Here is a 57671-nt window from a genome sequence, read left to right on the forward strand (position 1 = left end):
CTCGTCAGCAAAGTAGCAAGCTACTTCCTGTTACCGCTCGACTTGCATGTGTTAGGCCTGCCGCCAGCGTTCAATCTGAGCCATGATCAAACTCTTCAATTAAAGTTTTTTGGTCCGAAGACCTGCTCAATGAATTCTGTTTTTCACTATCAAAAGATAATGAAGTTTACATATTGCTATGGTCACTCAGTGGTTCATCGAGTTGTATTTTTGATTGCTTCAACACCCTTTACTCGAAAGTAAGTGGCTAGAAGCAATTTCGAATAAATCGACACCTGTGAGTGCCCACACAGATTTGCTTGTCATATTGTTAAAGAGCGTTGCTAGTATGAAAAACGAATTTTTCAGGTAGCTGCCTAAGACGCTAGGTCGTTGGCTTGAGGAAGCGTATTTTACGCATTTCTCAGTGTGCGTCAAGCGTTTTTTTAAGAAGTTTTTCAATGAGTAAAACTCGTATTAAAGTGTTACTATCTCAAACTAATTTAACGACTTGAATCGCTTGCCACTGCTGCTGTTTCCTACTTGAGTAAGAAGCTGCTTTGCCGTGTCAGTGGTTGCGCATTATAGGGAGATTTACTCAGTGCGCAAGGGCTTTTTAAAAATAAAGTAGCCATGTGCACACCTTTTATCCATTTTGCTTTTTTTTGGCGAAATCCCATACAATTTAGACCAAAAATGAGTAAATTGTCGTATCTTTAAGATGGTTAAAAGGTGACTAAAGTTTGTTTTTCCATCACTAGACTAGTTTCACGTTAAATAATTCATTACCATGTAGCAGTTGTTAACAGTTATTTATCAATTCATTCATTAACTCTTTAGAGATTATATATATGCAAAAGCCATTCTTTATTGTCTTGCTCATTGCCATTCTTGGTGCTCTCGCAATATACCTGCTTGCCCCCGAGCTAAACGGTGCTATCGCTTTTTTCACTGGCGTAATTATTACTAGCGTCGTTTATTCTATTTCATCAAAATCAAGTTCAATGACATCAGACTCTGAAAAACCCTATACAGGGCCAACAATGACTCTTTATGTTGGGAACTTACCTTATCGTGTACATGAAGGAGAAGTAAAAGCCTTATTTGGAGAATATGGCCCCGTTAATTCTGTTCGCTTAGTTCGAGATCGAAAAACAGGTCGACGTAAAGGTTTTGGGTTTATTGAAATGTCTGAAGCCGGAGCGAAGAAAGCGATGAACAAACTAAACGAATTTGATTTCCAAGAAAGAACATTAAAAGTAAGAGAAGCAAAATCTCAAGATTCAGATAAAGCTGATTCAAGCGATTAATCGTTTCTATATCAACTTACTTGTATGTGTTTAAGACAAAGCTTTAGCCAATATGGAACTGACTAACATTAACAAACCCATCATTGGCTAATTTTCCTCTTAAACTGGGAGTAATCTCGGCCGCAGTATAAAAAGCGGTACAGAGCGGTTCATCAGAAAAGTTCATTTCATCACCCAGTAATGATTTGACTCTTGATGCTATGGCCTGCTCTGAATCCAATAACGTCACCTCTAAACCTAAGACTTGCTGTATTTCAGCTCTTAGTATTGGAAAATGCGTACAGCCCAGCACTAAGGTGTCAATGCTTGCATTTTTGATTGGCTGTAATATGTGTTCAATAATGTGCTCATCAATCTCCCTACCCACAACTTTATCTTCCGCTAAAAGCACTAATTGAGAAGAACCAAACAAATAAACCTCACAATCACTTGCAAACTGCTCAATTAAATCATGAGTATAAATGCGTGTAATCGTAGCGGGTGTTGCAAGCAAGCCTATTTTCTTTGATCTTGAGTGCTCTGCAGCTGGTTTAATGGCTGGAACCACTCCGACAATAGGAATATTCAGCTGCTGCCTTAAAATCGGCAATACTAATGTACTCGCTGTATTGCACGCAACGACCACAAGAGAAGCATTCATTTGCTTCACGACTTGACTAATTAAGGTTACACAGCCTTCGACTAGATCTTGTTCATCCAATTCACCATAAGGTAAACGAGCATTATCGAATAAATAGCAATAAGTCGCCTGCGGCAAAACAGATTTTATTGCGTTAAGAACTGATAATCCGCCCATGCCAGAATCGAATACTAAAATAGGTCCAGACAATGCATACCTCTTAAATAAAGCATTAAAAAATGCAGTTTCCCACAACAGCGTCAAAATCAAAAGCAAGAAACGGGACTTTAACAACTTATCGCATATCCACATGTTCTACGTTCCTTCAATGATGTGCCTTGAATGGAACAATTTGACAGGCTCTTAAACTCGCATATTCAAGCCACTTGGGTATATAATTCCGCCCCAAATTAAGCCAATGATGATCAGTATATGAATTTAGCCGCAATGGATCCTACGACCTATGATGCGCAGCTCGAGCAAAAACGCGTCAAGCTGGCACAATTATTTAGCCACTTTGATACACCACAATTAGAAATATTTGCTTCCGAACCTGAACATTATCGAATGCGCGCTGAATTTCGTATATGGCATGACGGTGATGACATGTACTATTACATGTTTGATAAGGCGCTTAATAGTAAGGTTCGCTGCGATCAATTTTTACCCGCCAGTAAACTGATCAATGAAGTCATGCCCATTTTAATTGAAAAATTAAAATCTAATACGCTATTACGCCACAAACTTTTTCAAATCGATTTTCTTTCAACACTCAGCGGCGAAATATTAGTATCACTGCTTTATCATAAGCCATTAGATCAAGTATGGCAGCAAGAAGCTCAAACCTTAAAAACCGTTTTGGCCGAACAATTTACGCTCAATTTAATCGGTCGAGCACGTAAACAAAAAATCGTCATGGATAAAGATTTTGTTATTGAATCTTTAACTATCAATAACAAGCCACTGCAATATCATCAAATTGAAAATAGTTTTACACAACCCAATGGCAAGGTCTCTATCAAAATGCTCGAATGGGCCGTAGACGCCACTCAAAATAGCAGTGGTGATTTATTGGAACTGTATTGCGGTAACGGCAACTTTTCAATTGCACTCGCACGAAATTTTAATAAAGTATTGGCCACCGAATTAGCTAAGCCATCGGTTGAGTCTGCACAATATAATATTAAAGCCAATAACATCGATAACGTGCAGATTATTCGAATGTCAGCCGAAGACTTTACTGATGCAATGGCAAAAAAGAGAATATTTAGGCGTTTAGAGGGCATCAATTTAGATAGCTACGAGTGTAATACCATCTTTGTTGATCCCCCAAGAGCAGGTCTGGACGACAATACAATCAAATTAGTTCAGCAATATGAGCGCATTATTTATATCTCATGTAACCCTAATACGCTAATCGATAATTTAGCTGAGCTCAGTAAAACTCATCACATCAGCCGTTTTGCATTATTTGACCAATTTCCCTATACCGAACATATGGAATCGGGTCTATTGTTAGAAAAAAAATAATTAATGAAAACGCATCCTAAGGTTTACTGTTCAGTTTAAGCTCAACTGACCTTAGGAAGCTGCTTTTTTTGTAAAGCTTCAGCACCTTTTGCTACCATACGCAGCTGTACCACCAGCTGATCGGCTAATTTTTTTCGCTCAACTCGTTTCATATCTAATGCGGCCGCCCCCGCATTAAACACTAAAGTCACTAGCGATTCTGCTTGCACTCTCGCTAACGCAGGGTGACGTTGAGTTGTTGATTCTGTGTAATGGGTTAATTCAGATATAAAATGTTCAATTTCACGCGCCACCGCTCCACGAAAAGGTGCAGATGTACCAGAACGTTCATGCAGTAAAATACGAAAAACATTAGGATTAGACTCCAACACCTCCATGAAAGTATCAACAGAAATACGGATCACACTTCCTCCCGCTTCAGCCCGTTGACGCCCTTTGCGCATCATCTGCCTTAACGTCAATCCTCCTTCATCTACCATGGTTAACCCTAACTCATTCATATCTTTAAAATGACGGTAAAAGGAAGTAGGCGCTATATTGGCTTCTCTAGCAACTTCTCGCAAACTCAAACTTGAAAAACTGCGTTCGGCGCTTAATTGATTAAAAGCTGCATCAACTAACGCGCGACGAGTTTTCTCTTTTTGCAATGCTCTAATGCCCATACTGGATCCGCTAACCAAACATATAAAGCGGATAATACCGTTTTTTACAGTAAAACGCAGCAATAGAAGAAACCTTGACCCCAACCACGAAGCACGTTAAATTAGCTTACACATGTAAGCTCAAAATAAAGTTGATAGAGACGTAATGAAAAAACCTCCTTTAATTTGGACCAATGTCAGTTTATTTACCCTCACCTTCGTTGGTGCTGTCATTTTGGTACCTTGGTATGCAATGACTCAGGGGTTTCAAACTTCAGAGTGGATTGCCTTTGTTGTACTGCTTTTTGCCAGCGGCATGTCAATCACTGGGGGTTATCATAGATTATGGTCTCATCGCACTTATAAAGCCCATGCTGCAATCCGTTTCTTATATGCACTAGGTGGTGCATTGGCAATACAAAACAGCGTATTGCATTGGTCATCCGATCACCGTATTCACCATAAGCATGTCGATAATAATGATAAAGATCCCTACTCCGCTAAAAAGGGATTCTGGTACAGCCATATCGGTTGGATGCTAAGAGAATATCAAGCTCATCGCTATAATGACTATAAAAATGTTCGTGATTTACAAAACGATAAAATCGTTATGTGGCAACATAAATACTATTTACCCTTAATGTTAACCATGAATATTGGATTACCTCTCCTACTTGGCTGGTTAAGCGGAAATATGCTAGGTATGTTCTTACTAGCGGGATTATTAAGATTAGTCGTCAGCCATCACTTCACTTTTTTTATCAACTCACTGGCTCATTTTTGGGGTAAGCAAACGTATACTGATAAAAATACAGCAAAGGATAATGCCTTGGTTGCATTATTAACTTATGGTGAGGGATATCATAATTTCCATCATATTTTTGAAAATGATTATCGCAACGGCATTAAATGGTGGCATTACGATCCAACAAAATGGATGATTAATACCTTCGCAAAAATAGGACTAGTCAGCCAATTACGTATGGTTCCCCAAGAGCGTATCGAAAGCGCAAAGCTACAGATGCAATTGCAAAAAACTCAGCATAAAATTGCGCACTTACCTAACCGTGAAGAAATTTTGGCTATCATTCAATCCGAATATGACATCATGAAAAGTCATTTGGTGGAATATTACGAAGTGAAGAAAGTACTGATTGAAGCTAAACGAAAACAATTGGTTGACGATCAATTAATGAATCAGGTCCAAGATCTTAAAGCCCGTTGGCAACAACAAAAGAAAAACTGGCGAGTACTCACATCGATTTACGTTTAACACTAAGAAAACCCGCATATTAATGCATCTGGCTAGTATTCAAACTAACCAGCCCCTTATATGATACTTACAAATATCATATAAGGGCCTAATGATGCAGGATACTGAAATAAGACTGACACAATATAGCCATGGCGCAGGCTGTGGCTGTAAAATATCCCCCACAGTATTAAGTACAATTCTGGCCTCAAAGCTCCCCATTTTTCAAGATCCTAATGTCATTGTCGGTCACCAAAGTCGTGACGACGCTGCCGTTTATCAGCTCAATGAGACTACCGGTATCATCAGTACCACTGATTTTTTTATGCCCATTGTTGACGATCCTTTCACCTTTGGGCGCATAGCCGCAACCAATGCCATTAGTGATATTTATGCCATGGGGGGGCAACCTATCATGGCAATTGCCATTTTAGGCTGGCCAATTAACAAGCTCTCTCCTGAAACAGCACAACGTGTCGTCGACGGTGGCCGCCAAGCCTGCAAGGACGCAGGTATCATGCTTGCAGGAGGGCACAGCATTGACTCTCCAGAACCTATTTTTGGCCTTGCCGTGAGTGGACAAATCGCCCTAAATAAACTCAAAAAAAATAATACCGCTAAGGCTGGGGATAAACTCTATCTGACTAAACCATTAGGCATTGGTATTTTAACCACCGCGCAAAAACAGCAAAAACTAGCCAAAAACGATCAACACATCGCTATCGATGCCATGTGTCAACTCAATGATATTGGTCCTATTATTGCGGATATTAATGGGGTCAATGCCATGACCGATGTGACTGGGTTTGGACTCGCTGGCCACCTGTTAGAGATGTGCCAAGGTTCAAATCTCAAAGCAATACTCAATACATCAAGCTTGCCTAGCCTTCCTCGAGTCTATGATTATATTCAAATGGGCTGTATTCCTGGTGGAACACAAAGAAATTACAGTAGCTATTGCGAACACTTACCCACACTCACTAATACACAAAAAGCCATTATATGCGATCCACAAACCAGTGGCGGCTTATTAGTCGCCGTCAGTCAAGATGCAGAACAGGCCCTCACACACGTACTTGAAAAACATCAATTGCCGATCCACTGCATAGGCCAACTATCTTCTGCCGCTGCAACTCACACAATAAGTTTAATTTAATGCTTATTGACCCTATCCCCTCCTCCAGCTATCCGTCTATTTTCATCAATGATCACCCTCTCATCGATGTAAGATCGCCCATAGAATTTAACAAAGGTGCCTTTCCTCACAGTTGTAATCATTATTTGATCCATGATAATGAACGTGAGCTTATTGGCACTTGCTATAAAAAACATGGACAGGCGGCAGCCATAAATCTTGGCCACTCGCTCATCAAGGGAGAGTTAAAGCAGCAGCGTACCGATAACTGGCTTCACTCTTTAAAAAAAAAACCTAATGCATACCTTTATTGTTTTAGGGGCGGATTACGTTCGCAATTAAGTCAGCAATGGCTAAAAGAAGCGGGCTACTCAGTTCCTTACATTGAAGGAGGATATAAAGCCATGAGACAGTTTTTAATCCGTTCAACTGAGACAATAAGCCAGAGCCAACCTTTACTCATTCTCAGTGGCTCTACGGGAAGTGGAAAAACAGAGTTGTTATCGCGGCGTAAAAATACTGTCGATCTTGAGGCTATAGCTCACCATAGAGGTTCCAGTTTTGGTCAGCATTATGGTGCACAACCCAGTCAGATAAACTTTGAAAACACATTAGCCATTACATTACTCAAACGCCAAATCAATTCACCTGCTTATTTACTATTAGAAGATGAAAGTTATCTCATCGGCCGCTCAGCTATTCCAAAATGTTTTTATGTAAAAATGCAATCAGCCAATGTCCTTGTACTTGAAGAAACAGAGGAGAATCGCATATCGAGGATAGTTAAAGAATATGTGATTAACATGCGGAAAGAATTTATTGCTCGTTTAGGGTGCACAAACGGGATCGAGGCATTCCAACAATATTTAAGACATGGGATCAGGCAAATAAAAAAACGATTAGGCGGAAAGCTCCATGATGAACTGCAAAATGCGCTCGAACATGCTTGTAAACAACACGAAAGTAAAAATACACCCGATGGTCATAGAGTGTGGATTGCACACTTACTTGAGCAATATTATGATCCCATGTATCGATATCAACTCAATAAAAAAAGTCACAAGATCATTTTTCAAGGATCTCATCAAGCGATACATCAATGGCTAGATGATAACTTATGATACAATATCAAGCTCAACTAAGCTTCGAAACGCTAACGCTTCTGTGGCCTTGAGCCTCACCGATAATTTAGGAGGCTGAATTTTCATGTCAGAAAACAATACATGAAACTCAACATCTTTAATGACCACCCAATCGCCGGCATCTAAGTCTTTCATCAACAGGCTATCGATCGAAGGCTGCTCTGACTCTAATGCTTCAGAGACCAATATATAATTTAAATGTCGAGATAACCATGCATTAAAACCAACTTCATTTTGATGATTATCACTGACAAAAAACATGTTTCTTCCGCTCATTCCCTGTAATATCACTCGCTCTATTGTTGATAAATCACGATCGACCAACAGTACGGCACCTCCACCCACTAATTGATCGAGTCCTTTTATCTTTATCTGTAGAAAAAGGTGCCGAATGACATAACCCACACAAGCAAAGATAAAACTGGGGAATGCCCAAATAAGATAAGCTAATACGAGTACATTTAATGCCGCTAAGAGTAAAAAGAGCTGTAAAATACTCCAAGAAAGAGCCCCTAACAACACCATAGAAAGCACAGCCGATCCAATCATAAACACGGCATTAATGATATTATTGACCGCTATAGCTTGTGCGCAATGCCCTTGCTTAGATTTAACTTGAATAAAAGCATATAAAGGAACAATGAATAACCCGCTACTCACGCCAATCATAAACAAATCAAATATCACTCTATAGTGTCCCCCCTCCGAAATGAAGGAAATGGCACTATAAGGCGTACCGGAATGTGGTTCAAGTAACGTCACAGCCCAAGGCAGATCAATCCCAAATAAAGTGAGCCCAATCACGCCAACCAAAGAAATACCCAGCTCAACCTGCCCAAATGAAAGACGTCCACATATCAGCGAACCTATTCCAATTCCCATTGAAAATAATAATAAAAGTAAAGATACAACCGTCGCATCACCTTGAAGATTAACTTTAGAAAAGTTGGGGAACTGAGTGAGATAAGTCGCGCCTAAAAACCAAAACCAGCTGATAACAATAATACTCGCCCATATGGCAGGCGTTTTTCTCACCTCTTTAACCATCCGCCAACCACCAGAAAAAGGTGCAAACTTCACTTTATGATGAGCGGAAATAGGGGGCACGGAAGGGATCATGACACTGGACGCGTAACCTATCACTGCCACCCCAAAAACCAATCCCGCCGATAACCACCCATTTGGATCATTTTCAACAATCAGACCCGCACAAAGGGTCCCCACTAAAATGGCAATAAACGTGCCTAACTCGACCCAAGCATTTCCTTTGATTAATTCATGTTCATATAAAGCGCGTGGTAAAATAGAATATTTAACCGGACCAAAATAGGTAGATTGTGTCCCTGTCAAAAACAACAGTAACAACATAACAAGGTAGCTTTGAGTCAAAATAGCCACCATAGCACAAGCCATAATCACTATTTCTAATAACTTCAACCGCCTTATTAATAAGGCCTTATCGATATGATCGGCGATCAATCCCGCATGAGCAGAGAACAATAAAAAAGGAAAAATAAACAAGCCCGCCGCCAAATTAACAAATAAATTAACACTGATAGGCAAATGCTCAACTTGAGAGTAAGTCACCATGAGCAAAAGAATATTTTTGTATAAATTATCGTTAAGGGCACCTAAACATTGAGTCACAAAATAGGGGAGAAAGCGACGAGTAGCAATCATAACGATAATCCTTTTATCCTCAACTTAGTTGAAGATGCATATTTTCAGAGCGCATGAAACTGCTCAATTCAAGACGCATCATTGAAAGAATGTAGTCATCTCAGTGGCCAATCACTCACTTAAGAATATTGTTCTACTCAAACCACGCAAATATTACCCTCCTACCAAAATTTTATCCCACTCTAGATGAGGTGCACCTACAACAATAAAATTAGGATTAACGAGGCTCTCTCGTTCATTATAGGTTAAAGGTTGCAATTCTAGATCCATAATTTCACCACCGGCTTCTTCAAGAATAATCTGTGCAGCCCCCGTATCCCACTCTCCAGTCGGACCAATACGCACATAACAATCCGCTCTGCCTTCTGCCACCAAACAACTCTTTAACGCTGCCCCGCCTAAGGTCACTAATTCACAATGCTTGTGCTGATGAAACAGCTTAATAACTGATTGAGGATCTTGCCTTCGACTGACCGCTAATCGCAATGAAGAATCGTCGGTTTCAATATATCGACTACGGATCCTAAGCTCAGCTTCTCCATGACGTTTATACGCACCCAACCCAGCAATGGCATAATAGCAAACCTCAGTCATCGGCACATAAACAACCCCCATAATAGGTCGGTTATGCTCAACCAACGCAATAATCACCGAGAAATCGCCACTCCCAGCAATAAATTCACCCGTACCATCAAGCGGGTCAACCAACCAATAGCGCTGCCAATCTTCTCGTTCAGCGAATGAAATATTGGCATCTTCTTCTGATAAAACAGGGATATCGGGTGTTAATACCATCAAAGCAGAAGTAATAATATGATGTGCAGCAAGATCAGCAGAAGTCACTGGGGTATTATCTGACTTCACTTCACGCTGAAATGTACCACGTTGATAAATATCCCTAATCGTTTCTCCAGCATCCCTTGCAATATCGATAACTTGCTCAATATAATGTTCTGGCTTCATATACGACTCCAACAGCCCACGATTTTTAAACGACATAGATTAAAAACAAACGACAACAATTACTACCCTACTTAAGCTTGAGATGCTTTTGAGCTAAAAACAAGGCACAAACACTACGGGATTCAGAAAAATCACCTTCAACAAGTAAATCTTGCCAATTTTCAAGTGGCCAAGAGACCAATTCAATAGGCTCAGGCTCATCTCCTTCCAGTTTACTAATATACAAATCTTCTGCTAGGAATATTTGCATTTTACTGGAAAAATAACTGGGGGCTAAGCTCAACTCCATCAAGTGTGTTAACCTCTTAGCGCCGTAACCAATCTCTTCTTGAAGCTCTCTATTGGCCGCTTCAATGGCTGTCTCCCCCGGATCAATCAACCCCTTAGAGAAGCCTAACTCATAACGATCAGTGCCCACCGCATACTCTCGCCCTAACAATAATTGCTTATTATCCAATACTGGCACCACCATCACAGCTCCTCGCCCCTTACCTTTCATTCTTTCATATTGGCGCAACTCTTGATTAGAAAACTGAAGATCGACTTGTTCAATGTGAAACAAACGACTCTTCGCAATGGTATTAGTTTTCAAAATAGTTGGCTTAACAAGTTTATTCTTCATTGGGCCTCAATGCTCATAATCTATCCTCTATGAACATAATCTTACTACGACCTAGATGAACCACAACTTGAATTTTATTTAATTATTATTACTTTATCTACAACAGTTTGAAAATGTAAGCTTACATACAACAAAACGCCCACCATTTAAAATAATGAGTGGACGTTTTCTGCTTTGCCTACTGTGTTTTATTGTAAAAACTAGAGTCCAGGTATAGCTCCTTTATAATTCAGCGAGTAATAACCTTTACTATCTTTAGCGCCAAATTGACTCAGCATTTTTTTAAGATCGGCAGGTTGCCCAGCGGTTTCTTTCATCTTGGCATCAATAACAACCGTGTTTTTTTCAGCCAATATCAAACTGCCCACTAAGCCTAAAGTATTTTGACTTTCATCGGTTTTAAGCTCTATATTGCCCTTGTTACATGAAAGAGAAAAAACCACATTACCCAATGGATAATCACCAAACTGATTATTAACCTCAGTTTGATTGAAAATTGCTTTACCTGCTAAAGCTTCACACCAAGGTTTGCCTGAATCAAAATGATTCAAGAAGAGGCTAATATCACCGTTTACTTGGGTTTTAAACGGTAATTTCTTTTGTCCCAACAATAACGGGATAGGGGCATCAAATCGGAGATCTTCAAGATATAATCCCGAAAAAGAAACACGAACCCGCCCTTTGCCATTAATCGGGGCATTACGCTCCCCGAAGCTAAAATCAACTTGCGCTTGACCAAGCAGTAAACGCCATGGGCTAAGCTCCCATTTAAAGAAATCAAACTGACGGCGTTCAAACGTCATACTATCAATACCACCTTGCCAAACACTGCCTGATATCCCAGCAACCGATAACCCTTGCGGTAATTCGGCAAATTTAACCACGAGCTTAGCAGGAAAGGTCGCGACTAAAAAAATCAAATAGACTAATAAGCCAATAATTATTTTTTTCGTTAAACTCACAATAATACCTTACAAAGAAAACTGAATACGGCGAACAGAGACATAACCCGGTGTATCACCAGCAGTTAAATCTATACTATCAAGAGATAACCCTTTAGTTTGTACAAGGTCACTCACATAATCTAATAATGTATCAAAGGGGACATCAGCCATCCATACTTGGATTTTATTCCCTTGAGGTTGCATACGTGTGATTTCAAGACCAAAATGGGCTGCCGTCTGATTCACCACTGCGCTAAGACTGCCACTGAATTTACCGGCTCCTTTCGCTTGCTTCAGCCCCTCAATCCTATTGGCTATTTGCTTAACATAATTCAACGTTTTCTCTTGCGCTGCCAAGCTGCGTTTCGCATCCATTTCAGCGTTATCCATCGGGGTCCATATTCCCCAGTAAACAAAACCAACAGTTAAAACAACAGCACAAGCTGCCACCATTTGCTGCTCTCGTAATACTAAGCCACGCCACCATACTTTGATGTTTTCCATGTTATTTCACCTTTATCGTCAAGGTACTCGTCACAGCAGAATCAGTACTGTTCATCGCTCCAGCATCCAAGGTATAAGAACGTGACACTATCTCTTTAAATTTTTCAATTTGTCCATAACTCTCGGCTGTCACTTGCATTCGTAATTCATTACGAGCAGCATCAAAACGCAATGTTGTCGGCTTAAGCTCTTCCACCTGAGAAAAAGCCGGTTTAATACCAGCCAACATGGAAAAAAACTGACTACTGCCGCTACTATTTCCCTGTAAACTTCTGAGATAACCATCAAGCTGAGTGCGAACATTAACAACACGAGAACTACCTGGCACCACTTGCTTATAAATCGTTTCCGTTTGCGCTTTAAATTGCTGCGCTTTAGCATCCATTTGATAAATATTTAACCCCTTATTAATCAAAGCTAAAATAAATAACACACCAAATAAAATCGCTGTGTTCCCCCAAAGTGATAAATATTTAGAATATTCACGTTTAGGTTTATATAAGCCCGATAACAAATCAAACGGTGCAGTTGCCAGCCCTTTCGCTAATGTGAGCATAGGTAACTCAAGTGGCTGTTGACGCAAATCCGTTCCAGCAAGCGCAAGTTCGGTATAAGTTGCTACCGTGACAGGTTCATCAGTATCAGTCTGTGTGAGTAAATAAGGTAAAGCGGTGGCAATCCAGCCTTCAGCTAATGCCATCCCACTTGACACCCCTGTTCTTAATAAATACTCTCCATCGAACTTCATGGCTGCCCAATGACATTCCTCTAAAGGCAGCGCTAAGCAATCAGGTACAATGCGTTGTATTGTGAGCTCAGCTTCAGTGAGCCAAGCGAGCCAAGTTTGCATTTGCTCATGAGCAACCACACCAACAGGCAGGTGCGTCCCTTGAGCCTTCCCGACCACAAAATGTAACTCATCCACATCTTGTGCTAGATTCTCTTCTAACATAAAAGGTAATGCTTTAATGGCTTGCCTTTGATTGCCTTCAGGCAGTTCAACTGACGTTAATGTAATCGTGGAAGCTGGGATTAAAATATCAACAGGACGGTGACCTGCGCGCTCCGTTAAACTCGATAATTCATCAACATGACTCAATTGTCCCGACGCTATAATCTCTTGCTCCTGCTCTGACCACACCAACCAAAAACAAGCATCTTCAGCGGCCTGACCTAATCGAATCACTAATCGTTCGCTCACTTCTTCTTCTCCGAATTCTGCTGTGACATTCCCATTTTGTCTTCTTCACTTAAAAATGAGCTTGACTCTTCTTTCACTGGAAGGACTATTTTTCTATCACCAAACTGACGTGAAATAACAGATAACTTATTATCTGAGCTCCTCATTAATACGCTTTTTAAACGAAATATGGCCCGATCGACTTTAGCACCCGCACGTAATAAAAAGTAATCACTTTTTATGCCAAAGCTGGATGCTAACGCTTCATCTGATGTTTTAAAGCTACTAATGGAACTATTCGCCCAAAAATCCTCAATAGACTCAAAGCCATCACCCGGTCTTTGATTAATAATGCCTTCGGCCTCACCAACAGAAATCTTATTTTCAAACATCCCAGCCAATAATGCTGCTTGTTCCACCTTAATGGTATTCACATTCAGCACTTGCACATCATTTGCCGGTATAGCACAAACATAAGGCGCGATTCTCATATAAATATCTTGGGTAAATCCCATTATCGCCCTAAGCTCACTCTTATCAAATAATAAGGTATTTGCCGCGCGATAGGGAACGCTTCTCGATTCATATTCCGCATCTTCCGCGCCATATGAGCTCGTAGTGGTGTCTTCATCGGTATAATCTTTCAATGTTGCAGCCAAAGTATCGGCTGAAAACTGATCCATGCCTAATGCGACGAGTAATCCAGAAAATTGCCGCATCGGTAATGTTGTTTTGCTCTGCCCAGTACTCACATCTTCTTCGCTGCTAACAGACAGTGAATTCAGATTAAAGCAAGATCGCATATCGGAGATTTCGCCAGCAATTTCACCATTTTCAACAGGAAACACCATATCGGATTGCGCCCAATATTGTTGAAGATTGATACTGTCTTCATCATCTTCAAAATCTTGTGTTAATATTTTTTTGCTTAACTCTTCAGCCGATAACGCGTACCAATAAGCTTGGTTATATTGCACCATATTAATTGTTCGCCGCACCGATAACTGACTACGGCTAGTAATATTGGTCGCTATAATGGCTATCATGGCCACAATTAATAACACCACGATTAATGCTACACCATCCTGTTTAGTCGACATGGGCAGCCTCTTTAGCATTCAGTACTATCATACTGGCTATTTCCCCGACCCATCAGAGCTATCACGACTGCTTGTCGTTGTGCCTGAACTGCTAGATGAATCACTGGTTTTAGGTATAGCCTCGACCAATAAAAATTTTCGAACAACCTTACCCATACCTTCTAATTCAATTTGCATACTAATCGCTTGCGGTAACGCCGTTGCATCAACTTTCCGTTCCCACTTACCTTCAACAAAAAAAGAATATTCAACAGATATCACCTTTTTCATGATAATCGTTTTTATCGGTTCAGCCCCCATTTCAGGATCTGGGTAAGGAAAATACCAACGCTCTAAATTACCATCTTTGACGACATAAGCAACGGATTGCAATGTCCCTCGGGGAAGTAAACCATCGGGATTAAGCCAACCTAAACGGAAAAAAACAATGGCTTCAGATTCAGAATCTAGAATATCGCTGCCAGTTTGAAAAACCGTACTCGCGCGCCCCCCTTCGAACAGCCTAGGCGTACGAGGTACCATTTGATTAAAATCTCTTGCAACCATACCAAAGCCCTGTTGCATCGCTTTTAATTTCGCAGAAAAATCACGAGTACTTTCATCATTAAGCATGACAGTATGTAAAACCGTATTCGATGCAAGTCCGATCATGGCGAAAATAGCAATCGCAATCAGCATTTCTAATAGCGTAAAACCTTGATCATGGCTATTTCGAGTCATTAAAGACATAAGTGCTCACTTCGGCGATAGTACGTTTAAAAGTGTCATCATCACTGACACTCACTCTCACTAATCGAAATTTATCATCATCGGTTTTAACCACCTGCTGACGCCAATACCAATCTCTTCCAGCCAATGTCGTTTGACCTTCTGTACGACCCACATCAGGGAAAACAGGGTTTAATTTAACATCGACCATTTGATTATCAACGACCCATTGAGCCATCGTTTTCTCTTCTAAAATGGGCATATTGCTTATCAATTCACTTAAACTTTTAGTAATTGATATCGCTGCTATCGAAAATATCGCCAAAGCCACAATGACTTCTAATAATGTCATTCCTTTCACTTGGCGAGATGAAAGTACATTAAACCTCACTGTCCCCCCCCTTTTTGACATGCATCGATATAAAAAACATCAGAGCCACTGATATTGCGATGCAAGCTCCAATCCGATGCGTCATAACAGCAATAAAATCGCCTTGTGAGCAAAGATTCTTTTTATTTTCCATCGATATCTCTGCCTAACAACATTCTACCGAAAGCGTCACCAATAACGGCCACATCAATCGTATTTCCAGAATCATCTTGACCAGAAAACATCAACTCAAAAGCTGACATTTCTCCACTAGGAAAGAGGAAAATTTGAGGTTCGGGAAACTTTTTCTTTTCTTCTGCTGTTTTTTCAATAAAAGGGCCATCGTCAGTCCAAGAGCTAGTATCTTCTTCATCGTCTTGCACTAAAGGCAATCCTTCAACCACTAATGTCATTTCAACATCGGGAGCCATTTCTCTCTCCCCCAGCAAACGATCATTTTTTAAGGGTTTCCACTTGCCTTCATCATAAAAAACGAATTTATAATGATCTTTTTCAACCACAATGCCAACAAAATCACCACTCATCACGGTTTCATCGAGCACCAGCTCAACCGACTGCATAAATTGTTGCGCCGTTCTTTCAAGAGCACGAGCTTTACCGGCTCCGCTCATACTTAAGGTGACAGCTGCAGCGGCTAACCCCATTAGCAATACGACCAGTAACACCTCCATTAAGGTGAAACCTTTTTGGCGCAACATATTCATATTATTGATACTGCTGTAAATTCCAGTTTCCGATATCGTCTTCAGTACCCGCTTGACCATCCGGTCCAGCACTAAAGACATCTATTTTCCCATGCTCTCCAGGACTTAATAGCATGTAATCATTACGCCATGGGTCTTGTGGCAAACGCTTCACATAACCGTCAGGACGATAATTACGCGGCTCTGGTGAAATTGTTGGTTTTTGCACTAACGCTTCTAATCCTTGCTCCGTTGTCGGATAAATACTGTTATCTAAACGGTACATATCTAATGCATTTTCCAATGCCACAATATCGGATACCGCTTTTTGTTGATCCGCTTTATCTTTATTCCCCATTAAATTAGGAACAACCATAGAAGCAAGGATCCCTAAGATCACAATAACAACCATGACCTCTAATAAGGTAAAACCTTTTTGCTTATTTCGTGTTTGCATGAACAACTCCCTCAAAAAAATTATACGGCTAATACATCAACATTATCAGCCGCCTACATCATTTAACTTACTGACTAACCATGTTGTTGAGCTCTAGAATAGGCTGTAAAATCGCCAGTACGATAAACAGAACAATGACAGCCATACTCACAACTAATACAGGCTCAAACACCCCAAGTGCAATATTCACATTTGACTCAAATTCTCTATCTTGAGTATCAGCAGCACGCTCCAGCATATTTTCAAGCTCACCACTTTTTTCACCTGATGCAATCATATAGAGCATCATCGGAGGAAAAAGTTTCGTATTACCTAAAGCGGTACCTAAACCCGTTCCTTCACGAACCCGCGCTGTCGCCTCTTCAACCGCCTGCTTCACTCTCACATTGATCAATACATCAGTGGCGATCCGCATCGCTTCCAGTAAAGGCACAGCACTGGCCGTTAAAATACTTAAGGTTCTCGCAAAACGTGCAGTATTGAGACTCTTACTGACCTTACTCACCACAGGGATATACAATAACCAAGTGTCATATTTCATACGATACTTATCAATACGCAATAAACGTTTGGCTAATACGAACAAGCCAATAATCCCTCCCAATACTAACAGGCCATAGGAGCGAATAAAATCAGAGGATGCAATCAATAATTCTGTCGTCCACGGTAATGTTTGTCCCATATGCTGAAATTGCCCCACAACCTGAGGAACAACAGCCGCTAACAGGATTGAAATGACCCCAATTGCCACAACCGTTAACACCACAGGATAAATCATGGCTTGCATCATTTTATTCTTTAGCTGTTGCCGGCGTTCGGTATAGTCAGCTAAACGATTGAGTACCACATCGAGATAACCCGATTTCTCACCCGATGCCACCATAGCCCGATAAAGGTCATCGAATATATGTGAAAACTCCGCTAAAGAATCAGCAAACGTATACCCTTCTACAACCCTTGAACGAACAGCCATCACCATGCTAGCAAGCCGGTCTTTTTCACACTGCTGACCCACCGCTTTAAGCGCTTCTTCGATGGGTAGGCCGGCGGCAACCAATGTGGATATTTGACGAGTAATCAACGCAAGCTCAGCAACGGAAATTCCCCGCTTGAATAAAGCGCCTCCCTTTGCTTTATGCTTGGCTTCTTTTTCTGCCACCGCCGTAATTTCTAACGGCATTAATTTCAATTCACGTAATTGTGAACGAGCATGCTTAGCCGTATCAGCTTCCACGACACCTTTTTTCTGCTTTCCTTTATTATCTAATGCCTTATACTCAAATGCTGGCATGGATTACTCCTCCCGAGTGACACGTAATACTTCTTCTAGAGTCGTTTTACCCGCAATGACTTTACTCATACCATCAATGCGAATACTCGGTATTGTTTTACGTATATGTTTTTCTATCGCTAATTCACCTCGACCCTCATGGATTAAACCACGAACATGATCATCGACAATCAGTAATTCATGGATACCCGTTCGGCCACGATAACCATTATGACCACAAGCCTGACAACCTTTTGCTCTAAAAATAGTTTGAGTCTCACTAATTTCAATACCGAGTAGCTCTCGTTCTCGCTTATCAGGAAGATGCTCTTCTTTACATTCGTTACACAATGTACGAATAAGCCTTTGGGCCAATACCCCCAATAAACTCGATGACACTAAGAAAGGTTCAACCCCCATATCTTGTAACCGCGTAATAGCCCCAGATGCGGTATTAGTATGTAGCGTTGAAAGAACCATATGACCGGTTAATGAGGCTTGCACACCTATTTGCGCAGTTTCTAAATCGCGAATCTCACCGATCATTACCACATCTGGATCTTGACGTAAAATGGCTCTCAATCCTCTCGCAAACGTCATATCCACCTTAGCATTAACCTGAGTTTGCCCGATGCCTTCTAGCTCGTACTCTATCGGGTCTTCTACCGTTAAAATATTGGTATCAATTGAGTTAAGATCGGTCAATCCTGCATAGAGCGTGGTACTCTTACCCGAACCTGTTGGGCCAGTAACCAAGATAATACCATGAGGACGCCGAATTAAATCATCAAACTGCACTCGTACAGATTCTGTCATACCGAGCTGCACGAGATTTAAATTGCCCGTATTTTTGTCTAATAAACGTAATACCACTCGCTCACCATGACTTGATGGCATGGTCGACACCCGCACATCAACCGCTCGCCCACCAATTCTTAATGAAATACGACCATCTTGTGGAACCCGTTTTTCAGCAATATCTAACCGCGCCATGACCTTAATACGTGATACCAGTAATGAAGACAATTTACGGTTCGGCTTAAGCACTTCTTTTAATACCCCATCGACACGAAATCGCACCACCAATTGCTTTTCATAAGTTTCAACATGAATATCCGAAGCCTCTTCTTTAATCGCCTCAGATAATAGCGCATTGATCAGTTTGATGATCGGCGCATCATCATCTCCCTCCAGTAAATCTTCAGTTTGAGGAAGCTCTTCCGCTAGAGTGAATAAATCCATCTCATTGCCAATATCTTTCATCATTTGCTGCGCTTCAGATGAATTAGCTTGATAAGCTTGAGTTAACTTGGCTTCAAATTCATCGTCTTCAAGTAAACTTAGCGGGATATTTTTTCCCGCATAGCGTCTGGCTTCAATGAGTGCATCAAACGGCGTTGATGACACATGATACAAGGTCAACTCACCATCTTCAGCCTTGTCTAAGGCCACACTAAAACGATTAGCGAATGCAAAAGATAACCGCTCTTTACTATTAGAATAGAGTGCTTCATCAACTTCAGTATCCACTGACAGTTCAAGTTCATTTGTCGCCTGCATTAACTCTTCAGTTTGCATCACTTCCACCCGATCCACTGTTTTCAGCATCTATCGCATCTTGAGCCGCCTTAATCTTAGCTTCAGCAGCAACCTCTTCTTTATCTCTTTCTTTACTCTCTGCAATCGATTTCAGCGTCGAATTCGTTTCACGCATCTTAGTCTCTAAACCTTGACCTTGCTTATAACGCTCTAAGACTTCATTCACTTCTGGGGCAATATAATCGCTCATACTCCATTCAGGTAAGACAGGCACACTACTGTTAGGCATCAAGTTAATCCCTCTGTCATCTTGCTCTAGCTGTAACGCCCTAAAATAATTGTACTTACGACCAGAAATGCCTTGCATTGTCATGCCATCACGAATAATGGTGGGCTTAATAAACACCATTAGGTTTTTCTTTTTCTTAGTGCTTGAAGAAGATCTAAATAAATGACCAAGCCAAGGAATATCGCCTAAGAAAGGCACTTTTTGCACGCTTTCTTGCACTTCTTCAGTAATGAGACCCCCAAGTACCACAATTTCACCCGAATCCGCCATGACCGTCGTCTTTAAACGTCTAGTTGAGAAGGTCACATCGACACTGGTTGTGCCGTTAACCCCAGAGACTTCTTGCTCGATAATAAGCTTAACCGAGGTGCCTTCGTTAACCAGTGGCGTGACGGTCAACTTGACCCCCACCTCTTTACGTTCGACAGATTGGAACGGGTTACTGTTATCAGAGCTTGCTGTCGAGCCGGTAATGACTGGTACTTCATCCCCCACAATAAAGGAGGCTTCTTGATTATCAAGGGTGGTGATAGACGGCGTCGCTAACACGTTCGATGTGGTATCACTCGATACCGCTTGAATCAACGCGCCAAAATCTCCCGACCAAAGCCCCCAAGCCATACCATTGACTTTCGATAACGCAGCAGCCAAGGTGGTAATGTCACCCTGAGTATCTGGATTTGATGTACACTCTTTAGTATCTCCAGAGCCATAACACGTCTCAGTACCTTTTGTTTCTTGTGCATCCCACACACCGGCACCAATCTCACCAAGGGTAGGGCCAATGTTATTAAATTGAGTTCCCATCCCAAAGGCACTGCCCATTTGTATGCCAAAACCGACGGTATCCCCTTCGGCCACTTCAACAATAATGGCTTCGACAAGTATTTGCGCACGTCGAATATCCAGCTGATTAATGACATTTTCTAGGGTACGCATTTGATCGGGTTCGGCACTAATCACCAAGGCATTGGTATCAGCATGCGCCACAATATTGATATTATTCCGGCGCTTACCAGTGCCTGAACTCGATGACTTAGAGGTTGATTTGTCATTTACTAATTTTTCTGCAAAGCCGGTTAATACTTCCACCAGATCTTCAGCCTTAGCATAACGTAAATAACGCACCTTAATATTACCCGTTGTCGCCTGATCGGCATCGAGCTGTTTAATCAGTGCAACAACACGCTCTCGACTTTTTTCATCACCACTGACAATCACGGCATTTAAACGCTCATCAGCAACCACTTTAGGAGCTTGCCCTGGAAGCTGTGCTTGATTACCCGTCGTACGATACAGGCTTTCAATGATCCGTACCATTTCACTGGCAGAGGCAAACTGTAAATCCACAACCTGTACGGCCGTATCACCTTGCTTGTCCACTCGGTGAACAATATCGACTAACTTATTAACTACGGCTGCACGACCGGTAATCATTAAGACATTCGACTGATCGTAGTTAACGACATTACCGCCACCCGCATTATCATTAAGTTGGCGTAATAATGGTGCCAGTAATTTTGCTTCCGTGTTATATAAAGGCACGACTCGCGTCACCATCTCATCACCCATTCCCGGTGATTGATCGTCTGCAACCCTTATCGCTGCCGTTTTAGCATCTTTATCTTTAATCACTTTAATGATGTTATTTTCAACTTGAACAGCGGCATAACCATACACCTGCAATACATTCAAGAAGAATTGATAATACTGTTCTTCATCCAGTAAATCATAACTGCGGACATTTATTTTTCCACGAACAGTAGGATCGACAATAATAGTCTTATTCAGGTTTTTGCCGACAATATTGATAAATTCTTCAATATCTGCCCCTTTAAAATTAGCGGCAAATTGTTCAGCCCATGCAAGTGATGGGGTCAATAAAGCCGCTCCCATCACTAATCCAGCGACTAAGCTTCGCTTAATATTCTTCTTATTTATCATCAACCTTCCCCAGAAACCCTTTTCTAAATTTGCGACCAAAACACACTGTCAATTGACTAAAAAGCACTAACTAAAGTGCTTACATTTTCCATTTGTTCGCTTAAAAAATTTTATGCACACACCGCTGCTTTTTATGCATCATATTCTCGATTAAACATTGGTGAAATATAATTTATAATATAAAGCTTATTCACATTACTGAGGCAAACTGAACATTATTTCAATTAATTGGCCTTTTCTCTCTACCATTAACGACATTTCTGTTAACTCTGGTAATGATGACATCACTTCTAACGCTTGTCCCATATCGGTCAAATCATAACCATTAATGGATTTGGCTAAATCGTTAGGTTTTAGTCCAGATTGAGTAAATAGCGCTCTATCTTTACCCGCATTAAGACGATAGCCTGCCAATTTACCGTTTTTTCTCACTGGGGATATTGATAAATAGTCGGTAATTTTACCAGGATCAGACACCAGTTCGTCTCGAGACATTTTCAATTGCTCAGATACCGCTTTATTTTCTCTATGATCAATTTTTCTAACATCCTTATTCGTTTTGGCTTTTTGTAATTGTTTATTCGCTTGTCCTTGCGCTTCATATTGCAACCCATCGAGCATTAAGGTTTCATAGCGACCATTATTAGTAATAATAATACGGTCGACATAAACTTCTTTGAGTGAAGCCGAAGTTCCTTTTATTTTATCGCCCAAGCTATAAGTATCTTGCCCACCACTAGAAGCGATAATAGCAAGACCTTTTTGCTCTGTTGTTGAAGCAACCACCCCTGTCAGCTGAATAGATAATGTCGTTTTAGGTGCATCAGTGATCTGCTCGACAATGTTTGCTTTAGGTTTATCCTTTGCATCAGCGGTATACTGACCAAATAAAGCTAACTTCTCAATATCTTTAACATTAACTTTACCTGCACGATTAATTTCCACAGGAATAGGCTGCCATTTAGACGCCGTCATGGTATCAGGCACCATTTTCCAAGTAATTTGTGCCAGTAAAGATAAACTCAGTAACATTCCAGACCAAAAAATAACATTATTAAATGGCTTTTGAGGTATCTTCGCTATTTTTGTAAAAATCGTATCTAATAAATCCATAATTAATGGGACCCTATTTCAATAGGCCTCTACTCTGTTTTACGTTAATTTAGCAAATCGTCTACCATGCTAACCTACACAGTTAACAGCAACAAGCCCATAACGCGAGCAATATTGGCGATAAATGTTCAAATATGCTAACTTGATAAGCTTAATATAAGCACTCAGCATGATAGAAATGCGGGTAGATTGAACAACCAATAGTAAGCACCGCCAATAAAATAATATATTTTCCCTTATTTTACATAACTTTAAATACAACGTGATACTTTAATGTCCGAAATAAAAAAAATAGACCTTCAAGTTCGCCTTGATAAATGGCTATGGGCCGCCCGTTTTTATAAGACAAGAGCCATAGCAAAAGAAATGATCAACGGTGGAAAAGTCCATTATAACGGCCAGCGAGCAAAATCAAGTAAGATTGTCGAAATCGGCGCACAAGTCAAGTTAAGGCAAGGCTTTGACGAAAAAGAAATCATTGTCATTCAACTCTCAGAGCACAGACAAAAAGCCGTAATCGCTCAAACCTTGTACCAAGAAACCCCGACAAGTCAAGCTAAGCGTGAAACCAATGCAGAAGCAAGAAGATTAAACATTCTTAACAACCCCGCACCAGCACATAAACCAGACAAAAAACAACGTCGCCAACTAATACGATTTAAAGAAAGTTAATTGATAAAGAGACTGTAGAATGAATAAAGATAATTTACATCGCTACCTATTTGAAAGTGCTGATGTTCGAGGCCAAATAGTACAACTTGAAGAAAGTTACCAAGCGATATTAGCCGCCCATGAATATCCCACGGTGATTCAAAGCCTGTTAGGACAATTGATGTCGGCAACATCATTATTAACTTCTACCTTAAAGTTTCAGGGTGATATTAGTGTCCAGCTTCAAGGAGATGGCCCCGTTTCACTCGCCGTTATTAATGGTGATGTTCAACAACAACTTAGAGGTGTTGCACGTTTTGAGGGCCCTTTAGGAGAGTCTGATGATTTGCAGCAACTATTTGGTAAAGGACACATGGTCATCACACTCACACCCAATAAAGGTGAGCGCTACCAAGGTGTTGTGGCTTTAGACAAGCCCACATTAAGTCAATGTTTAGAGGCTTACTTCTCTCAATCAGAGCAACTACCCACCAAAATTTGGTTATTTTCAAATGGTCAACAAGCAGCTGGCATGTTATTGCAAATACTACCGAGTGAAGCCAAGCATAATGAAGCTTTTGAACATCTGAGTGTTCTCACCGATACCATTAAAGCCGATGAATTATATGCTCTTGATGCACAAACAGTCTTAAACCGCCTATACCATGAAGAAGATCTTAGATTATTTGATCCTGTTAGTGTTAGTTTTAGCTGCCGCTGCTCTAAAGAGCGAAGCGCTCAAGCCATACGCAGTGTGTCTAAAGCTGAAATAGATGACATCATTAAAGAGCAAGGAAAAATCGAAATGGGATGTGAGTATTGCAATACGCAATATTCTTTCGACAGCATTGATGTTGAAGCTATTTTTTCTAATCAGCAATACACTGAAAATAAACAGTAAATATTGAGTATCAAAATGAAAGGTATATTATTTATGCCTTTTATCACCTTTTTTTGATTTCCTTTCACCTATTCTTCATCGCCTAAGTTACAATCAATTTCGATCATAAACTGGCAACAAAAAGATCAGTACATTATTGTGAATAACAAATGGAGATTAACCCTATGGCGGACGGATTCAACCGCAAACATCTTAACCTCTCAACCCAAGAGTTAATTGATTATGCACTTAAACGTAATGAAGCTGAGCTAACCTCAACCGGTGCCATTATGGCAAAAACAGGCACCCGTACTGGTCGTTCTCCTAATGATAGATTCATTGTAAAAGAACCCTCTACAGAAACAGAGATAGATTGGGGAAAAATAAACCGTCCTTTTGAAGCAAGCGCTTTTGAGTCACTTTGGCAAAGAGTTGAAACCTATCTTCAAGATAAGGACACCTTTGTCTCAGAGCTAGAAGTCGGTGCCGATCTTCAACATTACCAACCTGTTCAAGTCACCACTCAATATGCTTGGCATCAACTATTTGCACGTAATCTGTTTATCCTACCTGAACAGTTTAATGCGCAAAACAAACCTGTTTGGCAAATCATTAATGCTCCTGATTTTGAATGTGTGCCACAAAGGGATGGAACACATTCAGATGCAGCTTGCATCATTAACTTCGCTGAGCGAAAAGTGTTGTTAGCAGGGTTAAAATATGCGGGAGAAATGAAGAAATCCATGTTCTCCGTGCAAAACTTTCTCTTACCGGCACATAATGTTTTACCGATGCACTGCTCTGCCAATGTGGGACATCAAGGCGATACCACCTTATTTTTTGGATTATCTGGAACAGGGAAAACAACCCTATCAGCCGACCCTAAACGTTTACTCATCGGTGATGATGAACATGGTTGGGCCGCTGGGGGCGTCTTTAATATTGAAGGCGGTTGTTATGCTAAATGTATCGACTTAAGCCAGAAAAATGAGCCCGTCATTTGGGACGCTATACGTCATGGTGCCGTACTTGAAAATGTTATCATTGATGAAAACAAGACCCCTGATTATCATGATGATAGCCTAACAGAAAATACCCGTGTCGCTTATCCTCTTGAACATATACCTCAACGAAAATTAGAAAATCGAGGCCCAGAGCCTCATGCTGTCGTTTTTCTGACCTGTGATGTTTCCGGTGTTTTACCTCCGGTATCTAAACTCACTAAGGCACAAGCTGCCTATCATTTCTTATCTGGGTATACTGCAAAAGTAGGTTCAACAGAAGTCGGCTCAACATCGGCTATTCAATCCACTTTTTCAACCTGCTTTGGCGCCCCTTTCTTTCCTCGACCCGCCAATGTCTATGCAGAGCTACTAATGGAGCGAATTGAATCATTTGATAGCCAAGTATACTTAGTTAATACAGGTTGGACAGGAGGGCCTCATGGCATAGGGAAGCGCTTTGATATCCCTACCACTCGAGCCATTATTGATGCTATCGTCAGTGGTGAGTTAAAGGAAGCTGAAACACAACACCTAGAAAAAATTAACTTACATATTCCATTGTCTGTATCAGGTGTTGATAAGCAATTATTAAACCCCATTGATACTTGGGAAGATAAAGGTAAATATGCTGAATTTGAACATGTATTAGCCGTCAGTTTCCAAGAGAATTTTTCTAAATATCAAGTGTCAGATGCGATCAAAAATGCGGGACCAAACATCTAGCACCTTTGCTTTAAAAGCGTCACAACAGAAAACCTTCTGACTCGACGCTTTATAAATAGGAGCTGTTTAGCTTTCAAGATGTCTTTTGCATCGCCCTAAAAGATAAGCTGGCCCTAAGGGCTGTTGTTCTTTGGTGGTCATTTATGCAGCAGCATGTAGACTCTTTATACAATACAGAGCTTGTGTTGTTATTCTCGACTTGGGTTCAAACGTTGTTCTAGCTTCCCCATCAATGGGGTCGTACATAAAGAAGCGATAACGCTGTAAAAAGGAGTCACAAACGCTGTCCGTAGGATCCGGCTAAACGTGTTTTACTCTTTCGTTGTAGACAATTTGCTTAGAAGGCTAGGCAACATTCTCTACACCGTGATTAAAACACGTTTATTTCGGACAGAATTTAACCACGAAAGTTCAACAGCCCCTAACACTCAAGCGAAAATAAAAACAGTAATGTCACATCGCTTGAGCATCATCCCAAAACAGATAAACCATCATTTGTTCAGTCGTATTTCAAAGCACGCACTTTGAAAATTAGCATATGAAAATAGGGAATATTTATTTCATCAACAAGAATGTGAGCACTTATGAAACAACCGCTAATATTGATACTCGCTATGAGTACGAATTTACTTTTCGCTACATCGAGCGTCGCGCAAGAACCTATCAGCATAATTGAAGCCGCCAACATTACAGAGCCAGAAAAAGTTGCACTAGGGAAAATGCTCTATTTCGATCCAAGATTATCTAAATCTGGCTATATTTCATGTAATTCATGTCACAATCTAGCCACAGCTGGCGTCGATTCCTTGGCAACATCAATAGGCGATCAATGGCAGCAGGGTCCAATTAACTCTCCAACGGTCCTAAACTCCCGCTATAACATTGCCCAATTTTGGGATGGACGAGCAAAAGATTTAAAAGAGCAAGCTGGCGGCCCTATCGCCAACCCCAAAGAAATGGGATCAACGCACTCCCTAGCAGTGACAACGATCGCATCCATACCTGAATATCAAAAATTGTTTGCAGATAACTTCGATAATAATGCCATTAGCATCGATACGATTACTGATGCCATAGCGGCCTTCGAGGAGACCCTTGTCACGCCTAATAGTCCATTTGATCAATACCTCATGGGTAACAAACAAGCAATCTCAAGCAATACGATAAATGGGTATCGATTATTCAAAGAAGTCGGCTGTGTAGGTTGCCATAATGGACCCGCCGCAGGTAACAATATGTACATGAAAATGGGTGTCGTTAAAACCTTTGTTACCACCAACCCTGCCATTGGGCGTCAAGCCTTGACAGGAAAAGCCATCGATAAAAATGTCTTTAAGGTTCCGACCTTAAGAAATATTGAACTCACATACCCTTACTTCCATGACGGCAGTGTTTGGACATTAGAAGAGGCCGTCACCATCATGGCAGATATTCAATTAGGTAAAAAACTATCAGAAAAAGACACGCAAGATATTGTCCTATTCTTACAGTCATTAACGGGTGATCAGCCTCAAATTGTGCTTCCCATTTTACCGCCATCGAATAAAAATACGCCCAAACCCACCCCATTCATTTTATAAAAGTTTAATGAGGCATTATTCATTTAGTGCCTCATTTTATTTAGTCAAAAACACTAACATTTAACCACATAGTTAACAAATATCACCACATTATTAATAAATTCAATCAATAACAATTAGTTATATTTTTGGCCCCTAATTTGCCTATTCAACGATAATTCATCGAAGTAATACAACAATAAGGACTAACCACATGATGTTCCGTTCAATAATAGCGATTAGTGTCATGATATTAACTCTGACTGGATGCATTATTTATGTCGAAGGGGCTAGCCACGCTCCCTTACAATACAAACAGGTAAAAAAAAGACTCGATACCCAAAACCTCCATAGTCTCATCGCCAATGTAGGGGCTGGACAACTCGATATTAAAGGGGTTGCAGGACTAAAAGCAATCACTGTGACTGCCGACATTTATTACCATGAAGATAATGCTTACGTCCTCACCCTTAAAAATCGAGGTGAAAAAGCAGAGCTTATTGCTAAATTTGCAAAACGAAAAAACACTCAGCCCAAGCCTTACATAGATCTCAGTATTTTAGTACCTGCAGCCATGGCATTGACATTAAATGATGGCTCGGGTGCGGCAAAAATCAACAATGTGACTGCCGACATCCATCTAAATGATGGATCCGGTAACATCAGTATTGTTGGCGGACATCATCTACAAATTAATGATGGATCGGGTAGCATAGCGATCAAAAATAGTTCAGGTAATACACAGATAATCGATGGCTCAGGCGATATGAGTATTCAAAATATCATTGGCAATATCACCATCGATGATGGTTCGGGTGATATTAATGTTCACACCAGTCAAGGTAACGTCACGCTAGGTGATGGCTCCGGCGATATCAATATCCACAGTACTAAGGGATTAACCATCCTTTCATCAAGCTCTGGTGAAGTTAACGTCGATAATATTGATGGCCCCATTCGCATGTAAAACGTCCATTGATGTCTATCATACCATCTGTCCATCATCAGAATTCCTAAGCATACTCTTTACTAAATATTCTTAGGCTTTTTGATCAACCAAAATAAAAATATATGCCTCATAATCAAAATAAGTGACAAGAATATAATGATCCAACGTAAAATTTTCACACTCGGCAGCAAAGGAAAATCATACTCACCTTGTATTTCTGACACTATTAAGGTGATAAAAATAGCGATAAAACTAAGTAATCTCATTTTTACCGTTAACCAAATAGGCGGACATACGTTCGCGGCAAGATAAGCGCTAAACATTCCTATAATCGCCCCCATAACAATATCAGTAGGCCAATGTGCACCTACTATGATCCGCGAAATGCCCACTAAACTAGCCATCACAAGCAATATGACCTTTATCCCAATATGATTTAACGATAAGTAAAGACTCCCCGCAAACACAAATACAGCAGCAGTATGGCCTGAAGGAAAACTATCTTTGAAATGAATATTACCGATAATATTTAAAGAGTTTAAAATAGCTGCAGGCCTAAGTACATCAAAATAGTGCTTTAAAATCGTTACCAATACAGCACAGATCACACCCGCAATGAGCATTCGACAAATAAGTTCTGGGCGAAAGACTAAAAAACAAAGACTCAAGCCTATCACCAGTGTGCCACTGCCCAAATCAGTCAAATGAGCTGAAAACCAATTAGGTAAGATTAATGCTAAATCATTAAAAAAATAAAAACCCTGTAAATTAACTTCCTTCTTCCATAGGATAAAATCAAGTATGATTAAAAAAGTTAATACGATTCCGTATCCTCGACTTTGCTCCTTCAAAAGTGCACGTGATTGAGCCAAGTAAGATTGATAAGACGTTTTCATGGCATCTCTTATTTCCTATACACTCTATAACTAAGGAGTATAGATGGGGATAGAGCAACCCCCAAACAAGATAAGTTTCACAGCCTTTCTAGTATTTAAGCCAAGATGATGGTTATTTTCATTTTAAAAAAAAACTTATAATAGATCAGGTGATAATTAAATGGAAGAGTTTTTAGAGCAGTACCCAATACATACAAAAATCACTGTCGCTTGGGGTGACATGGATGCCTTACAGCATGTTAATAACGTCATCTATTTTAAATATTTTGAAACCGCGAGAATAGATTTTTTTAAACAAATTAACTTACTCAAAGCCACGACAGAGATAATAATAGGCCCGGTGATCAGTGAGAATCAAGCCAAGTATCAATATCCAGTCACTTTTCCAGATACCTTAATAATCGGGGTAACAATTAGTGAAATTGGCAACGATAGATTCATGATGCATTACTATACTTACAGTGAAAAGTTACAAAAAATCACCACAGTCGGATGGTCAAAAGTGGTTATGTTCAACTTTAAAACGGGACAAAAAGCGGCAATAACACCAGAATTACTTAACGCATTGCAGCAATACGAACACTAAAATAACAGGCTTGTACTTATTATCCATACCCAAGCGTATTGAAAATGTACTGGGGTATAAAGTAAACAAGCCTTAAACTAACAACAATAAAATGTTATGCGTCTACCCGCATTAATTGACCCAGTTGAGTACGGATCTCATCCGTTAGAAGCTGACTTTTATCTGTTTCATAATCATAAAACACCATCGTTGTTTGCGCTTCTGCCGTTTTTTTATTCCCCTGCCAACATGCTTGAGTCACCACAAAACTACTGTTACCAATACGGCTCACACATGTTTTAATAACAACATCTTCGCCATAAAATGTTGGCGCACTAAAAGCAATATTGAACCCTGCTAAAATCACATTCCATGTTTTTAAATCTTGCCCTGGATTTAAAATTTCAAATATAGGCTCACGCGCAGCCTCAAACCACATGGGAATAACAGTATTATTAATATGCCCCAATGCATCCGTCTCACAAAACCGTGGTCTTATGATTAACTGAACCTCATGACTTAACACGACTTCTCCTCATGACCTAACACCCTTTAAGTGGCTATCTTAAGTTGCTTTAAAATTTGTGTAAAACATTAAGAGTACATAGCATCAATTTCTTGTGAGTATTTATGATAAATCATCTTGCGACGTAATTTCATTGTGGGTGTAATAAGACCTGATTCCATAGAAAAAGGATCGGCTAACAGCGTGAATTTTTTGATTTTTTCATATCCAGCAAGCTCATCTTGTAATAAATGCAGTCTATTATCAAAATGCTCTATTACCTGAGAGTTCCGCAATAAATCTAATGGCGAATTATAATCAACACCTTGATCTTTAGCCCAAATTTCGAGTGATTCAAAAGAAGGGACTATCAGCGCTGTCACATAATGCTTAGCGTCAGCAACGATAGCAACTTGCTCAATAAGCGGATCACACCCCACCTTTCCTTCCACTCGCTGTGGAGCAATATATTTTCCATTCGACGTTTTCATTAACTCCTTGATACGATCAGTAATAAAAAGATTACCTTGCTCGTCAATGAAACCTGCATCACCCGTTTTTAACCAACCATCTTCAAAGGTTTCTTCGGTCGCTTCAGGTCGATTATAATAACCTCGCATAACCGTATCCCCACGTACTAAAATTTCATTGTCTTTACCCAACTTAATATCCACACCGGGTAAAGGCTTACCATTGGAGCCCGTTACACGGTTATTCAAGGTATTTAATGTCACTGTTGCACTGGTTTCTGTCATACCATAGCCACATAAAACGGGTAAATTAATACTATGAAAGAAGCCTGCGACTTTAGGCTCAAGCGCCGCGCCCCCACAAGGCATAAATTTCAGTCTGCCGCCTAATACCTGCTGTAATTTTGAAAAAACGAGCTTACTTGCCAATAAAAATTGTAATTTTAACCATAATGAGCCCTTGGCCCGACTCTGGCTAACTTCAAACTGCCTCTCGCCCACAGACAATGCCCATGCGAACAGTTTCTTTCTCTTCTCAGGCGCTTTAGCCACCTTTTCTTGGACCGCACTGTACACTTTTTCTAAAAATCGTGGCACAACACACAAGGTATGTGGGCGCACTTGGGTAATCGCTTCCTTCACCTTCATTGGATCTTGCAAATACACATTGCAACCACCGCGACCCAGCACATAGAAGCTCCAGCCACGCTCAAAAACATGGCTTAGCGGTAAGAAGACAAGCGAGACATCGCCAGACTCAAAGTTAAGCTCACTATCATGCTGGCGAATAATCGTCGCCACATTGCGATGATCTAAAATGACACCTTTTGGATTGCCTGTGGTACCAGAGGTATAAATCAAGGTGAGAATATCATCGAGTAGTAAGTTCGATAGACGTTTATCCAGCTCGAGTGAATAACGCTCCTCCACTGCTTGATAAAGTAAAGTATCTAGATGAAAATGGCTCTTTTGATCGACCAGTTCTACACTCGCATCAAATACGATAATTTGAGTCGCACTCTCACAACCTGCTACGAGCTGACAGGCCATTTGATATTGTTGGAGATCACCGACAAAAATTAACTTCGCCTGACAATCTTCCATAATATAGGCAGCTTGCTCTAAGGTACTCGTCGGATAAATCGGGACAACAACCGCTTTCGCTTTCAACATTCCCACATCAGCACAAGTCCATTGCGGGCAGTTTTGCGATAAAATAACGGCTTTATCTTGGGCTTGCAGTCCAAATTGAATCAGTAGCCGGGCTATTTGTGATGTGTAATCATCAAATTGCCTCCAACTAACACTGTCCCAAGGCGCGGCCATTTCAAAGCCTTTAAGCGCGGTGGCATCGCCAAGTGACTGACTCTTTTGCTGTATGAGCCGAATAACATGATATTGTTCGAGAGACATAAAATAGCTACCTTCATCGCTTAAAAGCGTATTGTTTTTTAGCCATATTACTTGAAGATGTAATAAAAACTAAGAGTTTTTGCTCTACTTATACTAAAACAAGTGAAAAAACAGTAAAATCACATAAAAAAATGCCACACAAAAGCAACATTAGACCACGAAAAAATTAGTGAATCACTATTAATATCAATAGATTAAAAAACTCAAACTTACTTAACTTTAGGTCTGAAAGGCTTAATAATAGTTTCATTACACTCTAAAAAAGGACCTTCCATTAAATCGATGCAATAAGGAATTGCGGGAAAGACAGCGTCTAAGCATTCACGAATAGATTTGGGTTTGCCAGGTAAATTGACTATTAACGAATCGCCTCTAAGCCCCGCAGTCTGCCTAGATAAAATAGCCGTAGGCACAAACTTTAGCGATTCTGCGCGCATTAATTCACCAAACCCCGGCATGAGACGATCGCACACGGCTTCTGTCGCCTCTGGAGTCACATCTCTTTTTGCTGGCCCCGTCCCGCCTGTCGTCACAATCAGGCAGCAATCTTGGTCATCTGCTAAACGAATTAAGGTCTCCTCTATGACTTCTTTTTCATCAGGGATCACTTGGTAAACGGGTTCCCATTCGGAGACGAGATATTCATTAAGCACATCAATAATGGCTTTACCTGAAAGATCTTCATAAATTCCGGCACTTGCCCTGTCACTTACAGTAACAACCCCTATTTTAGCGATGCTCATTTTTACGGCCTAATTCCACTTTATTGATGCCATAGACTAACACAGACTCAACACCTCATCTAACAGAGGTAATGCTGGAAAGGCATCTTTTTGCATACAGGTTTTCGCGCCACACCTTACGGCAAACGCCACAGCTTTTCTCATCTGGGTGTCATTACTTAACAAATCCAGCGACTGTATATCAACAACAGCCATATCATTTTCAGTATCCACTCGTCCCCCTATTAGGGCAAACCAAAACCCTACGACAAAACTGTCACCCGCCCCCGTGGTATCTATCGCGCTGATCTGTGGTGTCGCAACTTTCGATGTAAAAGTCGGTGTAATAATCTCAACCGCTTCACTTCCATTGGTCATTAAAATAACCATGACGCCTTTAGAGAAGCAATTGAATATCAATGAAGTAAGCAGTTGTATGCAATATGAAAAACTTAATGAACTTCATTTTCACCTTCATCAAGTAGATGAGCAGAAGGATCTTTGATTAAATTAAAAAGAGATAATAAACAAAGCAACAAAGCAAAAAAGGTGGCTAGATAGAATCCATATCGTACATCACCAAATAAATCACTGATCAATCCCATGAGTAAAGGACCTATAGCGGCAGATAAGGCGGTAAAAAAGAGAATGACCCCCGCAACTGAACCATGCTGTTTAACAGGAAAACAACTAATGCCTTTAGAGTTCAATGTTGGATACATCATCGACATAAAAAGCCCAGATAAGGGTAATAAAAACACCGCAGCTTCGATATCCAAAGACATAGCACCAAGGTAACACGCACAAATAGCGAGACTAAAACTAAACATGACTTGTTGCCATCTAAAGCGCCTTAATACCCAGCCCCCCATAAAACGCCCTGCAGCCCTTAACGTAAAAAATATAGCCAAAGAATAAGTGGCAACCAGTGCAAATTCACCTTTATAGTCGATGAATAATGACGGCATCCAAACATAAATAGCCACTTCAGTGGCAACGTAAAGCCCTATGGCTAAGGAATAGCCTAATGCATAAGGATTACGCATCATTTTCATTGTACCTTTAAGAGTAACAGGCTCATCATTGGCTTGCTTTATATCTGGATAACGTGACAAAAGAGCAACTAAACATAACAACACACAAAAGACACCAGCCCCCAAATACAGGTATTTCCAAGATAGACCATTGACAAGAAAGTAACTCACAATAGCAGGTCCCATCATTGCCCCTACCCCAAAAAATCCTTCGACAGTATTCATCGTACTAGCATGTTCTGAAGTATTTTTAGAAATATCACCTATTAACGCTAATGCCCCTGTTTTAAAAACACCAATTGCAGCTCCAACCAAAGCCAGCAACATAAGGAAATAATAAAACTCATCGCCAATAGCAAATAAAAAACAAGCCAAAGCAAAACAACTCAGCCCTATAAGGATCGTCACTTTCCTGCCTAATTTATCCGCTAAATAACCCAAGAACAAACCACTTAGCGCTATAAAAATCATCGGCATATAGTGAAAAGCACTGGCTTGAGCCATCGATAAATTAAAAGTCGAAATTAACTCTGGAATAATGACACCTACGGCATCAGAGGTCATTGCAAACATAAAAAACATCAAATATGTCAACATTTTGATTCTTCGTATGTTCGTTTGTTGTATATCTAAATGAGAATTAGCCATCACTGTTACCTATCTATTATTTTAACATTCAACTAAATGTTAAATGCTAAATGCTAAATGCTAAATGTTAAGATCCAATACTTAAAAAGTACCAAAAATACAGTAATCAATTAATAAAAAACAATTTAAAAACAACTCGCGTACCATTTAACAGCCCGTCAAAAGGTTAATAATCGTTAATCTTACACGATTCAAAAAATAACCGTTTTTGATAAAAATTAAATAATTTCCTTGATTATTTTTTAAGCTTAGCTGAAGATACAACTTAATCGATTAAGTGGCTATATGCAATTTTGGATATAAAGTTAATATGAAAAATAAAATACAGCTCATCACTTACACAGATAGAATGACTGGCGGAGGACTTAAAAATCTCAAAAAAATATTAGATAATGAGTTAAAAAATGTCTTTTCTGGTGCACATATATTACCTTTTTACTATCCAATCGATGGAAGCGACGCTGGTTTCGATCCCATTGATCATATTCGCGTCGATCCACGCTTAGGTGAATGGAACGACATTAAAAATATCGGTCAAGATTATGATCTCATGGCTGATCTTATCGTCAATCATATCTCTGCCGAGTCAGAAGAGTTTCAAGATGTTTTGCGCCATCCTAATAGCTCACCTTATCGTGATTTATTTCTCACCAAGCAGAGTGTCTTTCCTGAAGGTATGACTGCAGAGCAGCAACAAAGTATTTATCGTCCTCGCCCAGGGAGTTGCTTTAGTCGCTATACTTTAGATGACGGCTCAGAAGCGGATTTTTGGACAACGTTTACTCGAAATCAAATCGATATCGACGTAAAATCCCACTCGGGCCAAGCATATTTAAATAAAGCACTGCAACAGTTTGCACAAAGTAATATAAAGCTCATTAGACTCGATGCGGCAGGTTACGCCATTAAAAAAGCCGGAAGCAGCTGCTTCATGATAAAAGAAGCATTTGATTTTATTGATGAGCTATCAGATAAGGCCCACCAATTAGGAATGAGAACACTGGCAGAAATTCATTCTCATTATGAAACACAAATCGATATCGCTAAACGTGTGGATATGGTCTACGATTTTGCGTTGCCTCCTCTGATTTTACACACACTCAATACATCCAACTGTGATGCACTTTGCCACTGGTTAACGATCGCTCCCAGAAATTGTGTCACCGTACTCGATACCCATGACGGTATAGGTATCATTGATGTTGGCCCGAGTGAAAGTAAACGCGGCTTATTAACTGCAGATCAAATAGATACACTGGTCAATAGTATCCATACAAAAAGTGCGGGGGAAAGCTTACAGGCAACAGGATCTGCCGCCAATAACATTGATTTATATCAAATTAATTGTACTTATTATGATGCACTTGGCCAAAATAATTATGACTACTTACTGGCTAGAGCGATTCAATTTTTCTCGCCAGGGATCCCACAAGTCTATTACGCAGGATTACTCGCTATACCCAATGATATGGCTTTGTTAGAAAAAACACATGTGGGTCGCGATATCAATCGCCCTTATTTAAACCACTTAGATATCCGTAACGCCTTAAAAAAGCCTATAGTCGATGCACTCATTAAACTGATAAAAATACGCAATAATAGTGAGGCATTCGAAGGTGATTTCTCATTAGTTCGCACTCAAAGTGGTTTCAATTTATGTTGGAATAACCTAGCGCTTCAGGCATCACTGAATGTGGATTTAATGAATAAAAACACCACAATATTCATTAAAGAGGCAAAAAAAGAAACCAAAGTACTCATATCAGACTTACTTGTACATTAGATTGTTAATCACTTCTCCAATAACACTTTCGCTTGGGAAATAAAATAACCTCCCAAGCAATAGGCGTTTCGCTTAACAGCTTCCACCCTCTCTAATCCCATAAGGCAAGGTTTCTTCATGGTTAGCCCCGTCGACAAACATTTGTGCCGCCTTAATCCCTTTTTGTTCTGAAAATTGATGTACTGTCGCAAGTGGCGGATTACACCTAACACCTTCATCAATACCATCAAAACCGACAACGCGAATATCGCTGGGGATCTTAAGGCCCATTTTCGTTGCTTCATTCATCAAGGTTAATGCAATAATATCACTCATACATAAAAAGACATTAGCTCTTGGAGTGGCGTTCAAAGCTTGTTTAGCCGCAATACTTGCACACTCTGAGCGACTTTCAGGAATATTCCACACTCGCTGTTTTTTAAGTGTCACATCTTTAAAGGAAAGTGCCGATAAATACCCTTTCAATCGTTGATGGGCCACTGAGGCTTCAGTCACAACAGAATCAAGATCTTCAACATAGCAAATTGCATTATGATCCAATAAACGCAATCCCATAATAGCCACATCATCATCAGAAGACTGTATTGCTAACTGTGCAATCTCATGGGCTGCAGATTGATTATCAATCCCTACTGAAGCATTACGCTGAATATCAAAATCTACAGTCACAACTTTCTTTCTCACTTGCTTAAGTTGCTCAACAAGTAATGGATTCCTCGGACGGCCATAGCAAATAAAGCCATCAACAAAATCGACAACGCTATTAACATGCTCAGCACTACCTGAAAAAAGTAATAAGTTTATCTTTTCTCTTGCTAATACCGATGCAACACCTTTCATAAAGTGGCTAGCGACAGGATCCGATACCATGTATTCAACACTATCAGATAAGACTAATGCGACAGTATCAAATTTCCCTTTGCGTAATGACTGAGCCGCCTTGTTAGGACCGGAATAGCCCAATTCAGCACAAGCAGCCAAAATATCTTTTCTACGTTTTTCGGATAATTGATCCGGTCGATTAAAAGCATTAGACACTGTCGCATTAGAGACGCCTAATTTTTCAGCTATACTTTTTAAGGTCCACTTTTTTTCTTCAAACACGTTCTCAATTTCCACTAGTTCAATGGGATCCCATTTATGCTACCAATAGCGAGCAAAAAGTTAGCCTAAAACAAACAATCACACATAATACAGGTCAGAGTACTATATATACAGCTGCAATGCCCCTAGACTCTGAGTTAATACTCTAAATATCTTGTAACACTAAGCATGAAAATCTAACCACAAATCCGCTTGCTTTTTATTTAAAAAGCTCCAACATAAAATCCTAGTTTGCTTATTACCCTGTTTCATTTCAATTACTTTTATCTGTTGCGCCTTGACATCTTTTAAGATTTTGTGACAGCTAATCAGGTTGTCTTTCTTGGAAATGAGGCTAGTAAACCACTGGCATTGTTGTGAAAAGTTTTTACTTTCGTTTATCATTCTTTGCAAAAACTGACGCTCACCACCTTCACACCAAAGCTCAGCGTTCTGTCCACCAAAATTTAATGCCACTTGAGAAGTCTCACTCGCCTTAACAACATCAGAATGGTTTTTCTTACTACGATTGATCGCTAAATTTTTTACTTTACGTTCATTCCCAGCATTAGCCTCTGCCAAAGAAGCATGAAATGGAGGATTGCATAAGGTCACATTAAACCGATCATTAGGCTGGATGACAGACTGAAATATATTATCAGGTTTATCTTGCAACCTTAGCGCTAACTTTCCCTTAATAATCGTATTTTTATTTATTATTTTGACAACATTATCAATGGCTAAAATATCTATATCCGATGCAGTAAATTGCCAACCATAAGTTTGAATCCCCAACAGAGGGTAAATGGCATTCGCACCGGTGCCAATGTCTAATGCTTTTACTTTATGACCTTTAGGCACCTTACCTTCGACAGACAATAAGTCTGCAACATGATGAATATAGTCGACTCGCCCAGGAATAGGTGGACATAAGAAACCTTCTGGTATATCCCAGTAATCAATATGGTAAAACTGTTTTAATAAAGCTTTGTTTAATGCTTTAACAGCCATTGGATCAGAAAAATCAATAGACAAGTCCCCATAGTGATTCGGTCTGACATATTGCTCAAAATCAGGAGAGTCTTTGATCAATGACGGGAAATCATACCCGACATTATGCACATTTCTTGAATGTAATCCTTTATGTTTAATTGAAGATGATGCTCCGTTCGTCATCCTCGTATCGTTGGCAGAAAGCCTTTTCTTAATTGTAGTCATAAAGAAGGTAAGAATAATTAAAAAGCAATTATACCTCATTACGTCACTTCAATGTGTTGAACCTTATCTATCCAAAATATAAAACACTCCCTTTAATGACTCAGTAATAAAACCACCATTGAAATGAAAACTAATTATAAAGATACTGAGTAAAGAGTAAATTAACCACCAAACGCTCACCCACTTCTTGTTCAAGTAAACGATTAACGGCCTCAAAACATTCTCGCCGGATCGACTCTTTCCCTATCATAGACTTAATTTGCTCTTCGCTTTGAGCCCCTAAAATCTCTAAAATCGTCGATCTCAATAAAGGATCATGATGTTCAAGTTCAATCAAAGATTGAGGATCATTAACCATAAGTTCAACATTAACCCTGACAAAGCTCCGTTTTTTACTGCTACTAATATAATTGGTCACAATATCAGGTTCGAGCCCATAGTAAGCATAGTTTTTTAATACTTGATTTTCAGTCCCGTTAACATTAAAAGCACTCACGAAAGTCAGTAGCAATAATAACCATTTCCCCATAATTAACACTTACGTCCTAAATTATTGCGCCCAGCGACATACACTAAAAAGAGCATAACAAGTGACAAATAAAAAAACATCATCACTTCTCAATAATGCGACCTTTCTGGGCACTTTCTTTATTTAATTTCCCTCCAATAACGCATTTATTGCGACATTTATCTCAATAATGCCAATTCCACTGACATTGACCAAAATGGCATGATAAACTAACGCCTCTAGGTTTATCGTCGGTTCCATGAAAAACACTCGATTGTAGGAGGGGTGTACAAAGTCGATATATCCATCCGGAGTTCATCACTGACTACAAGGAATTGAATGCCAACCTCAACGCTAAGCTTTCCATATGGTGAAGAGATTAACTGGTTATCACCCAATCATGTCCAAACGCCTCTTAATCCTTCTCTTCATTCATGGCTACTTGCTTCTGATAGCTTAACCCTGAAATTAAAAGAGCAATGTCAGCATTTTGAAGTCAAAGTATTAGGCGAGGGCATGCATACATCTTGTATTGGCGAACTGCCTCTGCAACAAACGGTATGGATCCGAGAGGTATTATTATGTTTGGATGGTCAACCTTGGGTGTTTGCAAGAACCATTATCCCTGAAAAGCTCATGATAAAAAAACAAGCCGATTTTTTAGCTCTAGGCTCCAAACCTTTAGGCGAGTTATTGTTTACTAAAAATGAGTTTGTCCCGGGAAAAATAGAAATTGCTAAATTTTCACTGAGTAGCAGATTAGCAAAATTTGCAGCATCATTAGATCAACACGTCAGTGAACCACTTTGGGGACGCCGTCGTTATTTCCATGTCGATTCAGAGCAGTTGATTGTTAGTGAAGTTTTTTTGCCCACCGCAAAAAAAAATATCATCAAAATGAAACAAGATCAGGAAGCTATTTTATAGGACTATTCACAATGATCTTTTTTGTTTCCTTTTTATCTTAGCCTTTCATTCAGCCTTATCATAGCGCAAGCTAACAATCACTTTGTCATGATTATCAGCCTGCTCTACGATCTCAAAACTCAATCCAATTTCTGGCAAGAGGATACCTGAACGAGGTTGTAATGGTGCACTATAATCTTGGTTATCATCAAACCTATTAATGGATGCTAGATGCTCATCTCCAAAATAACGACCTTGATTAAATAGACTAAAAGCTGCATCTCTGAGCTGAATGTCTGTGCTTCCCTTTATAATTAAGTTTTGATCAGCATCAACAACACCTATGATGCTAGGTCCTCTATCAAAGTGACTATTCTCCAACCAAAGCAACACTCCAGCCTCATAATCAACTGACGACAATCCGACATCAACACCATTGTAATTGCGTAACTGAATAATATAACGCTGATTTTCGCCTGAAATTTGATTGGAAACACGTTCAAATCCAACCAAACTCATTTGCCCATCAAGCTCAGCCCCATCGAGATATATTTCATTATCCCCCTGATTAACCGCAATATTGTCGATAATAATCCCGTCACTCCCTTCGGCTTCATCGGTCACATAATTGACCGTAATACGGACATTCCGGCCAGCATATGCACTTAAGTCGTACGTTAAATCAATCCAAGTATCGTCTTCTGCCATACCCACAATATCAGCTGATTTACCTGTTAAGATATTTCTCGCATTATTAACTGAATTACTCGCTTTCGTTAGATTCCCAGCGATGGCAACCCCATCGACGAGCACTTGGCTATAATCATAGTCTTCTTCTATATTCCAATGTGCTTTCATAGATAAAGTCAATGGCCTAACACTCGGAAGTTCTATGTCAAATGACATTGCACTATTGAGTAAATTGCCTTGCTTTGAATAGTATTGATACTCTCCTTCATAAGGCTCACTAAAATCGAGTATTTCGACTGGTAATGGAATAGAAATCTGATTCAACTGACCATGATTAACCGCTTCAAATAAAGCAAGATCGAATCCCTCACCGCCTATTTCATTAAGCTCAACCACTTGCTCTTGAACCCAATTACCAAGATAACGTTGTTGCAAATATGAACGAGCATATGGACTGAGTCCCGCTGGTGCAGAGCCGTCAAGTTTGCCTATTGAACTTCCTGCTGACATTAAAGACCAAGCACCTACAGAAAAATTCTTTCCTTGGTGTTGAATATTATACTCATCAAATAAACCAAGATCATGAGCAAATTCGTGCATACAGACCCCCAATGAGGCATCAATGGGTTGAATGGTATAACCGAATACTTTCTTATTGGTTCCAGGCAAATGGTAACCCGATGTATAAGCATCAACATATCCCCTATGTGACCAAATAGAATCAGACCCCAACAAGCCTCCACCTGCTTCTTCGCCAATACTGGAATGAAAGATCATGACATGATCCAGCATCCCATCAGCTTCATCAGTCACTCCGTCACCATCAAGATCATAAGGATCCTCAATATCATACTGACTTAGTTCTTCACTCGACATGCTGGAAACAACTTGAGCAATCGCTTCTTTGACTAATTCGGCAACAGCATTATCTTTTTGTCTTTCATCATTACTGCCATAATAAGCGGCATCATACCTAGCCGTTACCCAATCTTTCACTTCTCCTGAAAAAACAAAACTTTGACCAGAAACTGCTTGTAAATACTGATATCCAGATATAAGAGTTTGATTTTCAGGACCTAAATATCCGCTTGTTGAAAAAAGAAGATTTTGATAATGATCTCTATTGTAATCCTCATAATGCATTTGAGTATCTTGAGTTAATAAACCATGCTCACCATGAAGTAAATTAGGAAAATCAATTAACACACCCAATACCTTTACTTTTATCTCCATATTGCTGTCGATAATATTTAAAAATGGTGGCGACTTAGCCTTATTACCCTCCAAAGCAAGCTGCTTAGCATGTCTGCTTTTCTCTGCTTTCACTTCAATAAGCGCCTTATTAGAAAATCGTGTGATCTTGCCAACAAATGCTGCTATAGCAGATTTTTGTTGAACCAGGGACGCTTCACTTTCTAATTCCCCACGCTTAATAAGCCAATATAGGATCTGCTTCTCATTAATAACACCTGCATCAGTGTTAGCGTTTTGAATGGGTATCGACTCTACTGGCAAACTCAACAAGCTCAAACACAATAAGAAACATTTCGCTATATTGTTAAAAATGTTAATATCAAAAGCACGCCTCATCTCATGCCTCCTCAAATATAAACGTGGCATCATCACACAGACAAGACAAGCTAACCTAAACTGATTGGGATTCATTTTTGCTTCTATTATTATTTTAATCCCTGTTATCTTGTGATAAGCCAAGGCTGGTGCGATTTTGTGTTGCCATTGAAAGAAAGAATATCGAGAGAAATAAAGTAACTTGTGAGATGAAAATAGATCATTCATTCCAACCAAAAGTAATTCGCAGGCAACCACTTCCACTCGACCTCTAAAGTCGCTTAGTAAGTACCTTAAAAACCTAAAAAAAGTGTCATATGTTTGCATTCGGCCCCCGATTAACACAATCGAAACCAAATAATAACCTTTAACCACGATTTTAAACAAACTTATTTACTAATACTTAAGTAAGCCTTCAGGATTAGTTAAGACGTCCCAGATAGCTGCCAACACCATCAAGGAACATTTGTACAGCAATCATCACCAATACCATCCTCATCAATCTCTCCATGGCTGTTAATCCTTTCTCACCCAGTATTTTGGTTAACACCTTATAAAATAATAAAATCGCAGCGCTTAAAGCCCAAGCTGAAATTAAGGCAATACTCCAGTCCAGCATACGATTACTATCGGTATGAGCGAGTAGAACCAATGCGGCTAATACTGAGGGCCCAGCCATTAATGGGATAACCATGGGGACGATAAAAGGTTCTTCTCCTGCAGCCAGTCCAACTACACCACCTGCTTGAGGAAATATCATTCTTATTGCAATCAAAAATAAAATAATACCACCAGCAATGCTGACAGATTCAGAGCGTAGATTCAGAAAATTTAAAATGACGTCCCCTGAAAACAAAAATAACAGCATAATAAATAATGCAATTATTAATTCTCTGATCAATACTCTACGACGCTTTTTAGGCTCAATATGCCGTAAAATAGAGGAGAAAATAGGCTAATCCCCCCAAAGGATCCATAATTAAAAACAACATAACTGCGGCTGAAAAAGTATCCATATATAATAAATTACAAAAATTCTATTAGTATACCCATATTACATACAACTTTATAAACAAAAGATGATATTCACCCTAAAACTTAACCGTTAAAGTTTACTTTATCACATAAATTTAAATATCATTCGGTATAAAAAAGTCATTTAATCGAATAAAACACCCTTCAGTAAATATTTTAAAGCAGATTTAAGCTTAAAATGAAAGGTCAACAGGCCTGAATAAGGCTGGTATACTAATAGCCATTATTTCGCCCCTTTTTTATTTGGATATCATGCTGTATCTTGCTGCTAGCTGCATAGCCCTTTTATTGGGCCCTGTTTTTTATCGCTTTTTTACAACGGGCACTGGACTACAAAAAGGCCTAGATGGCTTCATCTTCGTCTCATTAGGGGGTCTTGTACTCATCCATATTTTGCCTGAACTCCTCGAACATGGTGGGTTGCTCTCAATTTTATTTTTATTCATCGGCATGTGGGGCCCCAGCGCAAGTGAACGTTTATTCCATAAGTACTCAAATCTGACCCACAATATCACCTTATTTTTAGGGGTCAGTGGGTTACTCCTACACACCCTCACTGATGGTGGAGCCATGGTGTTGGCTCAACAAGCAGGCAATTCTAGCTTATTAGCCCTAGGGGTTATTCTCCACCGATTACCTATAGGGCTTGCTATCTGGTGGTTACTCAAACCCCAAGTGGGGACACGCTGGGCAATCGCAGTATTGACTGCCATGATGCTGTTAACCAGTGTGGGATACTTTGCCGGTGAGCAACTATTAGCACATTTAAGCTTAGATAATACGGTTTATTTACAGGCCTTTGTGACCGGATCGATTCTTCATGTCGTGATACATCAACCCCACGCTCACTCTAAGCCCGATCATCAAGGCAAGTATGAATATCAAGCAGGTATAGGGAGTCTATTAGGGATCGGTTTACTCTTTGGATTAATGTTAATGGGCTCTGATGGTCATGAACATAATCATCACGCCGGTTTTGTGCCGCAATTATTACAATGGATGCTCACCATTGCTCCCATTCTTCTCATCTGTTACTTAGCAGCGGGTGTTCGATACGCTTTAGGCCTTACGCCCAATATAAAGCATCCCAAATTGAAATGGATCCAATCTCTTATTGGACCTGAAACATTATTAATTACAGGACTATTATTAGGACCTTGGCTGGCACTATTTCAAGCTGTAGGGATACTCTGTATTACGGGCTATTTAACCTATGCCAAAGTCATTCCCAACACAGCCACATTCAATTCAAACGATACATTCTGGAAATTTGGTCTGAGTCACATCGTTGATAGAAGTGCTCCTTGGGTATTACTGAGTTTGATACTGGTCAACTTAATCAGCTACCCTAGCGTTTTACTTATTCAGCCCATATGGCAAGTCATTATACTCGCCCTATTTTTATTTCCAATGCGTTTCTGTCCTATCGGCGCAGCCGTTCTCTCCTTGAGTTTAGCCTATGGCGGCTGGTCAATCAGTGCCATCTTACTGCCTCTGCTAGCAGCTCCTTTAATAAATATCACTCAACTTAAGCAAATGCGCCCAGCTCAACGTATTATTCTGGCAGGTTTAATCATATTCTTTATCACATTAGCTCAATGGATTAATCCTCAATGGCATGCCATATTCAACCTACCTGAATGGGTTAATGCATTGGCACTCGTACTATTAAGCCTATTATTTTCGATAAGTTTATTGCGACTTGGACCCAGAAAGTTTCTACTTAGTCTCGTCATCTTTACGCCTAAACCCCATATACATGAACAGCAACAGCACCATTAGCGAGAGAATATACTCATGATTATATATAGCCAAACTCATTGAACATGCATGTTTTCAATGAGCTTGGCTATAGACTCCCCCTCTACACATTTCATCACATATAGGCTAAGATATATACATATTTCATGACTAACCTTAGCCTATGTGCATACTTTTTATAGCCTTTAAATCCCACCCACAATTCCCTCTCATTGTCTGCGCCAATCGAGATGAGCTTCATTATCGCCCAACGCAAGAAGCGCATTTCTGGCAACCAGAACAGACAATACTAGCAGGAAAAGATCTCGAGGCAGGCGGAACTTGGTTAGGAATAAACAAACAAGGAGAAATAGCAGCACTAACCAATATTCGAGCACCTGAGTTAATGAAACAAGAGATGAAAACCCGCGGCGAACTGCCATTATTAGCCTTGGCTCAGCCGAATAAACTATCGACACTGTGGTTAAATAATCATAGCCATCTGTATAATCCTTTCAATATTTTATACGGCAATCATCAAGCGCTCTATTGCTATGATAGCCGAGCTAAATCCTCCACAACACTCACATCGGGTTACCATGCGGTAAGTAACGGCGCTTTAGATGATATTTGGCCCAAAATGGCCAAGGGAAATGATGCACTTCAACAACACATCAATACACATATCACTCCGGATCCTGATGTCATACTTTCTCTGCTAAAAGATAACCAACAGGCAGAGGATGAAAACTTACCTCATACAGGCATTGGGCTAGAGTGGGAACGTCAGCTTTCTTCCATATACATTAAGCATCCTGAATATGGAACGCGATCCTCCAGCATCATCCTTATTAATCATCACCAGCAAGCACATTTCATTGAAGTACAATATGACGGCAAGGGGCGAACACTTGGACGACAGGATTTTCATTTTAAAATAGAAAATGATTAACTCTTTCCGTTTGAAGAATAATCTTGAGTAATCACCCATACGTCACTCTTCTTTTCCATTAATAAAGTAAATACACCTTTCGGATTATCCTTCATACGGACTAACGACCAATACCCGGTCACAACAGCGGCTTCGTTACTAAGCATTTTAACTTCATCAACAGTAAAGCTTAAAACACCCAGTGCACTCTTATCTGAGTAGTTGTCCTGATAAGCCGCAAGCATTTCTTGCCAGCCAAATTTAAAATCGCCGTCAGAAACAAATCGTAATTTTTCATCCTGCCAATATCCTTGCATATAAGCAGACATATCACCTTTATTCCAAGCCACTTCTTGTTTTTGTAACACTGCCAAAATGTCATCCGTTGGCACTGCCTGGGCCATAAATGCGGTTAAAAATAAAAAGATGCCTAAGCCTTTTTTTATCACAGTATTAAATCCATACTAATGAAAGATGAAGTATTATACGCCAACACACGTAATATTCGAACCTGACGAACAAAGATTATTCTAAAGGCATAAACAATATTCAGAATAAATCGAGTCCAATCTATACCCACTTATCCTCTCTCACCCATGAGGTATAACGAATTTAACGTCTTATCCATTAAAGCAATATAAGGTGTACTTTATGTTCCAAAAATTTTTTTATCATTTGCTTAAATTAATCGGTTGGGATTTTGTCGGTGAATTACCCAAACAACCACAATATGTTATTATTGTCGCGCCTCATACGAGTAACTGGGACTTTATCATTGGACTCATTGCTCGCAATGCATTGGGCGAACAGATCTACTTCTTAGGTAAACATCAATTATTTATTCCCCCGTGGGGCTGGTTCTTTCGCGCCTTTGGTGGGGCTCCCGTTGATAGGAATAAATGCAACAACCTCGTCGAAGGGGCAACACTCTTATTTAAAAACAATCCTAATTTTAAACTAGCCCTCACTCCAGAAGGAACCAGAGGAAAAGTTAGCCGTTGGAAAACGGGATTTTATCATATAGCCAATCAAGCAAAAGTCCCCATTGTCACGGTAGGCTTTGATTTTAGTTTAAAGAAAGTCATTATTGCTGATGGTATTTCACCCAGTGGTAATATAGAAACAGACATGGAAAAAATTCTACATTTTCACCGAAGCATAAAAGGTTTCCATCCAAAAGAAATACCCGATTTTAAAACCTAGTATTCATCCTAAAATTCAGTCATATTGCATGCACTATCAATAAACCCAACAACACTGACGCTTACTGTTATTAAGGATGTTATCAAATGAATTTTGATACTTGGTTACTCTTCTCTTTCGCCGTACTCATGATCGCTATTAGCCCCGGTACTATGGCTGTTTTATCCATGAATCATGGCATACATTACGGCAAAAAACGCTCACTTATTACAGGGTTTGGCAGTGTCAGTGCCGCGATGCTGTTAATGCTGGCTTCAGCAGCAGGCTTGGGGGCTATATTGAGTAATGCTGAATATGGTTTTGTCATTTTAAAATGGTGTGGCGGAGCTTACCTGCTCTTTCTTGGGATAAAATTACTCTTCAGTAAAAATGATGGCAAAGGACTTCATTTAGAGCAAAAAACCACACAGGGCACACCAAAAGGGATCTTCAAACAAGCTTTCACCGTCGGGATCAGTAACCCAAAAGACTTGCTTTTTTTCAGCGCCTTATTTCCACAGTTTATTGATATGTCCTTACCTCAATTACCGCAATTGCTCATTTTAGCCCTCACTTGGGCCATTATCGATTTCAGCTTTGTCATGATCTACGCAAGCCTAGCAAACGTGTTGGCCCCTAAACTCACAGAAAGTCAAAAACTACATTGGTTTGATCGTTTCAGTGGCGCAATTTTTATTACGTTAGCCGGACTGTTAATCACAAGAAATAATAACTAAAAGCTCCCAGCCCTATTCAATGAGTCATTAACCTAATCGCAAGCATAAAATAAAAAACCAACAATCTAATATTGTTGGTTTTTATACCCAAATCTGCTAGATGCGCTATATTTTAGTCGCTTGAGTATGCCCCGTCACGGAGTGTAAACTTCTAAGATCCGCTCCCGATGGAGCCTGAAATGCTCGCAAACCAAATTCAGGTAAAATAGCATAGATATGATCAAAAATATCAGCTTGAATATCCTCATAAACATCCCAACGAGTATCGTTAGTAAAAACATAAATCTCGATAGGGATCCCTTCACTGACTGGCGCTAACTGCCTGACGAGTAAAGTCATTTTCTGATGAACATTAGGATGATTTCGTAGGAAATGCACCATATAAGCCCGAAAGGTACCAATATTGGTCAAATGGCGACTATTAACTCGCATACCTGCATCGCTCACCTTCGCATTAAACTCATCAATTTCAGTTGTTTTACTGGTAAGGTAATCTTTTAAATGGTTCACTTTAGCCAATCTCAGCTTGTCTTCATCACTAATAAACTTAATACTTTGACTATCAATAATCAAAGCACGTTTAATACGACGCCCACCCGATTCCGACATCCCTCGCCAGTTTTTAAAAGCATCAGAAACCAGTGCATAAGCAGGGACCATGGTAATCGTCTGATCCCAATTACGCACTTTTACCGTCGTTAAAGACACTTCTTCAACTGAACCATCTGCGCCATACTTATCCATTTGAATCCAATCACCAGGACTCACCATACGATTAGCCGCAAGTTGAATACCCGCCACAAACCCTAAAATAGTATCTTTAAACACTAACATCACTAAACCAGTGGCAACACCTAAGCCACTAAGGAAGTAAACCGGCGATTGATCGGATAAAATAGACACACAAATGATAATGGCAATAAAAAATAGAAACAATTTCAATAGCTGTACAAAGCTTTTAATCGGCAAGCGGCGACTCACAAGATTAAAGTCGGCAACTTTATTTGCCGCATCCAATGCACTGTATATAACTCGGATCACTAGAATAACAATCGTAAACTGAAGCAAGCGATCGGTGAGCATACTCAACAACGGTGAACCCGATAATGCTAACGGCACCAATAAACTCAATACAAACAGTGGCGCCAACAATGCCATTTTCTCCAGTACCTGATGACGCATAAAAATATCATCCCAGCTAACCTTTGAATGTTTAATGACTAAATTAACGGTACGAACAATCACTCTGCGTACAATTAAATAGACAATCAAGGCAAACAGTAAGCTACCTAAAATGGAAATCCCAGTCACAAGATTCTCTGAAACCAATTCGCTTAGTCCCCAACTTGAAACCCAATGACTCACTTGTGAGCGAAAATCGTAATCCACTGATTAAATCCTCATATATGGAACAAAAATATTGATTACCTCCAAGTCAGTTGAAGATACAAGATCTGACTGATTTAGGTATAACGAGCTTAAACCCCCCCTAAAGCGGCAAAATCAACTCATCTCATTATCAATGATAATCAATAAATGAAGGAAACACTTTACCATTTTCTTTCCACCAACAAGAAAAATTCATTACACTCCAAGTACTACTATAGTTAAACGCATCATCAGAAAATAAATAAAGTAACTTAATAACAATTACTTAAAGAGACTTAAGTACTTCGCATCAATCTAATTAATTTTAAACCATCTTTAATTTAAAGTGACTGACTCGCCTTTAGGGTTTATTTGGGTATATCCTAGTTCCTCAAATCATACAACACACTTAATATTTAATTACCTACGGTCTGAACATGCATAAATTACAACAAAAATACCTAGCCCTCTTTTTAACTTTACTCGCTGGCACCTTACCTTTAAAAGTCGCTTTTGCAGATCAACTTGCTGAAGTGGTTTTAGATAATGGCACAACAGTGGTACTCCATGATGACTTTACTTGGGAATATGTCATCTTAGAAACACCAACAGCCACCACTGACAAAATGCCATCAATAACGACAAATACGCCGCAAACCAATATAATTCCACTGAATCCAACCCCTATGTTGAACGTACCGCCTAAATTAAATCAGCAGGTAATGACTCAATCAGAACTATTAAAATCGACCGCTAAAGATGGCGTAAAAGTCAGTATCCTCAATACCCAGTGGAATGATGACCAATTAGGGTTTCAATTTGAATTAACCAGTAATAGCAATAAACATTATGTCTTAGTCAAATTAGAAACTAAATTTTACAATGATGATGGCACACTTATAAAATCTGACAACGTGAATGTTTGGCAAGCCACATTTCGCCTACCTGAAACCTATTTACGCAAAAATGAAACTCGTAAAAGCAGAGTGTTTTGGATTAATGGTATCGATAAAGCACAATGGCATAAGCAACTCATGAGCTTTAAAATTACCGAGTTAGAATCGAGATAAATCCCTCTGAATGAAAAAGGCTATCCTCACACCTATTTCTAATTAAAAATAGGTGTGTAACAAGTTGATAGCGGCATATATTTTGCTTTTAATGCAGTAAAGCAAGAAATTGACAAACTGTAATGGAGAGTAAAATGTCAAAAAACATCGTCCTGTTCTCGGATGGTACGGGGCAAGAAGGCGGCGTGAAATTCAACACTAACGTCTATAAAACATTTAATATGATCGAAGAGCGATCAGGAAAACAAATTGCACATTACAGCAAAGGAATTGGTACTGATTGGCGACAAATAACGGGTAGTCTATTCGGTGTAGGAATGACAGACAACATGATCGAGTGTTATCGTTTTTTATTTGATCATTACCATGTAGGGGACAAGGTTTACTTATTTGGTTTTAGTCGAGGTGCGGCAACGGTTCGCAGTTTATCTCGATTTATTCAACTGTTTGGTATATTACCAAAATCAAGACCAGAGCTCATCAAACAAGCTTTAAAGATATATAAAATTAAAAATACCAAAAAAAGACAACAACAAGCCGCCTTATTTATCAGTAAAAATAAAAATGTTGAATGTGATATTACTTTCATGGGCGTATGGGATACTGTGGCAGCTATGGGACTACCCAATCGACTTTTCGATAGTATGCTGTCAAAGATCCCCCCTTTTAAACATAAATTTCATGATTTTAAAATAAGTGAAAATATAAAACATGCTTATCATGCTTTAGCCATTGATGATACTCGAGCAATCTTTCATCCCATGTTATGGCAAAAAAAAGCGCATTCACAACAAACAGTCAAACAAGTTTGGTTTAGCGGCGTACATACTGATGTGGGTGGCGGGTATGAAAACGATGGCTTATCGAATATTTCTCTCGTCTGGATGTTAGATCATGCCTCATCTCATGGACTGATTATTCATAATGATATTGAAATAAATCAAGATATCAGCGCAAAAATGCATAATGAATCAATCGGTGTTTCTGCTCGGCTATTCGAACAAAAGAAACGAACTTGGAATACTGATATTGAAGATAAACCCACAGTACATGCCAGTGTACTACAGCGTCAACTAAACCCCATTAACGAGGTTCATCCTGAATATACACCTTGGATATTGAAGGATGAATACTATATCGAACCTTGGAATCAAAACACTTATCTTCCTCAGAAAGCGGCTTAGTCGCTCAGCATACGGTTAACGCTATCTAAGTTACTCGAAATACAAGAGCAAGTAACTTGGGTATATAATATTACAACACACTGAGTCAGATTCGTGAGCCACTGAAACGGAGAGTGAAATGTCAAAAAACATCGTCATTTTTTCTGATGGAACAGGACAAGCTGGCCATACTCTATATAGCAGTAATGTATTTAAAAGCTTTACTTTTATTGATCAATATTCAAAAAATCAAATCACTCATTACAGTCAAGGAATAGGCGGTCATTGGTGGCGACTAACGGGGAGCTTACTCGGACTCGGCATTACCAATAATATGCTCGATTGTTATCGCTTTATTGTCGAGCATTATCATTGGGGGGATAATATTTATCTCTTTGGCTTTAGCCGTGGAGCGGCTACTGTCAGAAGTTTATCACGTTTTATGCTATTTTTCGGGCTCTTGCCCAGCATCAAACCCACACTGATCAGTGCAGCGTTAAAAATCTATCAAATAAGAGATCCTTTACTCAGACAACACCAAGCAGATCGTTTTATCAATCAACATGGTGCCGAAGCCTGCGATATTCACTTTATTGGCGTATGGGATACCGTAGCGGCCTTAGGGCTACCCAATCGATTTTTAGATCATTTATTATCCAATATTCCGACTTTTAGACATCAATTTCATGACTTTAAAATCAGTGCTAATGTCAAGCATGCCTATCATGCATTAGCCATAGATGAAACTCGTGGCATTTTTAGCCCCCTTTTATGGAGACAAAAAGCACATCCAGCCCAAACCTTGAAGCAAGTCTGGTTCAGTGGGGTCCATAGCGACGTAGGCGGTGGCTATGAACATGATGGCCTTTCGAACATCCCCCTATTTTGGATGTTAGAACAAGCACAACGTCATGGATTAATACTCGCGCCCAACATATCCATCAAGCAAAATATTCACGATACTATGCATAATGAAATATCTTGGGGATGGGGAGCCTGGTTACAAAATAAGACACGTTTCTGGAATAAAAATATCAGCAATAAGCCGACGATCCATGCCAGCGTCTTAGAAAGAAATTTAAATACCATGAATCAACGACATCCTGAGTATCAACCTTGGATCTTACAAGGTCAATACCATATTGAGCCTTGGAATAGAGACACAACACTCCCACCTATAAAATAACAAGAATGAAGACTTATCACCTTTATTCTTGTTATGTACATTCATTATCCCTTTAAACTCGGCAGCATGTCTTTAGGGATAAAAGCATTAAACACGCCGGTCTTTAATAGCTCAATTGACGCTTCTATATCAGGACTAAAAAAACGATCTTTATCATAATAATCCACTTTTTCTCGTAAGTAAGCTTTTGCTTGTTCTACCGCAGGACTCGGTTTTAATGGCAAGCGAAAATCAAGCCCTTGAGATGCCGATAATAATTCAATGGCAAGCACACCACGCGTGTTATCAGACATATAACGTAAACGCCTAGCCGCAAAGGTCGCCATAGACACATGATCTTCTTGGTTAGCAGATGTGGGCAAACTATCAACCGATGCAGGATGTGCATAGGTTTTATTCTCAGATGCTAATGCTGCTGCCGTCACCTGAGCAATCATAAAACCAGAATTAACCCCCCCATTTTCGACCAAAAATGGAGGCAGTTTTGATAAGTTAGCATCGATTAATAATGCAATACGCCGCTCAGAAAAAGCCCCTAACTCTGCAATAGCAATGGCCAAGTTATCAGCCGCCATAGCAACGGGCTCAGCATGAAAGTTCCCCCCTGAAATAATGTCATCAGGTGATTGAAACACCAGCGGGTTATCAGTTACCCCATTTGCTTCAGTCACTAAAACCGAAGCGGCATAACGAATTTGACTTAAACATGCCCCTAGCACTTGAGGCTGACAACGCAACGAATAAGGATCTTGCACTTTCTCACAATCAAGATGTGACAAGCCAATGTCTGACTCCTCGCCCAAAAGATGACGAAAAATGGCCGCCGAATCAATTTGACCTTGTTGGCCACGAGCGGCATGGATCCTAGCATCAAAAGGACTCCGCCCGCCTAAAGCAGCCTCAACACTCATCGCACCAATCACGGAACAATCGGCAAAGAGATCTTCGGCATTAAATAAACCTTCCAAAGCTAATGCCGTCGACGCTTGTGTACCATTCAGTAAAGCTAACCCTTCTTTAGCCACCAATTCCATAGGGGGAAGGCCAGCAATTGCCAACCCTTCAATCGCCGGAATTAATCGCCCTTGATAACGAACCTGACCTTCAGCCAGTAAAGGTAAACACATATGAGCAAGCGGCGCGAGATCGCCTGACGCGCCCACTGAGCCTTTTTCTGGAATACAAGGATACACCTCAGCATTAATCAAGCCGATAAAGAAACGAATAACCTCTAGACGGATGCCAGAAAAACCTCGACTTAAAGAATTAACCTTTAACACCATCATCAAACGAACGGTCTCATCAGACATCAACTCTCCGATACCCGCTGCGTGAGATAGCACAATCGATTTTTGTAATAACTGCAAGTCTTCTACCGCTATTTTAGTATTGGCCAATAACCCAAAACCCGTATTAATCCCGTAAACCGTGCGCCCTTCATCTAGCACTTTTTGCACTAGTCCAGCACTGGCATTAATATTATCCAGAGCCCCGACTGATAGCGAAATAGTCATACCGATACGACTCATTTCACGAAGTTGATTTAGCGTTAATGTTCCGGGCTCCAGAGTTAATGCCTTCATGCTTCATCCTCCAACATCGGTAAATCCAGTCCTTGTTCTTTAGCGCATTGTTTCGCCAAATCATATCCAGCATCGGCATGCCGCATAACACCTGTCGCGGGATCATTCCATAGCACTCGGCCAAGTCGCGTTGCAGCCTCATCGGTACCATCACAAACAATCACGACGCCTGAGTGCTGACTAAAGCCCATTCCAACGCCCCCCCCATGGTGCAACGACACCCAAGTCGCGCCACTAGCCGTATTCAGTAAAGCATTCATTAATGGCCAATCAGAGACGGCATCCGAGCCATCAAGCATGGACTCTGTTTCTCGATTCGGACTCGCGACCGATCCGGAATCTAGATGATCGCGACCAATCACAAGAGGCGCTTTTAACTCCCCCTTCTTCACCATTTCATTAAAAGCTAATGCCAAACGGGCACGATCTTTAAGCCCGACCCAACAGATCCGCGCTGGCAAACCTTGAAAAGCAATACGCTCACGCGCCATATCGAGCCACTGATGCAAATGGGGGTTATCAGGGATGAGCTCTTTCACCTTTTGATCGGTTTTATAAATATCTTCAGGATCGCCAGATAAAGCGACCCAACGAAAAGGCCCAATCCCTTCACAGAAAAGGGGTCTCACGTATGCGGGCACAAAACCCGGAAAATCAAATGCATTTGTCACACCTTCTTCAAATGCCATCTGACGAATGTTATTACCGTAATCTGTAGTCGCAGCGCCAGCCGCTTGTAAAGCAAGCATGGCTTTCACTTGAACAGCCATCGACTGTTTCGCCGCTTTCACCACTGCCGCCTCATCGGTTTGACGCATAGACGCGGCATGCTCTAGGGTCCAATCTTGTGGTAAATAGCCATTTAAAGGATCATGTGCTGAGGTTTGATCGGTAACCACATCTGGAGTGATATTGCGCGCCACCAGCTCACTGAAAATATCGGCGGCATTACCTAACAACCCCACTGAAATAGGATGGCCGCTGACATTTGCAGCCTCTATCATCGCTAACGCCTCATCTAAAGATGAAGTTTTTTTATCCAAATAACCCATACGTAGTCGAAAATCAATACGTGTTTCATCCACTTCACAGGTTAAAACCGAGTATCCAGCCATCGTACCAGCAAGCGGTTGGGCGCCGCCCATTCCACCTAAGCCCCCCGTTAAAATCCATTTGCCTTGTGATGAGCCACCAAAATGTTGTTTTGCCATGGCAACAAAGGTTTCATAAGTGCCTTGCACAATTCCTTGCGATCCGATGTAAATCCAAGAACCAGCTGTCATTTGCCCATACATGGCCAAACCTAACTTATCGAGTTCATTAAAATGCTCCCAATTAGCCCAATGTGGAACCAGATTAGAATTAGCAATAATCACCCTAGGTGCATTGCTATGAGTTTGAAAAACCCCCACAGGCTTACCCGATTGAACCAGTAAGGTTTCATCATCTTCTAAACGTTGTAAGACTTGAATAATCTTGTCATAACAAGCCCAATCTCGCGCCGCTCGCCCTATACCACCGTAAACCACAAGATCTTCAGGCCTCTCAGCCACATCTGGATGTAAGTTATTCATTAACATACGCATCGGCGCTTCAGTTAACCAAGACTTACAACTTAATTCCGTTCCATGAGGGGCAATAATATGCCTGCTAGTGTCATGTCGATTATTCAATGTTCTATCCCTCTTAGTACTATCACGGCTATTTAACCCACATAAAAGTCAATAACTTAATTGGGTTCATTGTTCAAAAATAACTTTCCATCTAATTTAAAACGGCTTCCAGGATGAATTAACCTCGCAAAACTCACGACGCCTTGACTCGACCATGTTCGTCGACTGATCTGCAAGCAAGGCTCATTAGCTGCAATTTGTAATAATGCGCATTGACGGTTATCAGCTAAAATAGCCTCAATGGTATGCTCAGCTTGTGTTAATGGCGCAACCTGAGACAGGTAGGCATGAGGTGTTAACTGGTTAAAATCTTGTTCTAAATAATGAGGCACTCGGTGCGGATCCACATATCGCTCCTCAATTTGTAAAGGAACACCTTGTTCGACATGTAAAAGCTTAGAATAAAACACCCGACAGCCCTCATTGACGCCTAAGTTAATGGCATTAGCCTCATCGATACTCCGCTGTGTGAGCGCCAGCAACACCACACTATAGCCATGTCCTCTGGCTTGGATCTCATGACTAATATCCCGAATAACCAGCATAGAAGACTGTGATTTATGACTCGCGACAAACGTTCCTAAGCCTTGAGAACGCCGTAAAACACCTATTTCAGTTAATTCCGTTAATGCTCGTCTCGCTGTCATACGGCTACAAGAAAATGCCTTAGCCAGTTGATTTTCAGAAGGCAGTTTATGATCCTCACGCCAGCAACCCGATTCAATTTTGGCGACAATATGTCGCTTGATTTCAACAAATTTAGCCATTGCCATATAACGGATTATCTTCCTCTAATCGATATACCACTACAGGCCTGTATCACAATAAACATTAAGCCACTTGTTTAAAAACCACTCTAAACACACTAACTTGTATATACAAGCTGATGCAAGCTAGACAAGTTATTTTTGATAAAATAGACTGTATAGAATTCAGAACAAACAAACGAAAGATAGAAATAACTATTTGTTATCTATAAATTAAAAACTGATTAAGAAAAAAGGAACTGCTATGTCTTGGGATCAAGTTTGGATTGACATCAATATCGCAACCATGGATCCAACCTCAACAATACCCTATGGTGCTATCACTCAAGGCGCCATGGCGATTAAAGAGGGTAAAATTGCTTGGATAGGGGAACGTAAAGATTTACCCAAATTTGATACTTTATCGACCCCCATTTATCGTGGTAAAGGTGGCTGGATCACCCCAGGTATTATCGATGCGCACAC

53 protein-coding genes, 1 rRNA gene and 1 pseudogene (1 of these 55 running past the window's edge) are annotated in these 57671 nt (G+C 40.1%); 21 read left to right on the top strand and 34 right to left on the bottom strand.

All coding sequences use genetic code 11. From position 1 onward, the window contains the following. A 16S ribosomal RNA gene (locus L2764_RS05785) occupies nucleotides 1–102 on the bottom strand; the annotation flags it as partial. Nucleotides 103–830: 728 nt separating this feature from the next. On the opposite strand from L2764_RS05785, the gene L2764_RS05790 reads away from it, so the two are divergent. Then, a complete protein-coding gene (locus L2764_RS05790; protein ID WP_248939284.1) occupies nucleotides 831–1289 on the top strand; it encodes an RNA recognition motif domain-containing protein in 459 nt (152 codons plus the stop codon). Between the two features lie 43 nt (nucleotides 1290–1332). Here L2764_RS05790 and murI read toward each other — a convergent pair whose 3' ends face one another. Beyond that, entirely contained in the window at nucleotides 1333–2118 is a 786-nt protein-coding gene (gene murI / locus L2764_RS05795) for a glutamate racemase (protein WP_248939334.1), read from the bottom strand. A gap of 222 nt (nucleotides 2119–2340) precedes the next feature. Here murI and trmA point away from each other — a divergent pair, with 222 nt between their 5' ends. Then, nucleotides 2341–3438, top strand: coding sequence for a tRNA (uridine(54)-C5)-methyltransferase TrmA (gene trmA, locus L2764_RS05800; protein ID WP_248939285.1), 1098 nt, complete (start codon nucleotides 2341–2343; stop codon nucleotides 3436–3438). 41 nt (nucleotides 3439–3479) lie between these two features. On the opposite strand, the gene fabR is transcribed toward trmA, so the two are convergent. Further along, nucleotides 3480–4100, bottom strand: a complete 621-nt coding sequence (gene fabR / locus L2764_RS05805) for an HTH-type transcriptional repressor FabR (RefSeq protein WP_248939286.1) — start codon at nucleotides 4098–4100, stop codon at nucleotides 3480–3482. A gap of 145 nt (nucleotides 4101–4245) precedes the next feature. Here fabR and L2764_RS05810 point away from each other — a divergent pair, with 145 nt between their 5' ends. The 3 genes from L2764_RS05810 to mnmH all read left to right on the top strand — a co-directional run bounded on the left by L2764_RS05810 (nucleotide 4246) and on the right by mnmH (nucleotide 7587). Beyond that, a complete protein-coding gene (locus L2764_RS05810) occupies nucleotides 4246–5352 on the top strand; it encodes an acyl-CoA desaturase (protein ID WP_248939287.1) in 1107 nt (368 codons plus the stop codon). Nucleotides 5353–5446: 94 nt separating this feature from the next. Next, nucleotides 5447–6487 carry a selenide, water dikinase SelD gene (gene selD, locus L2764_RS05815; RefSeq protein ID WP_248939335.1) on the top strand — a complete coding sequence of 347 codons (1041 nt, stop codon included), beginning with the start codon at nucleotides 5447–5449 and terminating at the stop codon, nucleotides 6485–6487. Then, nucleotides 6487–7587 (top strand): tRNA 2-selenouridine(34) synthase MnmH, encoded by a 1101-nt coding sequence (gene mnmH, locus L2764_RS05820; protein ID WP_248939288.1) that lies wholly within the window; start codon nucleotides 6487–6489, stop codon nucleotides 7585–7587. The genes selD and mnmH overlap by 1 nt, the downstream gene beginning before the upstream one ends. Here mnmH and L2764_RS05825 read toward each other — a convergent pair. The 15 genes from L2764_RS05825 to gspC all read right to left on the bottom strand — a co-directional run bounded on the left by L2764_RS05825 (nucleotide 7582) and on the right by gspC (nucleotide 22995). Then, complete coding sequence (locus L2764_RS05825; protein WP_248939289.1) at nucleotides 7582–9288, bottom strand: MFS transporter; 1707 nt, start codon at nucleotides 9286–9288, stop codon at nucleotides 7582–7584. The two genes, mnmH and L2764_RS05825, sit on opposite strands and share 6 nt — an antisense overlap. Nucleotides 9289–9441: 153 nt before the next feature. Beyond that, nucleotides 9442–10251: a 3'(2'),5'-bisphosphate nucleotidase CysQ gene (gene cysQ, locus L2764_RS05830; protein WP_248939290.1), complete on the bottom strand. Its 810-nt coding sequence runs from the start codon at nucleotides 10249–10251 to the stop codon at nucleotides 9442–9444. A 67-nt stretch (nucleotides 10252–10318) separates the two neighbouring features. Next, nucleotides 10319–10873, bottom strand: coding sequence for an ADP compounds hydrolase NudE (nudE, locus tag L2764_RS05835; protein ID WP_248939291.1), 555 nt, complete (start codon nucleotides 10871–10873; stop codon nucleotides 10319–10321). A gap of 200 nt (nucleotides 10874–11073) precedes the next feature. Further along, nucleotides 11074–11835 (bottom strand): type II secretion system protein N, encoded by a 762-nt coding sequence (locus L2764_RS05840; RefSeq protein WP_248939292.1) that lies wholly within the window; start codon nucleotides 11833–11835, stop codon nucleotides 11074–11076. Between the two features lie 9 nt (nucleotides 11836–11844). Continuing rightward, nucleotides 11845–12321 carry a type II secretion system protein M gene (locus L2764_RS05845; protein WP_248939293.1) on the bottom strand — a complete coding sequence of 159 codons (477 nt, stop codon included), beginning with the start codon at nucleotides 12319–12321 and terminating at the stop codon, nucleotides 11845–11847. Between the two features lies 1 nt (nucleotide 12322). Further along, a complete protein-coding gene (gene gspL / locus L2764_RS05850) occupies nucleotides 12323–13522 on the bottom strand; it encodes a type II secretion system protein GspL (protein ID WP_248939294.1) in 1200 nt (399 codons plus the stop codon). After that, nucleotides 13519–14619: a type II secretion system minor pseudopilin GspK gene (gene gspK, locus L2764_RS05855; protein WP_248939295.1), complete on the bottom strand. Its 1101-nt coding sequence runs from the start codon at nucleotides 14617–14619 to the stop codon at nucleotides 13519–13521. The genes gspL and gspK overlap by 4 nt, the downstream gene beginning before the upstream one ends. An 18-nt stretch (nucleotides 14620–14637) precedes the next feature. Then, on the bottom strand, nucleotides 14638–15321 hold the full coding sequence (gene gspJ / locus L2764_RS05860; protein ID WP_248939336.1) for a type II secretion system minor pseudopilin GspJ: 684 nt from the start codon (nucleotides 15319–15321) through the stop codon (nucleotides 14638–14640). Continuing rightward, nucleotides 15308–15721 (bottom strand): type II secretion system minor pseudopilin GspI, encoded by a 414-nt coding sequence (gene gspI, locus L2764_RS05865; protein ID WP_376708379.1) that lies wholly within the window; start codon nucleotides 15719–15721, stop codon nucleotides 15308–15310. Before gspI ends, gspJ begins: the two co-directional genes overlap by 14 nt. Before the next feature lie 101 nt (nucleotides 15722–15822). Continuing rightward, entirely contained in the window at nucleotides 15823–16404 is a 582-nt protein-coding gene (gene gspH / locus L2764_RS05870) for a type II secretion system minor pseudopilin GspH (RefSeq protein ID WP_248939296.1), read from the bottom strand. Between the two features lies 1 nt (nucleotide 16405). Then, on the bottom strand, nucleotides 16406–16840 hold the full coding sequence (gene gspG / locus L2764_RS05875) for a type II secretion system major pseudopilin GspG (protein ID WP_248939297.1): 435 nt from the start codon (nucleotides 16838–16840) through the stop codon (nucleotides 16406–16408). A gap of 67 nt (nucleotides 16841–16907) precedes the next feature. Beyond that, a complete protein-coding gene (gspF, locus tag L2764_RS05880; protein WP_248939298.1) occupies nucleotides 16908–18131 on the bottom strand; it encodes a type II secretion system inner membrane protein GspF in 1224 nt (407 codons plus the stop codon). A 3-nt stretch (nucleotides 18132–18134) separates the two neighbouring features. After that, nucleotides 18135–19670 (bottom strand): type II secretion system ATPase GspE, encoded by a 1536-nt coding sequence (gene gspE, locus L2764_RS05885; protein WP_376708380.1) that lies wholly within the window; start codon nucleotides 19668–19670, stop codon nucleotides 18135–18137. Nucleotides 19671–19677: 7 nt separating this feature from the next. Further along, entirely contained in the window at nucleotides 19678–21879 is a 2202-nt protein-coding gene (gspD, locus tag L2764_RS05890; RefSeq protein WP_312018340.1) for a type II secretion system secretin GspD, read from the bottom strand. 198 nt (nucleotides 21880–22077) lie between these two features. Further along, nucleotides 22078–22995, bottom strand: coding sequence for a type II secretion system protein GspC (gspC, locus tag L2764_RS05895; protein WP_248939300.1), 918 nt, complete (start codon nucleotides 22993–22995; stop codon nucleotides 22078–22080). Nucleotides 22996–23268: 273 nt separating this feature from the next. Here gspC and hslR point away from each other — a divergent pair, with 273 nt between their 5' ends. From hslR to L2764_RS05920, 5 genes are all read left to right on the top strand, one after another. Further along, nucleotides 23269–23667 (top strand): ribosome-associated heat shock protein Hsp15, encoded by a 399-nt coding sequence (gene hslR, locus L2764_RS05900; protein ID WP_248939301.1) that lies wholly within the window; start codon nucleotides 23269–23271, stop codon nucleotides 23665–23667. Between the two features lie 19 nt (nucleotides 23668–23686). After that, nucleotides 23687–24547: an Hsp33 family molecular chaperone HslO gene (hslO, locus tag L2764_RS05905; protein ID WP_248939302.1), complete on the top strand. Its 861-nt coding sequence runs from the start codon at nucleotides 23687–23689 to the stop codon at nucleotides 24545–24547. A 164-nt stretch (nucleotides 24548–24711) separates the two neighbouring features. Continuing rightward, nucleotides 24712–26253, top strand: a complete 1542-nt coding sequence (locus L2764_RS05910; protein ID WP_248939303.1) for a phosphoenolpyruvate carboxykinase — start codon at nucleotides 24712–24714, stop codon at nucleotides 26251–26253. A 614-nt stretch (nucleotides 26254–26867) separates the two neighbouring features. Then, nucleotides 26868–27833 (top strand): cytochrome-c peroxidase, encoded by a 966-nt coding sequence (locus L2764_RS05915; RefSeq protein ID WP_283106922.1) that lies wholly within the window; start codon nucleotides 26868–26870, stop codon nucleotides 27831–27833. Nucleotides 27834–28026: 193 nt separating this feature from the next. After that, nucleotides 28027–28779 (top strand): DUF4097 family beta strand repeat-containing protein, encoded by a 753-nt coding sequence (locus L2764_RS05920; RefSeq protein WP_248939305.1) that lies wholly within the window; start codon nucleotides 28027–28029, stop codon nucleotides 28777–28779. Nucleotides 28780–28841: 62 nt separating this feature from the next. Here L2764_RS05920 and L2764_RS05925 read toward each other — a convergent pair whose 3' ends face one another. Next, nucleotides 28842–29657 (bottom strand): phosphatase PAP2 family protein, encoded by an 816-nt coding sequence (locus L2764_RS05925; protein WP_248939306.1) that lies wholly within the window; start codon nucleotides 29655–29657, stop codon nucleotides 28842–28844. Nucleotides 29658–29817: 160 nt separating this feature from the next. On the opposite strand from L2764_RS05925, the gene L2764_RS05930 reads away from it, so the two are divergent. Beyond that, nucleotides 29818–30243 (top strand): acyl-CoA thioesterase, encoded by a 426-nt coding sequence (locus L2764_RS05930; protein ID WP_248939307.1) that lies wholly within the window; start codon nucleotides 29818–29820, stop codon nucleotides 30241–30243. A 94-nt stretch (nucleotides 30244–30337) separates the two neighbouring features. Here the strand turns inward: L2764_RS05930 and L2764_RS05935 are convergent, their stop codons facing one another. From L2764_RS05935 to L2764_RS05955, 5 genes are all read right to left on the bottom strand, one after another. Beyond that, a complete protein-coding gene (locus tag L2764_RS05935) occupies nucleotides 30338–30748 on the bottom strand; it encodes an acyl-CoA thioesterase (protein ID WP_248939308.1) in 411 nt (136 codons plus the stop codon). Nucleotides 30749–30816: 68 nt separating this feature from the next. Next, nucleotides 30817–32610 (bottom strand): AMP-dependent synthetase/ligase, encoded by a 1794-nt coding sequence (locus L2764_RS05940; protein WP_248939309.1) that lies wholly within the window; start codon nucleotides 32608–32610, stop codon nucleotides 30817–30819. Between the two features lie 209 nt (nucleotides 32611–32819). Then, entirely contained in the window at nucleotides 32820–33353 is a 534-nt protein-coding gene (gene mog, locus L2764_RS05945) for a molybdopterin adenylyltransferase (protein WP_248939310.1), read from the bottom strand. A 36-nt stretch (nucleotides 33354–33389) separates the two neighbouring features. Further along, nucleotides 33390–33752: a PfkB family carbohydrate kinase gene (locus L2764_RS05950; protein ID WP_283106923.1), complete on the bottom strand. Its 363-nt coding sequence runs from the start codon at nucleotides 33750–33752 to the stop codon at nucleotides 33390–33392. Nucleotides 33753–33784: 32 nt separating this feature from the next. Continuing rightward, nucleotides 33785–35014, bottom strand: coding sequence for an MFS transporter (locus tag L2764_RS05955; RefSeq protein WP_248939312.1), 1230 nt, complete (start codon nucleotides 35012–35014; stop codon nucleotides 33785–33787). A gap of 310 nt (nucleotides 35015–35324) precedes the next feature. On the opposite strand from L2764_RS05955, the gene gtfA reads away from it, so the two are divergent. Continuing rightward, a complete protein-coding gene (gene gtfA / locus L2764_RS05960) occupies nucleotides 35325–36797 on the top strand; it encodes a sucrose phosphorylase (protein WP_248939313.1) in 1473 nt (490 codons plus the stop codon). Nucleotides 36798–36869: 72 nt separating this feature from the next. Here the strand turns inward: gtfA and L2764_RS05965 are convergent, their stop codons facing one another. From L2764_RS05965 to L2764_RS05975, 3 genes are all read right to left on the bottom strand, one after another. Beyond that, complete coding sequence (locus L2764_RS05965) at nucleotides 36870–37901, bottom strand: LacI family DNA-binding transcriptional regulator (RefSeq protein ID WP_248939339.1); 1032 nt, start codon at nucleotides 37899–37901, stop codon at nucleotides 36870–36872. Nucleotides 37902–38063: 162 nt separating this feature from the next. After that, on the bottom strand, nucleotides 38064–39056 hold the full coding sequence (rlmF, locus tag L2764_RS05970) for a 23S rRNA (adenine(1618)-N(6))-methyltransferase RlmF (protein WP_248939314.1): 993 nt from the start codon (nucleotides 39054–39056) through the stop codon (nucleotides 38064–38066). A 172-nt stretch (nucleotides 39057–39228) separates the two neighbouring features. Beyond that, on the bottom strand, nucleotides 39229–39627 hold the full coding sequence (locus tag L2764_RS05975; protein WP_248939315.1) for a flagellar basal body-associated protein FliL: 399 nt from the start codon (nucleotides 39625–39627) through the stop codon (nucleotides 39229–39231). Nucleotides 39628–39945: 318 nt separating this feature from the next. Between L2764_RS05975 and L2764_RS05980 the strand changes: the two genes are divergently transcribed. Continuing rightward, nucleotides 39946–40533 carry a chorismate--pyruvate lyase family protein gene (locus L2764_RS05980; protein WP_248939316.1) on the top strand — a complete coding sequence of 196 codons (588 nt, stop codon included), beginning with the start codon at nucleotides 39946–39948 and terminating at the stop codon, nucleotides 40531–40533. A gap of 45 nt (nucleotides 40534–40578) precedes the next feature. Here L2764_RS05980 and L2764_RS05985 read toward each other — a convergent pair whose 3' ends face one another. Beyond that, the gene (locus tag L2764_RS05985; RefSeq protein ID WP_248939317.1) at nucleotides 40579–42792 is read right to left on the bottom strand and encodes an immune inhibitor A domain-containing protein; all 2214 of its coding nucleotides are present in this window, start codon (nucleotides 42790–42792) and stop codon (nucleotides 40579–40581) included. A gap of 400 nt (nucleotides 42793–43192) precedes the next feature. Beyond that, a pseudogene (locus tag L2764_RS05990) lies at nucleotides 43193–43787 on the bottom strand (YhgN family NAAT transporter). 271 nt (nucleotides 43788–44058) lie between these two features. On the opposite strand from L2764_RS05990, the gene L2764_RS05995 reads away from it, so the two are divergent. Both L2764_RS05995 and L2764_RS06000 read left to right on the top strand, forming a co-directional pair. Continuing rightward, nucleotides 44059–45588 carry a ZIP family metal transporter gene (locus tag L2764_RS05995; RefSeq protein WP_248939318.1) on the top strand — a complete coding sequence of 510 codons (1530 nt, stop codon included), beginning with the start codon at nucleotides 44059–44061 and terminating at the stop codon, nucleotides 45586–45588. A gap of 142 nt (nucleotides 45589–45730) precedes the next feature. Further along, nucleotides 45731–46498, top strand: a complete 768-nt coding sequence (locus L2764_RS06000; RefSeq protein WP_248939319.1) for an NRDE family protein — start codon at nucleotides 45731–45733, stop codon at nucleotides 46496–46498. Here L2764_RS06000 and L2764_RS06005 read toward each other — a convergent pair. Next, nucleotides 46495–46881, bottom strand: coding sequence for a YybH family protein (locus tag L2764_RS06005; RefSeq protein WP_248939340.1), 387 nt, complete (start codon nucleotides 46879–46881; stop codon nucleotides 46495–46497). The genes L2764_RS06000 and L2764_RS06005 overlap by 4 nt on opposite strands. 247 nt (nucleotides 46882–47128) lie before the next feature. Between L2764_RS06005 and L2764_RS06010 the strand changes: the two genes are divergently transcribed. Both L2764_RS06010 and L2764_RS06015 read left to right on the top strand, forming a co-directional pair. Next, on the top strand, nucleotides 47129–47680 hold the full coding sequence (locus L2764_RS06010; protein WP_248939320.1) for a lysophospholipid acyltransferase family protein: 552 nt from the start codon (nucleotides 47129–47131) through the stop codon (nucleotides 47678–47680). A gap of 86 nt (nucleotides 47681–47766) precedes the next feature. Then, nucleotides 47767–48396 (top strand): LysE family translocator, encoded by a 630-nt coding sequence (locus L2764_RS06015; RefSeq protein WP_248939321.1) that lies wholly within the window; start codon nucleotides 47767–47769, stop codon nucleotides 48394–48396. A 105-nt stretch (nucleotides 48397–48501) separates the two neighbouring features. On the opposite strand, the gene L2764_RS06020 is transcribed toward L2764_RS06015, so the two are convergent. Next, nucleotides 48502–49725, bottom strand: a complete 1224-nt coding sequence (locus L2764_RS06020) for a mechanosensitive ion channel family protein (RefSeq protein WP_283106926.1) — start codon at nucleotides 49723–49725, stop codon at nucleotides 48502–48504. 476 nt (nucleotides 49726–50201) lie between these two features. Here L2764_RS06020 and L2764_RS06025 point away from each other — a divergent pair, with 476 nt between their 5' ends. The 3 genes from L2764_RS06025 (at nucleotide 50202) to L2764_RS06035 (ending at nucleotide 53183) form a co-directional block, all read left to right on the top strand. Next, nucleotides 50202–50834: a DUF3157 family protein gene (locus L2764_RS06025; RefSeq protein ID WP_248939323.1), complete on the top strand. Its 633-nt coding sequence runs from the start codon at nucleotides 50202–50204 to the stop codon at nucleotides 50832–50834. Nucleotides 50835–50968: 134 nt separating this feature from the next. After that, nucleotides 50969–52018, top strand: coding sequence for a T6SS phospholipase effector Tle1-like catalytic domain-containing protein (locus L2764_RS06030; protein ID WP_248939324.1), 1050 nt, complete (start codon nucleotides 50969–50971; stop codon nucleotides 52016–52018). 118 nt (nucleotides 52019–52136) lie between these two features. Further along, nucleotides 52137–53183 carry a T6SS phospholipase effector Tle1-like catalytic domain-containing protein gene (locus L2764_RS06035; RefSeq protein WP_248939325.1) on the top strand — a complete coding sequence of 349 codons (1047 nt, stop codon included), beginning with the start codon at nucleotides 52137–52139 and terminating at the stop codon, nucleotides 53181–53183. Between the two features lie 44 nt (nucleotides 53184–53227). Here the strand turns inward: L2764_RS06035 and hutH are convergent, their stop codons facing one another. The 3 genes from hutH to hutC are packed head-to-tail and all read right to left on the bottom strand — an operon-like array spanning nucleotide 53228 to nucleotide 57212. Then, nucleotides 53228–54766 (bottom strand): histidine ammonia-lyase, encoded by a 1539-nt coding sequence (gene hutH / locus L2764_RS06040; protein WP_248939326.1) that lies wholly within the window; start codon nucleotides 54764–54766, stop codon nucleotides 53228–53230. Next, nucleotides 54763–56439: a urocanate hydratase gene (gene hutU, locus L2764_RS06045; RefSeq protein ID WP_248939327.1), complete on the bottom strand. Its 1677-nt coding sequence runs from the start codon at nucleotides 56437–56439 to the stop codon at nucleotides 54763–54765. Before hutU ends, hutH begins: the two co-directional genes overlap by 4 nt. 56 nt (nucleotides 56440–56495) lie before the next feature. Further along, nucleotides 56496–57212: a histidine utilization transcriptional repressor HutC gene (gene hutC / locus L2764_RS06050; protein ID WP_248939328.1), complete on the bottom strand. Its 717-nt coding sequence runs from the start codon at nucleotides 57210–57212 to the stop codon at nucleotides 56496–56498. A 238-nt stretch (nucleotides 57213–57450) separates the two neighbouring features. Between hutC and hutI the strand changes: the two genes are divergently transcribed. Then, nucleotides 57451–57671, top strand: partial view of an imidazolonepropionase gene (hutI, locus tag L2764_RS06055; RefSeq protein WP_248939329.1) — the beginning only. Its footprint extends 1015 nt past the window's final position; 221 of the gene's 1236 nt are visible here — the first part of the coding sequence; it begins with the start codon at nucleotides 57451–57453; the stop codon falls past the right edge of the window.

The organism is Shewanella surugensis (assembly GCF_023284005.1).
Taxonomy (GTDB): Bacteria; Pseudomonadota; Gammaproteobacteria; order Enterobacterales; family Shewanellaceae; genus Shewanella; species Shewanella surugensis.

Excerpts from the sequence above, each read along its gene's own strand:
- L2764_RS05790 (WP_248939284.1), top strand. The coding sequence starts at position 831 with ATGCAAAAGCCATTCTTTATTGTCTTGCTCATTGCCATTCTTGGTGCT.
- trmA (WP_248939285.1), top strand. The coding sequence starts at position 2,341 with ATGAATTTAGCCGCAATGGATCCTACGACCTATGATGCGCAGCTCGAG.
- fabR (WP_248939286.1), bottom strand. The coding sequence starts at position 4,100 with ATGGGCATTAGAGCATTGCAAAAAGAGAAAACTCGTCGCGCGTTAGTT.
- L2764_RS05810 (WP_248939287.1), top strand. The coding sequence starts at position 4,246 with ATGAAAAAACCTCCTTTAATTTGGACCAATGTCAGTTTATTTACCCTC.
- selD (WP_248939335.1), top strand. The coding sequence starts at position 5,447 with ATGCAGGATACTGAAATAAGACTGACACAATATAGCCATGGCGCAGGC.
- mnmH (WP_248939288.1), top strand. The coding sequence starts at position 6,487 with ATGCTTATTGACCCTATCCCCTCCTCCAGCTATCCGTCTATTTTCATC.
- L2764_RS05825 (WP_248939289.1), bottom strand. The coding sequence starts at position 9,288 with ATGATTGCTACTCGTCGCTTTCTCCCCTATTTTGTGACTCAATGTTTA.
- cysQ (WP_248939290.1), bottom strand. The coding sequence starts at position 10,251 with ATGAAGCCAGAACATTATATTGAGCAAGTTATCGATATTGCAAGGGAT.
- nudE (WP_248939291.1), bottom strand. The coding sequence starts at position 10,873 with ATGAAGAATAAACTTGTTAAGCCAACTATTTTGAAAACTAATACCATT.
- L2764_RS05845 (WP_248939293.1), bottom strand. The coding sequence starts at position 12,321 with ATGGAAAACATCAAAGTATGGTGGCGTGGCTTAGTATTACGAGAGCAG.
- gspK (WP_248939295.1), bottom strand. The coding sequence starts at position 14,619 with ATGCTAAAGAGGCTGCCCATGTCGACTAAACAGGATGGTGTAGCATTA.
- gspJ (WP_248939336.1), bottom strand. The coding sequence starts at position 15,321 with ATGACTCGAAATAGCCATGATCAAGGTTTTACGCTATTAGAAATGCTG.
- gspI (WP_376708379.1), bottom strand. The coding sequence starts at position 15,721 with ATGTCAAAAAGGGGGGGGACAGTGAGGTTTAATGTACTTTCATCTCGC.
- gspH (WP_248939296.1), bottom strand. The coding sequence starts at position 16,404 with ATGAATATGTTGCGCCAAAAAGGTTTCACCTTAATGGAGGTGTTACTG.
- gspG (WP_248939297.1), bottom strand. The coding sequence starts at position 16,840 with ATGCAAACACGAAATAAGCAAAAAGGTTTTACCTTATTAGAGGTCATG.
- gspF (WP_248939298.1), bottom strand. The coding sequence starts at position 18,131 with ATGCCAGCATTTGAGTATAAGGCATTAGATAATAAAGGAAAGCAGAAA.
- gspE (WP_376708380.1), bottom strand. The coding sequence starts at position 19,670 with ATGCAGGCGACAAATGAACTTGAACTGTCAGTGGATACTGAAGTTGAT.
- gspC (WP_248939300.1), bottom strand. The coding sequence starts at position 22,995 with ATGGATTTATTAGATACGATTTTTACAAAAATAGCGAAGATACCTCAA.
- hslR (WP_248939301.1), top strand. The coding sequence starts at position 23,269 with ATGTCCGAAATAAAAAAAATAGACCTTCAAGTTCGCCTTGATAAATGG.
- hslO (WP_248939302.1), top strand. The coding sequence starts at position 23,687 with ATGAATAAAGATAATTTACATCGCTACCTATTTGAAAGTGCTGATGTT.
- L2764_RS05910 (WP_248939303.1), top strand. The coding sequence starts at position 24,712 with ATGGCGGACGGATTCAACCGCAAACATCTTAACCTCTCAACCCAAGAG.
- L2764_RS05915 (WP_283106922.1), top strand. The coding sequence starts at position 26,868 with ATGAGTACGAATTTACTTTTCGCTACATCGAGCGTCGCGCAAGAACCT.
- L2764_RS05920 (WP_248939305.1), top strand. The coding sequence starts at position 28,027 with ATGATGTTCCGTTCAATAATAGCGATTAGTGTCATGATATTAACTCTG.
- L2764_RS05925 (WP_248939306.1), bottom strand. The coding sequence starts at position 29,657 with ATGAAAACGTCTTATCAATCTTACTTGGCTCAATCACGTGCACTTTTG.
- L2764_RS05930 (WP_248939307.1), top strand. The coding sequence starts at position 29,818 with ATGGAAGAGTTTTTAGAGCAGTACCCAATACATACAAAAATCACTGTC.
- L2764_RS05940 (WP_248939309.1), bottom strand. The coding sequence starts at position 32,610 with ATGTCTCTCGAACAATATCATGTTATTCGGCTCATACAGCAAAAGAGT.
- mog (WP_248939310.1), bottom strand. The coding sequence starts at position 33,353 with ATGAGCATCGCTAAAATAGGGGTTGTTACTGTAAGTGACAGGGCAAGT.
- L2764_RS05955 (WP_248939312.1), bottom strand. The coding sequence starts at position 35,014 with ATGGCTAATTCTCATTTAGATATACAACAAACGAACATACGAAGAATC.
- gtfA (WP_248939313.1), top strand. The coding sequence starts at position 35,325 with ATGAAAAATAAAATACAGCTCATCACTTACACAGATAGAATGACTGGC.
- rlmF (WP_248939314.1), bottom strand. The coding sequence starts at position 39,056 with ATGACGAACGGAGCATCATCTTCAATTAAACATAAAGGATTACATTCA.
- L2764_RS05975 (WP_248939315.1), bottom strand. The coding sequence starts at position 39,627 with ATGGGGAAATGGTTATTATTGCTACTGACTTTCGTGAGTGCTTTTAAT.
- L2764_RS05980 (WP_248939316.1), top strand. The coding sequence starts at position 39,946 with ATGCCAACCTCAACGCTAAGCTTTCCATATGGTGAAGAGATTAACTGG.
- L2764_RS05985 (WP_248939317.1), bottom strand. The coding sequence starts at position 42,792 with ATGAGGCGTGCTTTTGATATTAACATTTTTAACAATATAGCGAAATGT.
- L2764_RS05995 (WP_248939318.1), top strand. The coding sequence starts at position 44,059 with ATGCTGTATCTTGCTGCTAGCTGCATAGCCCTTTTATTGGGCCCTGTT.
- L2764_RS06000 (WP_248939319.1), top strand. The coding sequence starts at position 45,731 with ATGTGCATACTTTTTATAGCCTTTAAATCCCACCCACAATTCCCTCTC.
- L2764_RS06005 (WP_248939340.1), bottom strand. The coding sequence starts at position 46,881 with ATGGCCCAGGCAGTGCCAACGGATGACATTTTGGCAGTGTTACAAAAA.
- L2764_RS06010 (WP_248939320.1), top strand. The coding sequence starts at position 47,129 with ATGTTCCAAAAATTTTTTTATCATTTGCTTAAATTAATCGGTTGGGAT.
- L2764_RS06015 (WP_248939321.1), top strand. The coding sequence starts at position 47,767 with ATGAATTTTGATACTTGGTTACTCTTCTCTTTCGCCGTACTCATGATC.
- L2764_RS06025 (WP_248939323.1), top strand. The coding sequence starts at position 50,202 with ATGCATAAATTACAACAAAAATACCTAGCCCTCTTTTTAACTTTACTC.
- L2764_RS06030 (WP_248939324.1), top strand. The coding sequence starts at position 50,969 with ATGTCAAAAAACATCGTCCTGTTCTCGGATGGTACGGGGCAAGAAGGC.
- L2764_RS06035 (WP_248939325.1), top strand. The coding sequence starts at position 52,137 with ATGTCAAAAAACATCGTCATTTTTTCTGATGGAACAGGACAAGCTGGC.
- hutH (WP_248939326.1), bottom strand. The coding sequence starts at position 54,766 with ATGAAGGCATTAACTCTGGAGCCCGGAACATTAACGCTAAATCAACTT.
- hutC (WP_248939328.1), bottom strand. The coding sequence starts at position 57,212 with ATGGCAATGGCTAAATTTGTTGAAATCAAGCGACATATTGTCGCCAAA.